Consider the following 57286-nt stretch of genomic DNA (forward strand, 5'->3'; position numbering starts at 1 on the left):
ACCTTGGCCGACGTTTTTCATGCGGCGGATATCTTCGCCATCGCCAGCACGTCTGAAACACAAAGTATGGTATTGATTCAGGCAATGAGCGCCGGTTTGCCTGTGGTGGGGGCGCGCTGGCGTGCTTTGCCGGAATACATTGACGCGCAGTCGGGTTTTCTGGCGCAGCCGGGAGACAGTGAAGATTTTGCCCGCAGGCTGACCCACCTGCTGCGTTCGCCGTCGTTGCGCAAACAAATGGGCGAGCATGCCGCCCAAAAGACTAAACCATTTTCCATCACTACCGTGACAAGCCGCTGGGAAGAGATTTATGCCCGGATCAGTCTGGCAGTACCCGAGGAAATGTCGCGTATCTCAGGAGCGTAATCGTGAAACTCAGTCTGATAATACCTGCTTATAACGAAGAGCTGTATCTTGCGACCTGCCTGCAATGCGCGATGAAGGAGCTGACGGCGCACGCAACACCCGGTGAGTTTGAAATTATCGTCGTCAATAATGCCAGCACTGACCGGACTTCGGCCGTTGCGGCCGGATTTGACAATGTACGCGTGGTATACGAGCCCATTAAAGGACTGACCCGCGCCCGGCAGAAGGGGCTGGAGTCGGCCTCGGGGGATATCCTGGCCTTTATCGACGCCGATACGCGTATGCCGTCCGGCTGGCTGGGTAAAGTGCTGGATGCCTATGAGAAAAGGAGCGATCTGGTGTGTATCAGCGGCCCGTATCGCTATTTCGATCTGCCGGGCGTGAAAGGCTTATTGGTGAAGCTCTACTGGCTGCTGCTGGCCAAACCTACCTACTGGTTCACCGGCTATATGGCGGTGGGCGGCAATTTCGCCGCCAGTAAACAGGCCCTGCTGCGTATCGGCGGATTCGATACGTCCATTCCCTTTTACGGGGAAGATACCAATATCGCCCGGCGGCTGTCCGTCGAGGGCAGGGTGCAATTCGATCTGGAAATGGTCATGGAAACCTCGGCGCGCCGCTTGAAAGAAGAAGGCTTCGTCACTACCGCCATTCGTTATGTCATCAACTTTATGTCCGAGGCAATCCGCAATAAACCCGCCACATCGGAATATCGCGATATTCGTTAGCGAACAGTTGTTTTTGCCCGCGATGGACGTTCTGTTAGTGGTTGCGCCCGGCTTCGCGGATAGCAACCCGATGGTGAATCGGATGATGCCTTCTTATGACGTGCTTTTTGACGTAATGGTGATGCCGATGGGCAACCACTACCCGTTCATTATGTATGTTTTGGGCGAAGCTCGCCGTGGCGACCGGCAGCGTAGCCAACATGATAGCCAGACACAGTATGACTTTTTTCATTTTAAACCTTTTATCAATAAATCTTAGGATGTTAATTGATTATAAGCGGTAATGGATTAGGCATGTGGTGCAATGTTTTTTTATTTCAGTATTGCAGCCAGACATCAGGCATAGCGCTCCATCGGCGCGTCGACATAAAAATGTGCGCCAGCTCTCAGCCCGTAACAACAAAGGCAATATGCGGTTGCCTTTGTCAGGGATTTGTAAACTACACTGAAAAACGTGCCACATTTTATCTGATGATTCGGTCTACGAGGTCGCGCCTTCCAAGGAAACCACCATGAATTCAATGTCTGCATCGGCCAAGTTGCCTCAACGCGGGGCCAAAACGATTTTCAGCGTCACCAGCGGCAATTTTCTAGAAATGTATGACTTTATGGTGTTTGGCTATTACGCCACCGCCATCGCCAAGACTTTTTTCCCCGGGACAAATCCCTTCGCCTCCCTGATGCTCACCTTGATGACCTTTGGCGCCGGCTTTCTGATGCGGCCACTGGGGGCTATCGTGCTGGGAGCCTATATTGACCATCACGGGCGTCGCAAGGGCCTGCTCCTGACGCTGGGACTGATGGCCCTGGGCACCCTGACCATCGCCTGCATTCCCGGTTACGCCACCCTGGGCATCGCCGCGCCGATTCTGATTCTGCTCGGCCGTTTGCTGCAGGGCTTTTCAGCGGGGGTGGAACTGGGGGGCGTGTCGGTTTATCTGGCCGAGGTCGCGCCAAAAAACCGCAAGGGATTTTATGTCAGCTGGCAGTCCGGCAGCCAGCAGGTAGCGGTGATTTTCGCCGCCCTGCTGGGGTTGATGCTTAATCACCTGCTAAGCAGGGATCAGGTAACGGAATGGGGCTGGCGCATTCCCTTCGTGGTGGGCTGCCTTATCGTGCCGTTTCTGTTCTGGATCCGGCGCATGCTGGAGGAAACGGAGGCGTTCAGCAAACGCACCCATCACCCCTCCATGAAAGAGATTATGCGTTCGGTGGCGGGTCACTGGGCGCTGGTGCTGGCGGGCATGCTGATTGTGGTCACCACCACGGTAATGTTTTATATGATTACCGCTTTTACCCCCACCTTCGGCAAGACCGTGCTCATGATGAGCGACCGGCAGAGCTTTCTGGTCACAATGGCGGTGGGCATTTCCAATCTTTTCTGGCTGCCGGTGATGGGCGCTTTCTCCGATCGGGTCGGCCGGCGGCCATTGCTGCTTTTCTTTACCCTGCTGATGGTGTTTACCGCCTGGCCGTCGCTGCGTTGGCTGGTAAAGGATGCCTCGTTTGATCATCTGCTGGAAGTGGAGCTGTGGCTGTCGTTTCTGTATGCCGGCTATAACGGCGCCATGGTGGTTTATCTGACCGAGGTGATGCCGGTACAGCTGCGCGCCAGTGGATTTTCCATGGCTTACAGCCTGGCGACGGCCCTGTTCGGCGGATTTACACCGGCGGTTTGCAGCTATCTCATTCACGTCACCGGGGATAAATCCATGCCGGGGGTATGGCTAACCCTCTCGGCCTTGTGCGGATTGGCCGGCGCGCTGATGATTCCCCGCCTGCTGAAACAGTACCAGGCGGAGCAGGCCGCTCCGGCGGTGAATGCGCTGCATACCGGGAGCGGCGGCTGATTTTATCCGCTGCCTCGCCACGGAGCGCCCCGCAAGGGCATGACATGGCGATTAATATCAACAGCCCCCATACCGGGGGATTATTTCCGGCAAACCGGTGAAACCCCCCGCAGGATGTTTACCGCCAATCAGGCATTGTTCTCAAGGGCTTCCCACATGCCGAGCAAATAGCTCAGGCCTATGGCGCGGTCATATAAACCGTAACCGGGACGGCCGGTTTCACCCCAGATAAAGCGCCCGTGATCGGGACGGATATAACCATCAAACCCGTTGTCATGCAGGACTTTCATGATTTTGAACATATCAAGCGAACCATAGCGGGATAAATGGGCCGACTCATAGAAGTCTTTATCCTTGATTCGCTTGATATTGCGGACATGGGCGAAATGAATACGTTTGCGGCGCGTGAATTCTTCCAGAATCTGGTAGACGTCATTGGTCGGGTCTTCGGCAATGGAGCCGGTACAGAGCGTAATACCGTTGGCTTCTGAATCGACGGCGTTGCAAATCCAGTCCAGGTCGTCGCGGTTTTTGACCACGCGGGGCAGCCCGAAAATGGAATAGGGCGGATCGTCGGGATGAATGGCCATCTTCACGCCGACTTCTTCACAGACGGGGATGATTTCTTTTAAGAAATAGGCCAGGTTTTCACGCAGCTTGCTATCATCCACATCTTTATATTTGACAAACAGCGTTTGCACCTGGGCCAGACGTTCCGGTTCCCAGCCCGGCAGGGCAAAGCCGTTTGAGTTGTCCAGAACCTCTTTAACCACTTCTTCCAGCGACTTGTCGATGCCCTTTTTCTCAAAGGCCATGGTTAGGGAACCATCGGGCAGCACATAGTTCATATCGGTCTTCATCCAGTCAAAGACCGGCATGAAGTTATAGCAGATAACCTTGACGCCGTACTCGGCCAAATGACGGATGGTTTGTTTATAATTTGCAATATATCCGTCACGGCTCGGTAATCCGATTTTGATATCATCATGGATGTTGACGCTTTCGATGACTTCCATCGTCAGATTGGCCTGATGCGCCAGTGAAACCAATTTTTCAATCTTATCCTTTGGCCAGACCTCGCCTACCGGCACGTCGTACAACGCACCTACCACGCCTTCCACTCCGGGCACCTGGCGTATATAATCCAGGGTGACTTTATCTTCATCCGGCCCAAACCAGCGCATTGTCATTTGCATGTTTACGTCCACCTTTTATCGCTAAACGGGTAATGATCTTTTGCCATAGTACCATACTAGTATATGGTTTTAATAGTCCGTTTTTTGCCTGAGATAATATGATCGTAGCTGATTATGGGAACCGCGATGGCCATCGCGGCCAATGGGCAGGTTTCGGTGTCATGGATCCTGAAAAAAGCCGGTCATACATAAGATGACCGGTGGGAATTGCTGATGAAACTCTGGTGCCGCCGGCTCGGTGAAACCGCTTATTGAGCCGTTGAGGTGGTGGTTGATGGCGATGAGGATGAACTCCCGCCATGGGAATCATCACCGGTATTGGATGCTATGGCGACAGCCCCGGCGACAGCGGCAACGGCGCCGACGCCGATTACCGTGGCGGTGCCTACCGACATTGCCGCGCCGGAGACCCCGGCGGCGGAACCGCCCGCCGCGCCGGTCGTTGTTCCGCCGCTTACCGGCGCTGTGGCTGTGGTTTCAGCAGCGTTTGCGGCAGTCATTAAAAATAATAACGTAAAAGTACCAATCACTAACCGTTTCATTACTTTTCCTTATATTCGATAACGTTAGAGAGATGGGAAAATAACCATTCCCATCAATGGGTTGGGATCGTTTGCTTTCGAAGGTTGACATACTTAGCCTGCGAATTAAAGGCGTTGGGCGGGCGGCGACGGGGCGGCGTTTTACATAGGAGAAGATGCTGGACTTATCTGGGGGTCGGATTTATATGATTTTCAAAATCATCTTTGTCATATTTCAGTTAGGTTAAGATGAAGTAGTGAATATTGCCATTTCAGTATTTTCCGTCTTTTATGTGAAATTAGCTATAATCTAACCTTTTGTTATCCCAGCCAATCCACCCGGCGCGCACGCTGCTAAACAACATCAGGGGCGAACGCGCGCGCGTTGCTATCAAGCTAAACATCAGCGGAACGCAAGCTGTGCATAGCCCGGCGGACGTCGGTGGAAGCGGCCATATTCCGGTAAATCCGGTAAAGCGGCGCATAGGCCGCCGCCTGGGTCTTATCGGGCTTGTACTGTCGGTAGCCGCGGGCACCGAAGCGAGCGGCGCCTTCGTGATAGTCGGCCACCACCCCGCCGGCGACCGCGCCGTGAATGGCCGCGCCTACCGCCGTTGGATTGTCCAGCGCCGGCACGTCGATGGGCCGGTCCATGACGTCCGCCATGATCTGCACCAGCAGGGGATTGTTCTGCGCCAGCCCGCTGGTCATCAACACTCTGTCGATTTCGATTTTTCCCGCTTCAAACAATTCGACGATTGACCGCGCGCCAAAGCAGAGGGATTCCATGAGGGTGCGATAGATAGCTGTTGCCGTCGTGTCCATGCCGATGCCCACCAGCATGCCGCTAAGACGGGAGTCCGCCAGCGGAACACGATTGCCGTTCCACCAGTCCAGCGCCACCAGTGGGTTTTTATCCGGATAATAGGATGCCGCCTCGTGGTTATAAAGCCGAAAACTTTCACTGGGCGTGTCCGCGCGGGGAAACTGTTTAACAAACCAGCTCAGCGTGTCGCCGAAGCTGGCCTGACCCGCCTCGTAGCACCATAAATCACGAATCGATCCATCCCTGGCCACTCCCTCGATGCCCTCCGGCAGCGGCTGATACTGCTCGCTCAGCAACAGATAGGCCGCCGAGGTGCCCAGCGCCCCCACCAGGCTTCCGGTCTTCACCGCCCCGATAGCGGGCAGGACGACGTGAGAATCGATAACGGCCACGGCCACCACGGCATTACCCTCTATGCCGGTTTTCTTGCGCCAGGCCTCGGTCAGGCTACCCGCGGGCGAGCCGATACGCTTCGGGGCCGTTAGCCGGGAGCCGAGATCGGGCAGGATCCCCTCGGGATACCCTTCACCGTCGAGGTACTGAGCTTTATATGCCGCGAAACCAAGGCTTCTTACCTCGTTGCCGGTGAGTTGCCAGACCAGCCAGTCGCCGGATTCGATAAACTTATCGGTCGCCTTCCACGTAGCGGGGGATTCTGTGGCTATCTGGACCGCCTTTGCCAGCAGCCACTCCCCGGAAAGCCGGCCGCCAAAATGCGCCAGAAAGGCCCCGCCGCGCGCATTAATCGCGTCGGCGTATTGCTGCGCCGCCCCGTGTTTCCAGAGTTTTACATAGGCATGGGGGTTATCGGGCTGAAGTCGGGAAAGGGCAATGCCCGTCCTGGTCGCCGGCAGCGGCGAACTGGCGGTGAATCCCACGCCGATTGACGCAACCCGGCGACCGCGCCCCAGTTTCCCCAGGATAATCTCGGCCGCTTCCAGATAATCCGCCGCATTTTGCAGCGCCCAGCCGTGGGGCAGCAGGGTGCCGCCGTCCAATTGCCGGGTCATGATGCCGTGGCGGTAGGCATGGGTGTGGCTGGCGATCTGGCGCCCGCTGACGGTGTCGATCAGCACTCCGCGCGCCGATTCAGACCCGTAGTCGAGTCCGATAAGATAATTGTCACTCATATAGGTTCACCGTAGGCGTAGGACGCTGTCTGTGGCAAGGTCGCTCTCAAAGGGTGTACCCGGCTTTGCCGGCGGCGGTGGTTTCGATGCGCCGACCGCTGGCGGCATCAAACAGATGGACCGCATCCACGTTGGGCAGCAGCCGGACGGCGGCGCCGGGATCCAGATTCAGCCGCTCGCGGAAGGTGGCAACGATCTGGCTCTCCCCCGATCTCAGCGTCACCAGGGTTTCGGAGCCTGTGGGTTCGATAACCTCAACATGGCAGATGAATCCGCCCCGTTCGGCTATCGCAAAATGTTCGGGCCTGACGCCATAAACCACCAACTGCCCCGCGGCGACGCGAAGGTTATCCGGGATGGGCAGTTCCAGACCCTGTTCGGTGCGCACGCAGGCTGCGTCGCCACAGACGTTCCCCTCAAACAGGTTCATGGCGGGAGAACCGATAAATCCCGCGACAAACAGATTATCCGGCCGGTCGTAAAGCGCGAGGGGCGATCCCACCTGCTCGATATTGCCCATGTTCATCACCACGATTTTGTCCGCCATGGTCATCGCTTCGATCTGGTCGTGGGTAACGTAAACCGTGGTGGTCCTTAATCGCTGGTGCAGCGCCCGGATCTCCGTTCGCATCTGCACGCGCAGTTTCGCATCGAGGTTGGACAGCGGCTCGTCGAAGAGAAACACTTTCGGATCCCGCACGATGGCGCGCCCCATGGCGACCCGCTGGCGCTGGCCGCCGGACAGCTCGCGGGGATAACGCGCCAGCAGTTGTGTCAATCCCAGGATGTCCGCGGCACGGCCGACACGCTCGGTTATTTCCGCCTTGGGCCGCTTCATCAGCTTCAGGGCGAAACTCATGTTTTCGGCCACCGTCATATGGGGATAAAGCGCATAGTTCTGGAATACCATGGCGATATCGCGTTCTTTCGCCGGCGCGTCATTAATGACGTCGCCGTCAATGGCGATTTCGCCGGCGGTGATATCTTCCAGGCCGGCTATCATGCGCAGCAGCGTGGATTTACCACAGCCGGACGGCCCTACCAGAACCACGAATTCCCCATCCTCGATATCAACCGACAGCTGTGGAATGATCTCAACGTTCCCGTATGCCTTGCGTACATTCCTGATAGATACATTTGCCATACCGGCCTCTTTTTGCTCCGATTTGCCGTCCGGTTCGGCACCGGACCGGCATCAACCCGCTCACCCTTGGAAACGGGTGAAAAGATCCTCTGCCTGCAACTGCCAGACGCTGCCATGTGCGGACGCCGCCTCGCCCCCGTTGCTGTAGAGGCCTATCTCTACCGCGCCCCTCACCAGGGGAATGACCCGCGCCGCACAGGCGGCGTTGTCGATAAAGATTTCCAGCACGGTGCGATCGATGAATAACTGCAGCTTCGTCTTTTTTTCCCGGCGCGCCAGCGGAGCGGTGAAGCCGCCCAGCCGAAACGAGTCTGGTGAGAGTTCAATGTCCAGCCTGCCGTCCTGGTGGATAATGCTCAGCCCGAAGGACGCCGTTGCCGTATGGTCAAATTCAGCCTCGAATTCAAGGCACTGGCCCTGCGCCAAGCGGCCGATGACAACGAGGCCCTTGGCCGTGGAATGATGGATATCAAGGCGGGGGCCACGCAGCGCCCGCAGTTCCGCGGCCGGACTTTGAAGCAGCTTGCCGTCGGCGCTCAGGGAGAATTCACGGGGCAGCGATACACAGCAGTTCCAGCCCTTTGTCTCTTTGAAACCCACCAGCGCTCCCCAGGCCAGGGCGCGTCCCCGATCGTCAAACAGCACGTTGGTGGCGTAGAAATTGCGGCTGTAATCAACAATCCCGGAATTCTCTATGGTGAAGGTGCAACGGTCCGGATCCAGTTCGCCGACGTAATATTCCACCTCGGCATGAGGGGATACCAGCAGTACCCATTTGTTGCCGAGCTTGAACAGGTTAGGACATTCGGCGCTTGGCACGCCGCCGCGGGGATGGGTGAAGATAATGCCGCGATAGGTCCAGGCGGTGAAGCCGGGGTTGGTGGCTTCATACAGCGCCACTACGGGTTTACCGTCGCAACGCCCGCCAAGCACCATAAAGGTTCGGCCGGCGTCCTTGAACAGGAAGGGATCGCGCCACTCGCCAATCACCCGATCGCCGTGCACCGCGCCGGTCAACAGCGGATTGGACGGCAGCGGCCGCCAGGTCATCAGGTCCGGGCTGCCGAGGGCGGCCCATTGCTCGGCGGTGTCTTCCGGACGCATGTCGGGACCGATGGCGGTATAGACCGCCATCGGCACGCCTTCGTCATTGATTACCGTGCAGCCGAACCAGACGAAATGTTCGCCTTTGTCGATGGAGGGGTAGACCGCGATGGGCAGATGTTCCCAATGCACCAGGTCTTTACTGCGCGCGTGCCCCCAAACGGTAATGCCGCCGGTCCAGTCTTCGCTGTTGACATCCCATACCCGCACCGCCGTCTTGTAGACCATGCCGGCGCGGTGCTCGGCGCTGTGCGGATTCAGGCTGTACATCATGTGGTACATGCCGTCATGGAATATGATCCCATTCGGATCGTCCATCCACTGCGAAGGCGCCCTGAAGTGATAGAGCGGGCGGCTGGCATCCTGTTCGGCAACCACGGCCGCGGCGCGGATGGATGCCTCGGCGGTATCGACAAGCTTTTGCAGATCTTCAGACACAGGTATTCTCCGGACGTTATTTCAGGCCGGTCAGGGCAACGCCCTTGACAAACAGATCCTGAAGGCAAAGGAACATGATGACCACCGGCAGCAGGCTTAGACCCACCGTGGCCATCAACACGGGCCAGTTGGTGGCGAACAGGCCCTGCGCGGTATAAATCCCAAGCGTCAGCGTCTGGTTTTCATTGCTGCTGAGGAAAATCAGCGGGCGCAGAAAATCATTCCAGGTGCCGACAAAGGTAAAGATGGCAAGCGTAGTCAGCGACGGCTTGGAAAGCGGCAGGAAGATCTTCCAGAAGATACCCCAGGGCGAGCAGCCGTCCAGGGTAGCGGCTTCGGCAAGTTCTTTGGGTATGCCGATGTAGAACTGCCGCATCAGGAAAATGCCGAACGGCGACACCATGGTGGACAAAATGATCGCCCAGGGAGAATCCAGCAGGCCCATGGTCCGCAACAAGGCAAAGGTAGGCACCAGCAGCACATGGTAAGGGATCATGATGGACACCAGCACGATCACAAACAGCGCGTCCTTGCCGCGAAAACGAAATACCCAGGAGAAGGCAAAGCCCGCCATGGCGCTGGTGACCAGCGTTCCAATCAGCGTCACCACCGAGATGAACACGGTGTTCCACAGCTGGGAGAGAAACGGCGAACCGCTCAGCACCGTCCGGTAGTTGTTCCAGTTGACGGCGCTGCCGAAAAAGGTCGGCGGATACTGGAACACTTCGCCCGCCGGTTTTAACGATGTGGCTATCATCCAGACAAACGGCAGCAGCATCACGACGGCGCCGATGCTGAGCACCACCAGCGATACGGCGTTACCGATACGCCGGCTGCGTTTTTTACTGGAGTAGCGGCGGCGGGGCGGTGTATCTATCGTGGTCATCAATCAATCCCCTTGAGACTTGTTGAGACGAAACTGCACCAGGGTCAATATCAGAACAAAAATCGTCAGCGCCCAGCCCAGCGCGCTGGCATAACCCATGCGATAAAACTGGAAACCATTCTGATAGATATAGTGCACCAGCACCGAGGAGCTTCTGTTGGGACCGCCGCCGGTCATGACCATTACCTGGTCGAATACCTGGAACGAATTGATGATGGTGATAACGGTCACGAACAGCGTGGTGGGACGCAGCGACGGCAGCGTAATGTTCCAGAACTTCTGGAAGGCGTTCGCGCCGTCGATCTCAGCCGCCTCGTAATAGGACGACGAGATGCCCTGCAGGCCGGCGAGAAACAGCATCATGTTAAAACCGATACTCTTCCAGATACTGGTGATCATCACCGCCGGCATTGCCCAGCGTTCATCGGTCATCCACTTGGGGCCGTTAATGCCCACCAGATCGAGGCAGTAGTTGATAAGGCCGAAGTCGGCGTTGTACATCCACTGCCAGACCATGGACATGGCCACCATCGAGGAGATCACCGGCAGGAAATAGGCGGCGCGAAAGAAACGGACTCCGGCAATCTTTTGATTCAACGCGATGGCGAGCAGCAGCGGAATGGCCAACAGCACCGGGACCGTGACCACGGTGAAATAAACCGTGTTCCAGAACACCTTGATGGCGGTGGGATCGCTGACCATTTTGACGTAGTTGTCCAGGCCTATCCACTTGGGCAGGGTATTAAGGTTCCAACTGGTGAAACTCAGCGCCAGCGAGGCAACGGCCGGGAACAGGGTAAAGGCGCAAAAGCCCACCAGCGCCGGGGCCAGAAAAACCGCCGGCCAGAACCATTGCCGCCGGGTGATGCTTTTGCTTCGCCGTGCGCCGATACGGGAGGGGAGCACGGTGGGCGCGCCCCTTGGTAATGCTTTGGCTGCTTTGTGCATTTTTTTTTCCTCCGGTTACGGGGACCGGTCATGGACCGGACGATGGGTATCCTGCCGCAGATGAAGACCCGGGGGTTACTGCTGCTGCATCGCCTCGTTGACCCTTGATTGCATGGCCGGCAGCACGTCATCCAGCTTCGCGTCCGAATAAAGGTAGGATTGCAGCGAATCGGAGATGATGTTGTAGACTTCGTCGGTATGCCTTATCTGATCGAACCAGCGGAGATCGCTATGGGTCCACAGGCTCTGCATATCAATCCAGCCTTTCGGATAAACCGCCGGGTCATACCAGCTTTTGAGATTATCCGGCTGATACATGGAAAGCCGGTTCGGCATCCAGAGGCCGGCCTTGTAAAGCGGGATGGCGAATTTCATCGACGTCAGGAAAGTCACCAGTTTGATGGCTTCCTCCGGATGCTTGGTGCCGGACCAGACGGCATCCATATTGCAGGAACTCATCGGGGTAAAGGTCCCGGACATTTTCGGCGGCAGGCCTGCGCCCAGTTCCATGTGGGAAGCGGCCAGTTCCTGCAATCCATAGGAGCCCATAAACAGCGTCGCTACCCGGCCGGTCAGCAATAACTGGGTCGGGGAGTTGGTGGTATCAAGGCCGATGGATGCGGGATTGGGCGCCAGGCCGTCGGTACGCAGGGCCTTGATTTTTTCCAGCGTGTTCTTGGTTTGCGGGGAATCCATTCCCTCGGCTTTGCTGAAATCGGCGTTAAACCATGTGGCGCCGTTGGACGCCAGCATCTCCTGGGTGGTGTAAAGGTTCATCCCCTCTTCGAAATTTGCCGTGCCGTACTGCAGCGTCTTGCCATTCTGGACCTTGGTCAGTTTTCGCATATAGCCGACGAATTGATCCCAGCTCCATTGATCCGCAAGCTTGGTGGGCGGGTAGGGCACGCCGGCTTCGTCAAACAGCTTTTTGTTGTAGAAGAGAACCGGGCCGACATTACAGACATCCACGCCGTATATATGTTTTTTCCCGTCCACCTCAAGCTGGATATTTTTCTGCGAGCCCGGCGTGAAATCTTTGAGGTCCCAATATTTCGGGAAGGCATCGGTTAAATCGAGCAGTTGACCATTGGCGACGAAATCCCTTTGGTAGTCGGGATTGAGATAGAAGACATCCGGAGCCGTGCCCGCCGCCATCATTGTTCGCAGCTTGGAATGGTGCTGGGCAAAGGGCGAGGTCACATATTTCACCCGCACATCGGGATTGGCCTGCTCGAAATCCTTCAAGCCGGCGCGAATACTGGCCGATTCAAGGGGACTTGCCTCCCAGCTCATAAAGGTCAGTTCAATTTTATCCTGGCTTATGGCCTGTAGTGGCGCCATCAGGGAGGGCACCATAACGCACGCTGCGGCTATCAATCTTAAATTCGGCATAAATCACTCCCGTGGAATCGTTGAGCAGCCAAAATAAACCTTGCTGCCGCACGGTTAACGGCTTCGGCCTGCATTATGATGCATCGTCACATTGATACTCTGGAGATTTATAATATTTATATTTATCTTAAAGGATCAATATATATGTATAAAATTATCCTTAATATGTGCCGGCGATCACACTTAATCCGGCAGCTATTCATCGGGCACAGAGCGCCATATTGCCTGCTATATGAGCAAAAATTCGCGCTGCGGCCACATCGGTGTTCTTGGCTGTAAAAGTTGATAGGCTGCTTAATTTTGTATAAAATTAAACATAAATATGAATACCTCCCAAAGGCCGACTGAAAACATGAAAAAAGCAGGAAATACCGAGGGGGCGACGCTGGTCAATTCCGCAGAAATCCTGCTGCTGATTGCCCACGGCAAGGCATCATCCCGCGCGGCGCTGCTTGAAGCCTCGGGGCTATCCCGCGTTACCGTCACCCATCGCCTGAATGCGCTGCTTGCCGCCGGACTGGTTGAAGAGTCGCAAAAGACATTACCCAGCGGCGGGCGTCCGACACGGGTGCTTACGGTGAACGATGCCGCCGGAATTATCCTCGTCGCCAATATCGGCGAGGCCTTTATCCATCTTGCCGTCATGGATCTGCGGCCTGAGATTCTGGCGCAAACCACGCTCCCATTTACCGCCAAGAGCAGTCCCGGCGGCGCCCTTGATCAGATTCATGACGCCTTCAGGCAATTGCTGGAGGCCAACCGGTTGGCCCACCGGCTGCTGTTCGGCGTCAGTCTCAGTATGCCGACCCCGGTGGATTTCAATCGCGGCTGCGTTGTCGGCCCCTCGGTGCTGCCCGGCTGGGACGAGTTTGATATAAAAAGCTATTTGGGGAAGTTTTATGATGCCCCCATTTACGTGGAAAACGATGTCAACCTCATGACTATCTACGAACATCGCCATAACTTCCCCCATGTGAAAGACATGTTCTATATCAAAATGGGTACGGGCATCGGCAGCGGCATCATCACCGATGGCCGGATTTTCCGGGGCGCGCAGGGGGCGGCGGGAGATGTGGGCCATATCCAGTTCACCATGGAGACGCCGCCGCTATGCCGCTGCGGCAAGTTCGGCTGCGTGGAGGCGCGGGCCGGCGGCTGGGCCATTGCCCGCGACCTGTCGGCGATGGGTTACACCGCCGGCAACGCTCTGGACGTGGTTGAACTGGTGGAAAACAACCGTCCTGAAGCGATTATGCTGGTGCGGCGGGCGGGGCAGATCATCGGCGAAGTCATCGCCGATGTCGTCAGTATTCTTAACCCGGCCCTGATCGTGGTTGGCGGGACGCTGGCCACGGCCGGTGAATTTCTTCTTTCAGGGGTGCGCGAGCTTGTCTACCAGCGATGCCTGCCCCTGGCCACCAGGGAACTGCAAATCCTGCCCGCGAAACCCAATGGCGACAGCGCGCTGTACGGCGCAGCGCATTTGGTTCTGGATGACACCTTCCGGCAAGACCTCATCGAGGGGTTGCTGATTCGCTATGGACACAATCAGTCGGTGAGCGGCCCCGTTTGATTTACCGTTGCCGCGGTGGTGGGGAATGTAACCAAAAGGGTGATTAAATTTATGCTGTCATAAAAAGGCTTGCCTTAGGCAAAAGTAATCGTCAGGAACGCTTCTTTGAGACAATTAGCTATAGGGGGTTGGCGCAGAGTAGGCGATATTAAGGAAAACGGGCTTGCTTATGCCGTTATCCATTAAGGAAGGCATGATGAAAAAGACAACATTGATGCTGGTGCTCACCCTCTTTGCATCCGGCAGCGTGTTTTCAACCGGGTCCTATGCCGACGGACGTCGGGATCACGATGGTCACGGACCGAGATGGGACCGGGGCCATGGCCATGGCGGGCCCGGCTGGCACCACGATCGCGGGGATTTCAGAGGCCACGGCTATCGGGGCGGCTATCATGACAGGTTTGCCTGGCGCGGGCATGAGTTCAGAAGAGGTTATCCGCTGCCGCCGCCTTATCGGGGAGATTATTATCGCGTGCACGACTGGCGCCACCGCGGTCTTCAGTCGCCGCCGCGCGGGCATTACTGGGCTTATATTGATGGACGCTATGTCATGGTCGCCGCCGCCACCGGCGTAATCACCGCGATTATCATGGGCAATGCGCTTGGTTATTGAGGGAAGACAGGCCGGATTGACCTCCGTTGATGAGATTGATGAGCAGGGGCCGTAAGATGGTTTCATCGATCCCCCGGCAGCCATGAAGGGGTAGGTGCTTAATTTCACCCTACGCGGTGAGGGCGTGATCTATTATCCGGGGCGGCAATATTTGACAGACAACCATGTCGATGTTGCCAGTGTGGCACGCCACGTCAACCGGTCCCTTTCACCGCTTTTAAACCTGATACCAACTTTTATTCTCCCATCAAGCCTGTCTCATTTTTTAGTATTCAAAATAGGAGCGAGGCGGTGAAGACCGCTCCAAGATGTTTTTTGATCATGTGATTTATGGCGCATAATTTTTTCGAGCAATAGTTCAATATTTGTTCATATGAACAAGTATTGAAGAGCGAACATGGCGGCAAAATTAATCGGTACCAGTTGGAAAATGAACAAAACGCTTCCTGAAGCGTTGGATTACTGTGCTGCTCTGGCGCAGGGCGCGCCGCTGCCCCATCAGTTGCAGCCGTTTGTTATTCCCCCTTTTACCTTGGTGCGAGAGGTGACCCAGGCGTTCAAAAAGGCGGGCATCAATTGTCTAACAGGTGTGCAGAATATGCACTTTGCCGATCAAGGGGCTTTTACCGGTGAGATCTCACCCCTGATGGTGAAAGACACCGGCGCTACCCTTGTGGAGATAGGTCACTCCGAGCGACGGGAATTTTTCGGCGAAACCGATGAGACGGTGCAGCTTAAGGCCGCCGCCGCGCTGCGCCACGGTTTGACGCCGCTTATTTGTATCGGCGATAGCCTGCGCGAGAAACAGTGGGGCGTTTCCGAAGAGACGGTCGTCCGCCAGATGAAAGCCGCGCTGGCGGGATTGGCGCCCGAAAGCGTGGCGCGGGTGATAATCGCTTACGAACCCATTTGGGCCATCGGGGAGCATGGCGTGCCGGCGACAAACGACGAGGCGCGGACAATGCATCAGCGCCTGTATCTCGCCCTGGAGGAGAGCTACGGCGGGAAGATTGCCCATCGGGTACCGCTGCTCTATGGCGGCAGCGTTAACCATGACAATGCGCTGGCGCTGCTCTCTTTGCCGCACGTGGACGGCCTGTTTATCGGCCGGGCCGCGTGGGACGGGGCGTCTTATCTGCAACTGCTGAAAACTATCGCAACGCGTTGTTAGATTGCCCCCCACGGTGCCCGGCGCCGCCGTGCCGTCCCCCCCCATCGGAGGGGCGGGGCACAGACGAATCATCCGAACGCTCGGCCCAGCATGGTTTCCAGCGCCTGGCGCGATTGCAGCAAGACTTCGCGGCTTTGTTCCACCGGAACAGGGTTGGCGCCGCGCAGCGGCATGGTGTTGGCCTGGCGGTGCATCCGCAGCGGGATCTCCAGGCTGCATGGGATATTGTGCTGCGCCAGCGCCGGCAGCAGCGGCCGGTAGTCCAACTGTCCCCGGCCGATAGCCGTGAAGAAGAACTCGCCGTTTTGGGTCCGTATATCTTTGATATGGCAATGGCGCATGTTTCCCAGCATCTCAAATCCGTGCTCAATGGGCGCCACGTCCGGCCGCAGCGAGACCATATTGCCGGCGTCGAAGTTAAAGGCGACGGCGTCGTGTCCCACATCTTCCAGCAGTTGCCGCCCTTCCTGGGCGACTGAAAACGCATCGTAATCGGGATCGCCGCCGTTCTCCACGCATATCACGCAGCCGTGATCGGCGGCTTCGGGGGCCAGGGCCCGTAAATTATGCACCAGCCGGTCATAATCCCCTCGTTTGGCGGTGCAGGTATTCAAATAGGTCGCGCCGATTTTGGAAGCGAAGCTAATACGTTTGCTAAATTGCGCCACCGCATCCTCTCCCGCCAGGTTGATGGTGCAGCCCAGCGCCACGGAGCGTAGCCGATATTTATCAAACAGCGCCTTGACCCTGGCGGCGTTCTCGTCGCCGAACAGCGCCGGGTCGAGATTGCCGACATAACCCTGGTTATAGGCCAGTTCAATGATGTTAAAGCCTGTTTCATGCACGATTCGAAAGGCGGTTTCCTGGTCGATACCGTCGAACATGGCGGTATTTACGCCGACGATTAACGGGTGTGTCATAGATAATTCCTCATGATCCGGCGGTGGCTGGCCAATGCATTGGGGATCGCCACGGCGTTGTTACAGGGCGACCGGTTCATGTCGTTTGATGCCTTCCGCCATGAAAGAGAGGATAAGCGACATGGAAACGGCGCCGGGATCGGGATGGCCGATGGAGCGTTCGCCGAGGGCTTTCGCGCGGCCGAATGCCGCCACCATCTGTTTGGTCCCTTCGGCGCCCTGGCCGGCCGCCCGGGCGATTTTCGGCAGTGCGGCATACAGCGGTTCGGATCCCAGCGACTGCGAGGCCGCCGCCGCCGCCGCCAGCGCGTCAACCATGGTTTTATCACCGGGTTTGGCGCCGCCGCGTTTGCATACCGCGTCCAATCCGCTGCTCAGAAAACGGGTCAAGAGCGGCGTGGTCAGGACGGTTTCTCCGGTCAGACTTTTGCCGCCGGCGCGGAACAGGGTGCCGAAAATAGCCCCCGATGCGCCGCCCATGCTGGACATCAGTTCGGTGCCCACGCGGGTCAACAGCACACCGATATCCTCGGCCTGCCCCGGCGCCTGGGACAGTAGCTTTTCCACCGCGGTAAAACCGCGCTGCATGCCGACACCATGGTCGCCGTCGCCCACCGCCATATCCAGGCGGGTGAGTTCCGGTTCGCTGGCAATCATTTTATTGGCGACAAACCGAAGCAAGGATGACATTTCAGTGGCGTTCATGCTTATTTCCTCCAGGCAAAACTATGGCAAGGCGCGTCATAGAGTGATTTCAGTTCGTCATCCAGCTTGAAAAACGTAATGGAGTAGCCGGACATTTCTTGCGAGGTACAATAGCTGCCTATCAAAGTATCGTGGATGCGGATACCGCGCTCCGCCAGCAGTTGATGGACCTTGCGGTTGGCGATAAGCAGTTCACTGTAGGTTGACGCCCCCAGATTGTTTACCAACAGGCAGATTTCATCACCGGTGGCCAGGGCCAGATCCCCGTAAAGACTGTCCACCAGTTCGGTCACCAGTTGGTCGGCGGGAACCATTTTCTGGCGGCGTACGCCGGGCTCGCCGTGAATGCCCATGCCCAGCTCAAACTCATCTTCCGGGATGTCGAAGTTAAACTCCCCGGTTTGCGGCAGCGAACAGGGGGATAACGCCACGCCGATGGTGCGGGTATTATTATTGGCCTTTGCCGCCAGCCGGTAGACTTCATCCAGCTCGCGGCTATGGCGCCCGGCGGCGCCGGCGATTTTCAGCACCATCATGTCCCCGGCCACGCCGCGCCTGTCCTGCATGCGATGGGCGGGAGCCGAGGCCATATCGTCATTGACCCGCACCGTGCGTGTTGGAATGCCTTCTTCTTCCAGCAATTCGGCGGCAATATCGAAGTTCATGTTATCGCCCGCGTAGTTGCCGTAGATAAAAAGCGCCCCTTTGCCGCGATTGGCGCTCTTTACCGTGTCCATGATGACGTTAGGGGCCGGGGAGGTGAATATGTCTCCCAGGGCGGCGGCGTCCGCCAGCCCGTCGCCCACATAGCCGGCGAACATCGGTTCATGCCCGCTGCCGCCGCCGGTCAACACCAGCACCTGTTCATCGCGTAATCCCGCGCGCACCACGGCGCTGATCCCATCGATTTTTTGCAGACTGCCGCCGCAGGCGGCGATCAGCCCTTCCAACTGCTCCCGGCAAACATCAATGGGGTTATTCAGTAATTTTTTGGGTTTTCTCATAACCAACTCCACAGAGGTCCAAAGATATTCGCGTCAGGTTTATCGTTAATGACATTAACGAGGTATTAATAATGAAAACCCGACGATCTTAAATATGCGGCCAATTAACCTGTCCCTGTATTCAATGACTTAATTACCGGTAGCGGTGTGCTTATGAAATTTTTTGTCGTAATACTGAATGCGTTCCACCTTCGGCGCCGATCCGCCGGCTTCGAATTCCGAGGCCAGCCAGGATGTTAAGATGCTTTTTGCCAGTTCGGGGCCGATCACCCGGGCCCCCAGGGTGATGATTTGCGCATTGTTGCTTTTGCGCGCGCGTTCCGCGGAATAATTATCGTGGCAAAGGGCGGCGCGGATACCCGGCACTTTATTGGCGGAAATAGACATGCCGATACCGGTGCCGCACAAGAGAATACCTCGCTCATGCGCGCCGTTAACGATCTGCTCCGCCAGGTAAACCGCAATATCCGGATATATATTACCCGTATCGCTATAGTCTTTTACCTCCAGTCCTTTATTACGCAGGAATTCCACCAGGGTATCTTTTAATCCCGTAGCGGCGTCATCGCCGCCGATAGCAATAGGTAGCATGGCTTCTCCAGAAGGCTGAGCTGCTCCGGTATATCGCAGCCCTGATTGATGAATAACACGCCGATACTCGGCCAAAACAAAAGAACATATGTGATACTTTTGTTCATTTTTATAGTTAATTTTTATTCTTAAAAAATTGAGATAAGTCGCAAAAACTGGCTGTGGAGGGCGTGGAAGCTACGTAATTGTTAACTGAAACGTATCAATAGGCTTAATAAAAATATCAATCATTGAACAAAAGTTCTTGCTGGACGCCACCGCCGGACAAATGCTCTTTTTTACAGAGCGGCTTCGCCGTGGCTGCCTTCGCCGCAAAAATCAAAACGAGATGTGCCTCAAGTTTATTTTTTACGTTCCATGTCATTTTTATACACATGTTCATGAATATAACATATGTATATATACTTCAATCCTTCGAGTTACGGGAAAGCCAACGCGCCTGCAACTTGAAGTATGACGAATATAGCCGCGTGTTTTACTTTATAGGGGGGCGCCATGACCAAAACCCACAGGCTGTATCCTTCCGCGCATATCGCCGAGCTTTTTTTCCCCTTAACCCGGGATGAAAACGCCGTGGCTCAGGTGGTTCGGCGCATCGCCGACGGGGGGTATTATCGTGGATTTGAAACCGGCATCATCCATCAGCCGCCTGTTGCCGAAACGATCCGCGCCATCGCCGGGCAACATGGGTTAAACGTAACGCAATGGCTGACGTTTGAGCTGCTGAAAGACCGGCTTAACCTTAGCAGCCTCGATACCGCCCTGCGGGAAAAATCCATTAAGCGGGCCTGCGAACTGGTGCATCTGGCGGCGGCCTGCGGCACCAGTAAGCTGTCGCTGGTGAGCGGCGACGATCCGGGAGAGGAGCGACGGGAAGAGGCCAAAAAGGGATTTGCCGAAGCGCTGGTGCGGGTAGGCGAGACCGCCCGGCAATACCCGGACATGCTGGTTCAGGTGGAGCCGCTGGATCGCTTCGCCCACAAGCGCCAGCTGATAGGGCCCACCGGCGAGACGGTGGAATGGATGATGCGCCTGCGCCCCGACTGTCCGCGTCTTTATCTGGCCTGGGACAGTGCCCATGTCGCGCTGAACCAGGAGGACCTGGCGGACTCCCTGAAGCTTGCCGCCCCTATCATGTCGCAGATGCATTTGGCCAATGCCATCCTCGACCCGCAGGCGCAGGGATACGGGGATTATCATATGAAGTTCGGTGAACCGGGATTTTTAACCGCCGGGGTGGCGGAGCGCATCATCCGGACTGCTCTGGCGCTCCCGCTGTCGCCGGAACTAAAGGCAATTTCCATCGCCGTTGAGATGCGAACGGGTGAAGGGGATGATTTATGGGATAACGAACGGCAATGCCGCGCATTTCTGCAGAGGGCGTTGGCCGCCGCGGAAAACGCCGGCTGATCCCGAAAGCCGGGCCGCTGCGGTTATTTGCCGATGGGGGTCGGCAGGGGCTTGCCGGCGTAAAAAGCCGTTATATTGCCTAAGACCAGTTCGGCCATCGCCCTGCGCGTATGGTGTGTTGCGCTACCGATATGCGGCGTCAGCACTACATTGTCCCGTTTTAATAATGCCTGCGGTACGTCGGGTTCACTGGCAAATACGTCCAATCCGGCCCCGGCGATGGTTCCGTTCTCAATGGCGGCAACCAGCGCGGGTTCATCGATAATGCTCCCGCGGGCAATATTGATGAGAATGCCGTTTTTACCCAGCGCGGCTAATACCTCGTGATTGATTAATTTCAGGCTATCCGGCCCGCCGCTGGCACAGATCATTAAAAAATCGCTATTATCCGCTAATTCCATAATAGAGGGGAAAAACGTACATTCCGGATCGTCAGCGGGATATTTGTCGTAATAACCCACAGGCATATCAAACCCTTTTGCCCGTTTGGCGACCGCATGGCCCACCCGGCCGAATCCCACAATACCCAAGCGGCGTCCGCTGACTTTGGCCGTCAATTTATAGGGTTTGCCGTGCCATTCGCCGTTTTCAATAAACCGCTGCGCGCCGAAGATTTGTCTGGACGCCGCAAGCATTAACGCCATTCCTAAATCGGCAACATCATCAGTCAATACATTCGGCGTATTGGTCACTTGTATCTGTTGATGGAATGCGGCATGTGTATCCACGCCGTCATAACCGACGCCAAAAACAGCGATGAGTCGCAAATTGGGTAATTGGTTAATCAGCACAGCGTCAACCGTTGATTCCCCGCTGGCCAATATGACCTGAATATCATTGGCGATCGCGTTGAATTCTTCCGCGCCCATTTTAAGATACTCATAGAGATCGTAATGCGATGACACGAGCTCCGCTAACGCATCAGGCACTTTGTTTACTCGTAAAATGGCGTTCGGCATAGTGATATCCCGCTGTGTTGTTTATAAAAAATCAACGTAATATTGAAAAGTCGTTGTGACTCCTTGGCTATTTCTGATAAAGCAATTGGCCCTTTTTCGTCGGCAGCCGGTTAAAGTTGATGCATAACGTTCCTAACGTATAACACCCGGCACAAATCGCGAAGTAAACTAGCACGCTCTCATAGCTGCCCGTGGCCTGCAGAATGACCCCGACCAAAATAGGGACCAGTATGCCGGCGCAGCTGTTAGCCATATTCATTATTCCGCCGATCAACCCAACGCGGTCCTTGGGGGCCAGAATGGCGGGGAAACTCCAATACAAGCTACCGAACATCATAAAGAAGGCGGCGACTGATAATAAACCGACGGCGAGTACCGGATCTTTAATGGTGGACAAGGCAAATAACACACCCAAACCCACAATACCGGATAGAGACAACAGGCTCTTTAACGCCACGTTATGGCTTACGCCCCGTTTAACCAGATAGTCAACAAAGAAGCCACTGAATAAACACCCTAATGCCCCCAGAATAAAAATGAGGAAAGTCGAGTTTCCGATAGACGCCAGATTCAAACCTTGCGCCTGTGCCAAATAACTTGGTCCCCAGGTGAGCAATCCCCAATAAACCATACCCCATGATGCGCGGCCCACCATAATAGCGATCATGGTAAACCAGCTGATACCCAACCCTTTTGTCGGTGTCGTATCATTCGGGTCATCACCGGCGACAATATTCCCCGCTGTAATATAAGCCAATTCTTCCTTATCGACTTTGGCATGCTGTGACGGACGGTCCCTTAGAATTCTCCAGGCGACGGCGCCTAATAACATGGTAAAAAGGCCGACAATAACAAACGTGATACGCCAGGAGTCGAATAATACAATGAGGTGCGCCACCACTATACCGCCCACCGCCACGCCCAACGGGCTGCCCGCATCCATGATAACGGCGCCTCGTCCTCTTTCCGATTGAGTTAACCAGGTCGAGCTGAGTTTAGCGCCGCTCGGCGAGACGGGGGTTTCCATTGCGCCCAAGCCGAGCCGGGCAATTATCAGGGATATTCCGCCGGTGGCCAAACCGATGATTGCCTGAAAAAATCCCCAGCCTATCAGCGCGCCGGTAATAACTTTCCGAGGTCCAAAGCGATCCAGCATCCATCCGCCGGGAACCTGCAATAATGCATATGTCCAAAAAAAGCTACTGAGGATAAGACCTTGCATGGTAGGAGAAAGGCTAAATTCCTCTTTTATATAAGGCATTCCTATTGATAGCGTAATACGGTCCATTAAATTAACCGCCAACAGGAAAAACATTGTTGTAAATATAACCCAGCGAAAATGGGTTGGTTTTTGTGGCGGTGTTGACGGGCTTATTATGGAATGAGTCATGGTCCACCCTCGATTTAATTCGAAATCTATGGTAGTTATTGCATCGCTAAGTTGTTCATAAGTTCAATGCATGAACTTATGTTTGGTTACTAAAACACATATAATGAAATAAGAATGCGGTATTTATCACATATCATCGATAACCAAGGACCGAAGAAAAGAGTGCTGTCGCCGCGCCAGAAATCCTGATAAAGATCACGTTTGTCTAAAAAAGCCCGCCCAAACAATTGTAAAAAAAATTATCCATATGTATTATCAGATCCAGCCTCCGCCGCCGGCAGGCAAGCGCCCACCTCACAGACAACGATAAACAGCACCGCGGGCGATATCATTTTCGGAAGATTTCAGAAGAGGCAAGCCATGACGTCATTTTATGAACGGGCGCTGCGGGAACTGGCAATCGTCTTTGAAAATTTGAATGGAAACTCGGTGCAGCAGGGGCTGGATCTTATCCAACAGGCGCGGCGTATTGCCCTCTACGGCGTCGGTCGCGAGGGACTCCAGATAAAGGGATTTGCCATGCGTCTTTATCATCTTGGACTCCACGCCGCGGTGGTGGGGGATATGACCACGCCCCCTCTTGGCCAAGGCGATTTGCTGATAGTTTCGGCCGGGCCGGGCTGGTTTTCCACCGTTGATGCGCTGCTGACCACCGCCCGTCGGGCGGGCGCGGCGACGCTTTGTATCACCGCCCAGGGCACCGGCGCCTGTGCGGTGAAGGCCGATGGGGTGATTACCCTGTCGGCGCAAACCATGGCCGACGGGCAGGGCGCCGCGAACTCGGTGTTGCCCTTGGGGTCTTTATATGAAGGCGCGTTATACCTGTTGTTTGAGGGCATGATTGTCCACTTGCAGCAAAAACTGGCCGTTTCCTCTGCCGTGATGTCCGGCAACCATACCAACCTCGAGTGAAAGCCGGGTCGTCGGGGGATTAACCTCCTGGCCTGGCGAGTTTGCCATTCATCAGTGATATAATGTCGCCGTTTGCTATTGCGTTCAAAGGGGGAAGCGTGCAGGGAGAATTCAGCGGAGAAACGGAAAATGACCATTTGCGGGCGCGTATCGCCTGGTTTTATTTTGTCGGCGGTCTCACGCAGCAGCAAATTGCCGACCGACTGCGTATCACGCGCCTGCGGGTAAATAAAACCATTGGGCAAATCCGTGCTGACGGCAGCGTACTGGTGGAACTGCGCATGCCGTTGGTGGACTGTATCGACCTCGAAGAAAAACTCAAGGCAAAATTCAATCTTGAGGATGTGAGCGTGACGCCCTCCATGCCGGATTATATCGAACAGCAGCGCACCATCGGCGAGGCGGCGGGCATGATGCTCGATACGCTGATCCAGGGTTATAAAGGAATCGGCGTCGGCTGGGGCAGGACCCTGAGCTTCAGCGTGCGCCGCATTACCGCCAAACTGCCGGCGGGGTCCTGGGTGGTGGGGCTGATGGGCGGCGTAACCCGGGGATCCGGCACCAATACCTTCGAGGTTTCCACCGCGCTGGCACGGGCATTGGATGTGGAATGCCACTATCTCACCGCGCCTATCTACTGCCACTCCATGGAAAGCCGCGCGACGCTGCTGATGCATGAGGAACTGGCCGAGGTGATGCGCCGGGCCGAGGATGCGCAGGTGGTGCTGGTTTCCTGCGGCGATTTGTCGGAACGGTCGCCCATTACCCCGATAAACATTGTGCGCGAACATTTGGCCGAATTAATCGAGCTCGGCAGCATCGGGGAAATCCTGGGGTGTTTCCTGGATAAGGATGGCGGCGTTATTTCCCACCATGTCAATGAATCCATTATGGCGCTTCCGCTGGAGAAATTAAGGAAAAAACCCGTTTCCATTCTGGCTTCTGGCGGGCGCAATAAAATCAAAATCATTCGCGCTATCCTGCGCGGTAAATATATCAACCGACTGGTGACGGATGAAGATGTTGCCCGCCAGCTATTAATAGAGCGGGATGATTAACATTCTATAATGATCGGTGCAATGTAAGCCCACCGGAAGATTATCCTTCGGCGCCGTTGCCGGCGCTGCCGTTATTAATAGGCAACGCTGAATGGCTTCTTTTTCAAAGGGTAATATCGCCCCATCTCTCTGTTATCACGTTATTATTAACCTACTAATTAAATTCGCCTTTGTCGCGGCTTCTTTCTTTCAGCCACCGGCGGAATCGATTCACCTCCCAGTATAAATTTCCCTGCATTTTTTTATTTGGCGGAAGAGTTCAAATCTATTAAGCCGAATGCGTTGACAATGCGGTTTATGTGAGCTTGGCCGCAGATTAAGCCTAAATAAAATGAGAAAACGAAGGTAAGAGATAAATGTATTTTAAATTTTACAAATGTACGATTTTTATCTTCAGGCATCTGAGCAGGGTTTTTTCGCAGAGCTTAAGACGCTCTTTATCGATCATTGGTTGTTCAATCTCCCCATGCGGATAACGTTTTTTCTATGGAGTGAACTATGAATAAAATTACTCTGGGTATTATGGCCGCCGCCGCTTTGATGTTACCGTTCGTGGCTTCATCGCAGGACGATCAGGCCGGCCTTAAAAAGAAAGACAGTTACAGATTTGTTATCATCCCCAAAGTCGTCCACCCTTGGTTCGACAAGGTGAATAACGGCGCCAAGCAGGCGGCCGCCGTCATCAAGGCTCAGACCGGTTCCGATGTCCAGATTATCTACAGCGCGCCGCAGCAGGCCGATGTGGTTTTGCAAAACCAGATTCTGGAAAGCTCCATTGCTACACGCCCGGACGGTATCGCCATCGATTTGCTGGACGAGAAGGGCAATCGGGCTTCACTGGAGGAAGCGGTGGGCCAGAAGATTCCCGTGACGATATTTGACTCCGTCGCCCCGGCCGATATGAACCTGACCAGCATCGGCAATGATTTTTGCGAACAGGCGCAAATCGCCTCCCGTCGTTTGGCCGAGCTGCTGAACGGTAAAGGGGAAGTGGCGATCATGATGGGCGTCCCCAGCGCGCCGAACCATGCCATCCGCGCCGACTGCCATCAGAAAACCTTTGCCACCTATCCCGGTATCAAGGTGGTGGCTACCGGTATCGATAACGACGATATAGAAACGGCGCAAAAACAGGCCGCCGCCATCATGCAGGCACATCCGAATCTCAAGGGGTGGGTGGCATCGGATGCGGCGGGTCCCATCGGTATCGGCCAGGCAATCAAAGAAGCCAATAAGGCGCATCAGGTGTTGATGGTGGGTTTGGATGATTTGACGGAAATGCTGCAATTGATCCGCGACGGCGTCGCCGACAGCACCTCGTCCACCAAGCCGGAAATGCAGGGGTATTGGGCGGTCATGACCATGTGGCAAAAGGCCATGGGCATTCCCACCCCCAAATATATCGATACCGGTATCGCGATAATCAACAAGGACAACGTTGGGAAATAACCCGGCCGCCGGACAGTCCTTTCAGGATGTCGTTGATTATTCCCTGACCAAGGAACCTTACAGCATGGCTATTCTGGAAGTTGAAAACCTGGGCCGCGACTTTCCGGGCGTCACGGCACTGAATAATGTCAATCTGGCCTTTGACCTCGGCCGGGTACATATCCTTGCCGGGGAAAACGGCGCGGGTAAATCGACCCTGGTCAAGGTGCTGACCGGCGCCTATACCCCCAGCCGCGGCACGATCAGGATCGATGGCCGGGATCCGCTGGAAAACAGAGAATTGTTTAACTGTGTCGCCTATGTTCCGCAGGAACTCAATCTATTTCCCCATATGAGCGTGGCGGAAAATCTGTTTATCCCCTACGCGCGCTCGGGGTTCGCCGGACGGTATGTGGATTATAAGGCTATCAACCTTGCGGCGCAGGGTTACCTGGACACCTTCTCCATAGAAGCGCGACCGGATGAGCTGGTGCGCAATATCTCGATATCCGACAGGCAATTACTGCAAATCGCCCGGGCATCCACCAACAAGCAGATGAAGGTGCTGATTCTTGATGAACCCACCTCCTCGCTGACCAAGACCGAAGTCGAGCGGGTATTCAGGGTTATCGCCGACTTGAAGGCGCGTAACCACGCCATCCTGTTTATCTCCCATAAACTGGATGAGCTGTTCGCCATTGGCGACGACTATACCGTTTTGCGCAACGGCGAAAAAATTGAAAGCGGCAAGATAAAAGACACCACCGAAGCCGGCCTTATCAAAGCAATGTCCGGCGCCGATATGAAAACCAACGAACATTTCCGTCCGTCATCTGTTGTCGGCCCTGGGGAGGGGGAGACGATTATCGAGGTTGAACATCTTTGCGGGCGGCGTTTCAACGACATTTCCTTCCGGCTTAAGCGCGGGGAAGTCTTGGGGTTTGCCGGACTGGTGGGGGCCGGGCGCAGCGAAGTCATGCAGACCTTATTCGGTTATCTGCCGGCCACCGGGGGGCGCGCTACGGTTAACGGCCGTGCATGGAAGCTTGGCAGCCCACCGTTTTCGGTGCGAAACGGCATGCTGTACCTGTCGGAAGAGCGAAAACTGCACGGCATTCTGCCCATGCTGAGCGTACGGGAAAATATCGGTATTTCCGTCATCAAACAAACGCTCTCATGGCTTGGGATCTCCGCCGGCAAGGAAAAATCGCTGGTGTTGGAGGTGATCAAGGCCTATGACGTCAAAACCTCAGATATGGAAACCAAAATTGCCTTTCTTTCCGGCGGCAATCAGCAAAAAACCATTATCGGACGCGCAATGGCCACCAAACCGGACGTTCTTATCTTTGATGAACCCACCAAAGGTATTGACGTCATGACCAAGGCGGAAATTTACAAAATCATGCGGGCGCTGTGTGAAAGCGGCGTCGGCATTATTCTCGTGTCATCGGAAATGGAGGAGTTATATAAATGCGCGAACCGGATTATCACCATGCATAACGGTGCGATTACCGGCGATTTCCCCACCGCCGCCACCGATAACGAAACGCTTGTCCGGGCGATTTTTGGTACGGAGAACCATTATGCAGCGTAGCCGTTTTTCCATTCTCGCCACCAATCCCCTGGCCGGGGTCATGGTGGCCCTCGTGATCATTTTTGTGCTGTCGTCGTTAATCTCGCCCTATTTCCTCTCGCCCTACAATATGTCGGTGGTGGCGAGAACCCTGGCTTTTATCGGACTGATAACCGTCGGGCAGTCAATGCTGCTTATTCTTGGCGAGCTTGATCTGTCGCTTGGCGTGATTGGCGGGCTATGCGGGGTTATCGCCGGCATCTTTATGGTGAACTTCGGCATTGAACCCGCCGTCGCCTGCGTTATGGCGCTGGCGCTTGGCGCCGTGCTCGGTTTTCTGAACGGCCTGCTGGTAACCAAGCTGCGGCTGCATTCCTTGGTGCTGACCATCGGTACCGCCGGAATTTTCGGCGGCGCGAATCTGGTGCTGACCAAGGGAGTGGCCATTACCGGCATTCCGCCCAGTATCCAGTATTTCGGCCGCGGGGATATCCTCGGCTTGCCTTTACCGTTTGTCATCATGCTGGCGGTGCTGGCGATTGCGACCTTTATTACGCTCAAGACGCCGTTCGGCCGTTATATGTATGCCATCGGCAATAACGGCCCGGCAGCCCGGATGTTGGGAATCAAAGTCGATCGGGTGCGTATCTGGGTTTTCACCTTTGCCGGTTTTCTGGCCGCATTGGCGGGTATTTTGATGGTCGCACGCCTGGGGACCGCACAGCCCTCCATCGGTGAAAGCTGGGTGCTGCCGCCGATTGCCGCGGCGGTAATCGGCGGTGTCGCCACTACCGGCGGCGTGGGTACTCCCTTTGGCGCCATTATCGGCGCCACCATTATCGGCATTATCGAAAACATTATCGTGCTTTACGGCGTATCGCCCTATTGGCAAGGCATCGTCAGCGGCGTTCTGGTGGTGGTCGCCATTTCATTTGATGCCGTTTCACGGCGCTATATCCGTAAAGAAGAGTGATTCGACCTGGCGACCCGCGCGGCAGCGGGTCTGGTCTCAGGCGTTGACGAATACGAGGAGGAATAGATGAAACTCGGATTAAACCTCTCTTTTGCCATCAAGCGTTGGCTTGGCGGCGGGCAATTGGCAAACGTGGTGAAGCATGAACTGGGCATGGATCGGGTCCAGTTTACCTGGGATTTGGTGGACCCCTGGTGGCCGGCGGCAGCGCGCGACGCCGTTGCGCGAGAGTATGCCGATGCCTTTCGCGCCGCGGGCATTACCATCGAAAGCACCTTCGGCGGGTTGGCTTCCTATACCTATAACCATTTCCTGGCGCCCACCGAGACCCTTCGCGATTTGGGCAAGGAACACTTCATGCGCGCTATCGACATGACCGCTGAAATGGGGGTTCCGGCGGCGGGCATGCCCCTGGGTTCCTATTCGGCGCAGGACGCCCTTGACCCGGGCCGGCGGGAAGACATTTATCAGCGAGCGCTGCAATCCTTGGTGGATGTATCCCGTCATGCCAAAAGCCGCGGTCTGTCGACGCTGCTGATTGAGCCGGTGCCGCTGACCACCGAGTTCCCGTCATCCGCCCGGGATGCGCTGCGTTTGATGACCGATCTTGACGGCGCGACGGATATTCCCGTGCGGCTGCTGGTGGACTGGGGCCATGCGCTGTTTAAACCGATCTTCGGCGAAGACGCCAATATGGAACATTGGATTAAGCAGTGCGGAAACTATATCTCCGCCTACCATATCCAGCAAACGGATGGCCTGCTCGATCGCCACTGGAGTTTTACCCAACCGGGCATTGTCACGCCGCAGCGCCTCAGCGCATTTTGGCGCGATCAGCGTTTAACCCATCAGACATACCTGCTGGAAATCATCTATCCGTTTGAGCAAACGGATGAATTTGTGCTGCGCGATATGCAAGAAGGCATCAAACTGCTGCAAAGCGCCGGCTGATGGCCCTCTGCCGTGGGGCCTCCGTGGAACATGCCTCATTGCCGTTCGAATTCTGTCAGGGGCGTGCCAGCGGAAATGATAGCCTTTGCATACGCTGGGAACGCCACCGGATGGTTCACCGGGTGCGTTTGATGGAAAACAGCATACCGGCCAGTACTATAAAGGCGCCGATAATGGCCAGTTGCCAGGTGCTCGGGATGCCCACCAGGATCAGTACGTTGTTCACCAGCGTGATCAGGATGACGCCGAGCAGGGTGCCTACCACGCTGCCGGAGCCGCCGGTGATGCGGGCGCCGCCGAGAACAACGGCGGCGATAACCTCCAGTTCGGAACCCGCCAGGTCGAAGGGATTGGCCAGGCGGTTGCTGGCGACATGCATAATGCCGGCGATGCCGGCAAGCAGGCCCGCATAGGCGAACACAAACACCCGCACGTTGCGCAGGTTATAGCCAAGCCGTTGGGCAATGTCGGCATTACCCCCCACCGCATAGATGGCCCGGCCCATCAGCGTACGCTGCAGCAGGTACCAGGTGGCGACGGCGGCAACCGCCAGCGCCAGCACGTAGGCGGGAAGCGCCGACGTCCCGCCGCCGGCGCTCTGGTGATGGAAAAGCGCATATTTGCCGAACGCATCCATCGATGCCGGGATGTTCATAAACAGCGCCGTGCCGACAAAGGTCAGCAGGAAGCCGCGGATCACATACTGCGTGCCGATGGTCACAATCAGCGACGGCGCCCTGAGGGCGCTGACCAGCAGGCCGTTGACCGCCCCCAGCAGCGCGCCGCCCGCCGCGGCCATCAGCAGAATGGGCGCCATGGACATGCCGGGCGCCAGGTCCGTCACCAGTTTGGTGATGACGTACATCACCAGGGCGGCGATGGCGGTGAAGGAGACGTCAAGCCCGCCCGCCGCCAGCACCACCAGGACGCCCAGCGCAAACAGGCCGCTCACCACGGAGGAGCGCGCCATGTCGAACAGGTTCGACACCTGCCAAAAGGCGGGGTTGAGGGTGCCCACCACCAGGCAGACCAGGACTATCAGCAGCAGCGTCACCGCCGGCGGATGGTGAATGAACCAGCGGCTGAGGCGTACGCCGTGGCTTGCCGTGCCGTCGCGGCGATGCTGTGTTGCGATATCGGTCATTGTGGCGTCTCCGGGCGCTCTTCCGCCGCCATGGCGCGGTACAGCGCCCCTTCCTCAAGGTTATCCGCCGCGAATGTCGCCGCCACGGCCCCCCGGCGCATCACGAGGATGCGGTCGCAGTTTTGCAGCAGTTCCGGCAGGTCGTCGCTGATGATGATGACGCCCATGCCGTCGCCGGCGAGCCGCTGGATGATGCGATAAATGGTGTCCTTCGAGCCCACATCCACCCCCGCCGTGGGCCCGTGCAAAATCAGCAGCCGCGGCTCGATGGTCAGCCAGCGGCCAATGAGCACGCGCTGCTGATTGCCGCCGGAGAGCGACRTGACGGGGTTGTCGCTGTCGGGGGTGACAATCTGCAGGTCATCGATGGTCCGCTGGGCGGCGGCGTGATTGCGTTTGCCGTCCAGCAGGCCGAACGAGCCGCGCAGGCGGTCGAGCATCGCCACGATGATATTCTCCTTAATCGATTTCTCCAGGAACAGCCCCTCGGACAGCCGGTCCTCCGGCACATAACCGATGCCGGCGCCGATGGCCTGCGCCGGGCTGCCGAGGGTGATGGCGGCGCCGTCCAGCGTTATCCGGCCGCTGTCCGCCGGTAAAATGCCCGCCAGGGACAGGGCCAGTTCATTGCGGCCGGAATCCAGCAGCCCGGTGATGCCGAGGATTTCACCGCGCGCCAGCTGGAAGGACACGTCCCGGTAGCCGCCGCGCCGGCCGAGGCCGTCGACGCCCAGCAGCGCCTCGCCGCCGTCAAAGGCGGCGCGGTACCGGGTGTCATCCAGCTGCTTGCCGGTCATCCAGAAGGCGAGCTGCCGCTTTGACTGTCCGGCCACATCGCATTCGGTGACCTTCAGGCCGTCGCGCATGATGATGGCCCGGCCCCCGATAGCCTTGCACTCGTCGAGCTTGTGCGTGACGAACAGCACCGATACGCCCTGCGCCTGCAGTTTGCCCACCACCGCAATCAGGTTGTCCACCTCGCGCCGGGTGAGGGCGGTGGTGGGCTCGTCCATGATGACCAGGCCGGCGTCCGACGCAATGGCCCGGGCAATGGCAATCAATTGGCGGGTGGCTATCGGCAGTTCTTCCACCGGCGTGTCGAGAAACGCCGCATCGGCGGGCAGGTTGACCTTGGCCAGCGCGCGCACCGCGGTGTCCTTGAGCATGCGCAGGTCCAGGCGCCGCGCCAGACTGCCGCCGGCGGCCACCAGCTGGCGGGTCAGCGCGACGTTTTCGGCCACGCTGAGATTGGGCAGCAGCGACAAATCCTGATAGACGGTCTCAATGCCGGCGGCCAGCGCGCCCACCGGCGTCAGCTTGTCCACCCGCCGGCCGTTAATCAGCAATTCGCCGCCGTCGGACGGCTGCGCCCCGGAAATGATTTTGATCAGCGTGCTTTTGCCGCAGCCGTTTTCCCCCATCAGGTGATAGACGCGGCCGCGTTCGATAACAAAACTGATGCCTTTAAGCGCCTTGACGCCGCCAAAGTGTTTTTGCAGATCGCGCACCTCGAGAAAAGGCACGGTCTGCGCCGGGTTGCCGGCGGGCGAGGTATCGGCTTGAACGGTCACGGGCATGGCTTTTATCCAGGCAGGTTTACGGGTGGGGATCGGCAACTGGCCGCCGATCCGAGTTTGTTGACAAAGTGCCTGGTCGGGATAGGCTGCCAGATCGTAAACACGCCGTGAATCCATCCCTGGAGGCTCGATCCGCGCCANNTCCCTGGCGCGGACGGTTTACTCTTCTGGCAGCCTATCCCTCCCTATTAACTCTGAGTACTTTATCAGCAGTCTGAGACCGGCGGCCGGCCGCCGATCCGTTGCACTCTCTGTGGCCTTAGAGACTCAGAACGGGTATTGCYGGTAGTTGGACTTGTTGACGTCAACCCAGGCCTGACCGGTGACGATGATGCCCTTGCCGGGACCTTTTTTCACCGACACCTTGTTATAGCCGGGTACGCCCAGGTCCATGCCGTCGGTAACCTGCTTGCCCTCCAGCAGCATCTGCGCCACCTTGTTCATGATGTAGCCGGCATCCTTGGGATCCCAGAAGGAGATGCTCTGCACGGTGCCGGATTCCAGATACTTGCTGGTGTCCTTCGGCAGGCCGAGMCCGATGACGCACACCTTGCCGGAGAGGCCGGCTTCCTCCACGGCGCGGCCGATGCCGATGACATCAATAGCGGAACCGCCCTGGAAACCCTTGATATCCGGGTATTTACGCAGGATTTCGCGCGCTTTTTCGTAAGCTCTRTTGGCGTCGTTGAARGATTCATTCTTGGGGGACACCAGCTGCATCTGCGGGTACTTCTTGGCGTTCTCGGCGCCGCCGTCGGCCCACTGCACGTGGGTCAGGCTGCCGAGGGAACCGACGAASGACGTCCATTTCCCGCTTTTGCCCATGCATTGCGCCAGCTGTTCGTTGAAGTGGGCGCCGAAAGCGGTATTATCGAACGCCTCGATATCCACCAGCGTGTTTTTCAGGCTGTCCCCCTCATGGGTAACGACCTTGATGCCGCGATCCATGGCGCGTTTGAGCACGCCTTCAATGGCCGAGGGGTCCATCGGCACCACGGCGATGGCGCTGACGTTCCTGGCCACCAGATCCTCTATCAGGCGTCCCTGCTGGGCGGCATCGGCTTTGGCCGGGCCGATCTCGCTGGTGGTGACGCCGGGATTGTCCCGGCCGTAGGCAACGACGCCTTCATTCATGCGGGTAAACCAGTTCTCGCCGGTTATCTTTACCACCGTCACGATGGACGGCGCGTCTTTCGCGAGCAGGGGCGGCGCCGCGCACAGGGCGCCCAGCGCAACGGCGAGGGCGGTAAGTTTACGTATCATTGGCATCAACGTTTCCTCATTATGGTTGTGTTGCACGTAGGGTAAGAGTTCGCCGCCGGCGCCGATAAGACGCCGGCGGCGATAAAACGCGTCACGTTCGTGACGCAAGCCAAGACCGGATATCGACGCGCGACACCGCCAGGAACAGCAGCAGCAGCAGGCCCCAGGCGCAGTCGCGGAAAAAGTTGGAAATATTCAGGAAATTGAACAGGCTGGCCAGCATCTGCAGCGCGGTGGCCGACAGCACGACGCAGACGATGCGCCCGTAGCCCCCGTCCGGCCGCACGCCGGCCATCACCACAATCAGGATGGCGATAAGCACATAGGAGCTGCCATAGTCCCACTTCACGCTGGAGGTGCGGGCGGCGATGACGATGCCGGCGATACCGGCCAGAACGCCGCTGGCGGTGTAGGTGAGAAACAGCATCTTTTTCAGCGCGATGCCGGCGTACCGCGCGGCCTTGGCATTGCTGCCCATCAGATAGAGCCGCAGGCCGAAGGGGCAAAAACGCAATACGATGCCCAGCAGCAGCGCCACCGCCAGAAACAGCGAAAAACACAGCGGCAGGCCCAGCACCGGCGAATTGCCGAAATCGTCCAGCGGTTCGATATAGCCGATACTGATGGCCGACCCGTTGGTCAGCACCACCGCGATGCCGGTGAAGAACATCTGCGTGCCCAGGGTGGCGATAATCGGCGTCAGGCCGGCATGGGCTATCAAAAAGCCGTTAAGCATGCCCCCCGCCAGCCCCACCAGCAGGGCGACGGCCGCGAAGGCCCAAACGAACAGCAGCGGGGCGTCATCAGCCGACACCCAGTGGCGCACCAGCAGATAGGACAGGACGCCGGCCAGATTGGCCAGGGCGATGCCGGACAGGTCGATGCCGCCATTGCCCGAAATCATCGCCAGCATGACGCCCAGGGCCAGCAACCCCAGTTCGGGCACCTGCGCCGACATGGATTGAAAGTTGTACAGGGTGATAAAGTTGGCGCCGGCAAACGCCACGCCGGCCGCTAACACCAGCACGTTGGCCGCGGCCAGAAAATTGAGCTGACGGTCCGACAGAATGTTACGCATCGATCATCTCCTCCTAACGGCGCCCTCTTTACGCTGCGCCGGTCCGGAAATCCACCGCTCAGCACATACATAAGTATGCTATATTTTACATTAGTATTTGTCGACCCGTCAGTTGCAAATATATGGCCGCGATCACTGCTGTGATAATCATGGCGTGCAGGAAATATCCGGAAGCGGGGGGAAAGCGCGGGGCGGTGCATTGAACAGGCTGGCTACGTCTCCCAATAAAAAAGGCTTGCTCTTTCAGGCAAGCCTCGGGTCTGCAGTCTGACGGTTACTTTAGGCAATCCGCACAGGCGTTGCGCTGAATTTGCTCGAAGAAATCGTTGCCTTTGTCATCAACCAGAATGAATGCCGGGAAATTTTCCACTTCAATTTTCCAGATGGCTTCCATTCCCAGCTCCGGATACTCAATACAATCCAGGCTCTTGATGCTCTGCTGGGCCAGCACGGCCGCCGGGCCGCCGATGCTGCCCAGGTAGAAGCCGCCGTGTTTATGGCAGGCGTCCGTCACCTGACGGCTGCGGTTGCCTTTGGCCAGCATGATCATGCTTGCGCCCCGTGATTGCAGCAAATCCACATAGGAATCCATCCGCCCGGCGGTGGTCGGCCCCAACGAACCGGAAGCATATCCGGTCGGGGTTTTGGCCGGGCCGGCGTAATACACCGGATGATCCTTGATGTACTGCGGCAGGTCCTCGCCGTTATCGATACGCTCCTTGAGCTTGGCGTGGGCAATATCCCGCGCCACAATAATGGTACCGCTCAGTGAAAGGCGGGTGGATACCGGGTATTGGGAAAGCTGGGCGAGAATGTCTTTCATGGGGCGGTTCAGGTCCACCTTCACCGCGTCGCCTTCACCCTGCTGGCGCAGGGACTGCGGAATGTAGCGGCCCGGATTGTGTTCGAGTTTTTCAATCCAGATCCCGTCACGGTTGATTTTGGCTTTGATATTGCGGTCGGCGGAGCAGGACACGCCCATGCCCACGGGGCAGGAGGCGCCGTGGCGCGGCAGGCGGACCACGCGGATATCATGGGCAAAGTATTTGCCGCCGAACTGTGCGCCCAGCCCCAGGTTTTGCGCTTCCGCCAGCAATTCCTGCTCCAACTGCACGTCGCGGAAGGCCTGTCCGTGTTCATTGCCTTCGGTCGGCAGACCGTCATAATAATGGGCGGATGCCAGTTTGACGGTTTTCAGCGTGCTCTCCGCTGAAGTGCCCCCAATCACAAACGCGATATGATATGGCGGGCAGGCGGCGGTTCCCAATGTGCGCATTTTTTCCACCAGATAGGTTTTCAGCTTCCCGGGGCTCAGCAGCGCCTTGGTTTCCTGGTAGAGATAGGTTTTGTTCGCCGAGCCGCCGCCTTTGGCGATGCACAGGAACTTATATTCGTCGCCATCCACGCTGTAGAGGTCAATTTGCGCCGGCAGGTTGGTGCCGGTGTTCACTTCTGTATACATATCCAGCGCGCTGTTCTGTGAGTAGCGCAGGTTATCTTCGATGTAAGTGTTATAGACACCCTGCGCCAGGCGGGCCTCATCGCCGCCGCCGGTCCACACGCGCTGGCCCTTTTTACCCATGATAATCGCGGTGCCGGTGTCCTGGCAGGTGGGCAGCACGCCTTTCGCGGCGATTTCAGAATTTCTCAGAAATTGCAGCGCAACGTATTTGTCGTTTTCGCTCGCCTGCGGGTCATCAAGAATGGACGCCACTTGCTGTTGATGGGCAGGACGCAACATAAACGCGGCATCGTGAAACGCCTGTTGCGCCAGCAGCGTAAGGGCTTCGGGGGCAACCTTCAGCATTTCCACCCCCTCAAACTCAGTGATGGAAACATGGTCCCGGCTTAACAGATAGTATTCGGTGTCCTCGTGGGAAGAGGGAAAAGGGTTTTGGTAATGGAACGGTTTATTCGACATTTTTCGCTCACTTCATCCGTTATTGTATTGTCGCCATTCATCCAGGGATCCTCGGGAAATATCAATGGCGACATCTTGTTCATTTTGCCGCGGCCAGGCCGCTGTTTCGACGGGCCGGCTGCGGTGATGGATAATGACCTATGCCTTCGTGCTTGCGTATCTGCGGCCCGGCCGTTTATCAGAACGTCATCGCCACTCAAGGATAACCAATAACCACCGGCGCAACCAAGACGACGGCGCCAAAAATGGTACCCAGCCGCCAATAATCGCCATATTTTATCCCCTGAACAATTGGATTTGCAGGAAGGCGGCGACGCAGCGACAATTCTGCCTGGAGCGGATTTCAACGCTGCTTGCAGCGGCCCCGTCGGAGCGAGGACCTGGGGGCGGGTATTGCCAACGCGCCGGCAACGGGAAATATGGCGGGTATATACGTTAATGAGGGACCCTTAGCCCTGGCTGGAGACCACGGGTAAAGACCACTTGCCATAATTGAATATCCCTGGCCCGAAATGCCCCTGCGCAGGCATTAAGATAATAGATAAACATTCTTTTGAATCGTTCGGAATAATTCACTTTTAACTGAGGCCATTCCGCCAGGAAATGCTCATGCCAAGCCATTAATGTTTTATCGTAATCTGAACCGAAGTTATGCCAGTCTTCCATGACAAAGCGTTTTTCACTGGCGTTGGCAATTTGTTTTATCGAGGGAAGGCACCCATTAGGGAAGATATATTTATTAATCCAAGGATCAACATTATGGGTTGTTTGATTGGCGCCGATAGTATGCAGAAGAAAAATACCGTCCGATTTCAGGCAGCGGTCGACAACCTTGAAATAAGCGTCGTAATTTTTCGGGCCGACGTGTTCAAACATGCCCACGGACACGATGCGGTCATATTGCTGCCGTATATCACGGTAGTCCTGCAATAGAATCCGGATGTCCAGTCCGCCGTAATGCTTGGCCGCAAAAGCTTGCTGCTCGGCGGAGATGGTTACGCCATGAACGGTGACGCCGAAGTTTTGCGCCGCGTAGGCCGCCAGTCCGCCCCAGCCGCAGCCGATGTCCAGCAGCGTCATACCCGGCCGGAGCCGGAGCTTGTGACAGATCATATCCAGTTTATCCCGCTGGGCATCATACAGGTTGTCGGCCCGCTTCCAGTACCCGCAGGAATACTGCATGTAGGGATCAAGCATGAGGCAGAACAGGTCATTGCCCAGATCATAGTGCTCTTTTCCCACGATCCAGGCGCGTTTCCTTGACTGGAGGTTGGTTAGCCGGGCAATGGCAATGCGCAGGACGTCATGAACACGAGACGGCATTTTTTTATCGAGACGGGCGCTTAATATTCGTTGGAAGAATATATCCAGCCTGCGGCACTCCCACCAGCCGTCCATATAGCTTTCGCCCAGCCCGACGGAACCCTGTTGTAATACCCGTTTGAAAAACAGCGAATTGTTGACCTGAATATCCCAGGGCTCTGAGCCATTGATACTAATGCCGGCCTGGTTAAGCATACTGTCCGCAATACGACGCCATTCGTTTTTATTACCGCGGCTATTGACCACGCTTATATCATTCATAATGTCATCCTGGTTCAATCTTAAATGACGACGCTAACCGCTCACGGTAACAGGCCATAAATTAGAGGCTATTTGCAATCGCGGATGCGACGGATTTATTATCGAACAAATCACGCAGGCCCGTGTTATCATAAAAGGACAATCTATGTAGATTAACGGCCATTCCATGCCATACCCGTCCCGTTTGCCCCTCCATGAGGACGCGATGATTCAGCTGGTCGCGGTGCCTGACCGACTGACTCTGCCCCGTTCCGTTTTTTTCCGCACCTGCTTTTTGCCAAAAGGCGTGCTCATCAGCCAGCATCAGCACCCATTTGTCGAGTTTCTCTACGCCCGCGAAGGCGGGATGCGCGTAGAGATCGAAGGAAAGGCGCTTATTGTGCCGGGCTTCCACGGCATCTGGATCCCGGCGAATGTACCCCATCGTCTTCTGACCACCAGCGATGTGCTGCTGGAAAGCCTCTATATCGAACAGGATTCCGTAACGATCAATCACAATAACTGCCGGGTGGTGGTGATCAGCAGCTTCGTCAGGGAATTCATCCATCATGCGACGGAACATGTGCCGGAACAGTACGACAGCGCCGGGGATGACGGCATGCTGGTCAAAGTGCTGAGCGCGCAGATCCAGAAACTGCCGGATGCCGGTTTTTCACTAGCGTGGCCGGTCTCCCAGACATTGATGCGGGTGTGCCGGGAAATCCAGGAAAAACCGGATGAGGAGCACAGTATTGATAAGTGGGCGGCCAACACCGGCATGTCGGTACGGACCTTTTCGCGCCGTTTCAAGAAAGAAACCGGCGTCGCCTTCGGCGAATGGAAGAAACGGATGCGGCTTCTGGAATCCGTGATCATGCTGAAAAATAATCGCAGCGTAACCCAAGTGGCTCTGGACCTCGGCTACTCCGGCACCGCCTCTTTCTCCTATGCTTTCCGGCAGATGTTTGGCGTACCGCCGACCCGCTATTAGAGGTTGACCCGCCGCCTTTGCCATCAGTGCATGGCAATCAGCAGCGGGAACAGGAAGGGCGCCACCAGCGAGGTAATGATCCCGCAAATGACCAGCGCGAGCGAACTGAACGCCCCTTCTTCATAATCCAGTTCGGCGCAGCGGGCGGTACCCAGCGCGTGGGAGGCCGAGCCCATCGCCAGGCCGCGCGATGCTTTGGTATGGATATGCATCGCGTTCAGGAGAATATGTCCGAATACCGCTCCCAGTATCCCGACAAAGATCACGCAAACCGCGCTGATGGCGGGAATACCGCCGATACTGTTGCCCACCGCCATTGCGATGGGCGTAGTGACGGATTTGGGCATGATGGACGCGGCAACGGCGGGTGTGGCGCCCAGCCGCAGCGCAATCCATGTGCCGGAGATCATCGCCACCAGACTGCCGAGGAAGCAGATGCTGATAAGTGACTTCCACCGCCGCCTGATCTGGTGCAATTGCTCATACAGCGGATAGGCCAGCGCCACGACGGCGGGCTGAAGCAGGCTGTTGAGCAGCTCGCTGCCTTTGAAATAACGGGTGTAGGGTATTTTTGCCAGTATTAATAAAACTATCAGTATGATCATCGAAATCAGCAACGGGTTGAATAACGGATTATTCAGCCGTGCCGCCAGCCGGCGAACCAGGAAAAACACTACCAGCGTCAGCGGTAGCGACCACCAGATATCATGAAGCATGTTTTATTCCTTTCTTGCCATCGGCTTTGACCAGCGATGCTTTTTCCCGGTGTATGGCGTGCGAACACCAACTCACCGTAATAAGTACAATCAGGGTGCTGGCGGAACAGGAAACGACCACCGGGGCGAATTGCGCCCGTAATAAATCAAAATACTGCATGACGCCGACGCCGATGGGCACAAACAGCAGCGACATATGGCGGATCAACAGATGGCATCCTGGTTTTACCCATTGGCTTGGGATGATTTGTAACGACAAGAGCATAAACAGGATAAGCATGCCGATAATGCTGCCCGGCAGCGTGACGGGTAATACGGCGGCAATAGCGATTCCGGCATATAAACAAGCATAAATCAGTAAAAACGCACGGAGCAGCTGAGAAAAACGGGTGATGAATAGAGACATGACGTTTTTTACCAAAAGTAATGCGCCAAAGAACTGGGGCTTATTATCATGCAATTGATCTGTCTTTATTTATTAAATGAAGACAATCTCTATCTATTTAAGGACAAAATCGCCGCGATTATCAGGGTGGTTTTGAGCAGTCCCGTTAAATGAAAATGGCGTGTATTGACCTGCGCTTTAACATAGCAGCCACTGATAAATAGCAATTTTGTTACAAAATTTCGGCGCCGGACCGGCGCAAAAATCACGTTGAAAGGTAATACTGTGACTAATGAATAATTTCTGGTGAAAGTGAAGATGCGGTCCTGGCTCAATGAATGCTGATAAGCCCCAACGTTTTTTTGACGGTCACAACGATCTGTTGCTGAATTTGTGGCTGCATCATGGCGCCAACCCGGCGGAGGCCTTTTTCGCCGGCCTGGCGCCGGGGCATCTCGATTATCCGCGCATGGGCCGCGGCGGTTTTGCCGGCGGCTTGTTCGCGGTATTTGTACCGCCGGCGGCCTATCTGGCCCAGATGCGCAAACGGGCGTCAGCCGCCGTTGCAACCCAGAGCGATCCTTTGGCCATTACCACGGCGCAGATAGCGATATTGCATCAACTGGCGCAGGGTTCCGCGGGCCGGGCCCGTCTGTGTGGTTCAACGGATGAAATTGAATATTGCCTGCGGCACAACGTGCTGGCGATGGTGTTGCATATTGAAGGGGCGCAAGCCCTCGATCCGGACCTGCTGTTGCTGGATCAATTTTACCAGCAGGGCCTGCGCAGCATCGGCCCGTTCTGGAATGAACAAAACCAGTTTGGCGCCGGCGTGACGGGGGATTTCCCCGGATCGCCTGATAGCGGTACCGGCATGACGCCGGCAGGCAAGGCGCTGATTCATGCCTGTAATCAGAAAAAGATTCTGATCGATCTGTCGCATATGAATGAAAAGGCGTTCTGGCAAACCGCCGAACTGAGCGACGCGCCCTTGGTGGCGACCCATTCCAATGCGCATGCCCTTTGCCCGCAGCCGCGCAATCTCACCGATGGCCAACTGGCGGCCATCGCCGCCAGCGATGGCCTGGTGGGCGTCAACTTCGGCACGGCATTTGTGCGGGCGGACGGCAAGCGCGAAGGCGATACGCCGATAACCGACATCGTCACGCATCTGTGCTACCTCATGGACAGGGTAGGTGAAGACAGGGTGGGCTTCGGTTCCGATTTCGATGGCGTCAACGTGCCGAACGCCTTGGGTGATGTGGCGGGCATGCCGCTGCTGCTGGAGGCGATGGCCCGTGCGGGGATCAATGACGCATTGCGCGAAAAGCTCGCCTGGCGCAACTGGCTCAGGGTGTTGAAGCGCACCTGGTCTTAGCAGGGAATAGAATTTTTGTTGTTCTTCGGATTACCCCCCAGAGTATGGGGGTCAGTGATCCTTCATTTTAACGCTAAGAGGAGAAACATGATGACTGTGTGGACAAAACCGACGTTCGTAGACCTGCGTCTGGGTCTGGAAGTGACTCTGTACATTTCCAACCGTTAATCTCTGATGCCCGCGCTGCTGCGGGCATATTCTTTTTTAATTCCCGGTCAGCTTATGCAGATAAAAGTGTTAGGCTCCGCCGCGGGCGGAGGATTTCCCCAATGGAACTGCAATTGTGAAAACTGCCGGGGCGTACGCGCCGGCACGATAAAAGCCTCCCGGCGGACGCAATCTTCCATTGCCGTAAGCGATAACGGCACGGAATGGGTGCTATGCAATGTATCCCCCGATATTTGCCATCAAATCCTGGCGACCCCGGAATTGTCGCCTCCGCCCGGCGTGCTGCGCGGTACCGGCATCGGCGCCATTATCCTTACCGACAGCCAGATCGATCATAGCGCGGGCTTGCTCAATTTGCGGGAAGGCTGCCCGCACCAGGTATGGTGCACCGACGAGGTCCATCAGGATCTCACCTCCGGTTTTCCGGTGTTCAATATTCTTTCGCACTGGAACGGCGGGCTTGAGCATCACCTTATAGTGCCCGGGCGGCCGTTCAGCGTCGCTGTGAGCCGGACGCTGCAATTTACGCCTATTCCGCTGCTGAGCAATGCTCCGCCTTATTCCGCGTACCGCGACCGTCCGCTGCCGGGCCATAACATCGCGCTGTTTATTGAAGACGGCCGCAGCGGCAAAACCCTGCTTTACGCGCCCGGCCTGGGCGACCCGGACGACGTGTTGATGCCGTGGCTGCGCAAGGCGGACTGTCTGCTGATTGACGGCACGCTGTGGCGTGATAACGAACTCGCCCTCACCGGCGTGGGCCGGCATACCGGCAAAGACATGGGGCATCTGGCGCTGGGGGAAGAGCAGGGGCTGGCGGCGCTGCTGGCCTCGCTGCCCGCTCAGCGCAAGATTCTGATTCACATCAATAATACCAATCCCATCCTCGATGAAGACTCCGCTGAACGGCAAAATCTGACGCAGCAAGGCATCGAAGTGAGCCGGGATGGGATGCTGATTGAGGTATAGCCATGACACAGACGCAACCGCTGTCTCCCCGGGCCTTTGAACAGGCGCTGCGGGACAAAGGCGCCTACTACCATATCCACCATCCCTACCATATCGCCATGCATAACGGCCAGGCGACCCGTGAACAGATCCAGGGCTGGGTGGCGAACCGCTTTTATTATCAGACCAGCATCCCGTTGAAGGATGCGGCCATCATGGCGAACTGCCCGCATCCGGACGTGCGCCGCAAATGGGTGCAACGCATCCTGGACCATGACGGCCACGGCGGCGGCGACGGCGGCATCGAGGCCTGGCTGCGCCTCGGCGAGGCCGTAGGCCTAAAGCGCGAAGCGCTGCTGTCCGATGACATGGTGCTGCCGGGCGTGCGCTTTGCCGTGGACGCCTATGTCAACTTCGCCCGCCGCGCCAACTGGCAGGAGGCCGCGTGCAGCTCCCTCACCGAGCTGTTTGCGCCGCAGATCCACCAGGCGCGCCTCGATACCTGGCCCGGCCACTATCAGTGGATCGAAGCGGAAGGCTATGACTACTTCCGCAGCCGGCTGAGCCAGGCGAACCGCGACGTGGAGCATGGGCTGCAGCTGGCGCTGGAGTATTGCGACAGCGTGGAGAAACAGCAGCGCATGCTGGAAATCCTGCAGTTCAAACTGGACATTCTCTGGAGCATGCTGGATGCCATGAGCATGGCGTATGAACTGAAACGTCCCCCTTACCATACCGTCACCACCGGGTCGGCCTGGCACAAAACGAGGCTGGTATGATGGAGCCGACGCTATCGCAGACGCCGGTGTTCCGGCGCGGTTTTCGCCTGCAGTGGGAAGAGACGCAGCAAAGCCATGTGATCCTCTACCCGGAAGGCATGGCGAAGCTCAATGACAGCGCCGCCGCCATTTTGCAACTGGTGGACGGCAAGCGCACCCTTGGCGATATTATCGCCGATCTCTGTGCCCGGTTTCCCGAGGCGCAGGGGCTCGGCGATGACGTCAGCGAATTTTTCGGCCAGGCCTACCGGCAAAAATGGATTATCTTTCGTGAATGATCAAAAACCGGCGGTTAATCCGCCGCTCTGGCTGCTGGCGGAACTCACCTACCGCTGCCCGCTGCAGTGTCCGTACTGCTCTAATCCCCTCGATTTCGCGTCGCAGGATAACGAGCTGACCACCGCCCAGTGGATCGAGGTGTTCAAGCAGGCGCGCGCCATGGGCAGCGTACAGCTCGGTTTTTCCGGCGGCGAGCCGCTGATGCGCAAAGATCTGGCGGAGCTTATCGGCGCCGCCCGCGGTCTCGGCTTCTATACCAACCTTATTACGTCGGGTATCGGCCTAACGGAGAAAAAGCTGCAGACCTTCGCCGACGCCGGCCTTGATCATATCCAGATCAGTTTCCAGGCCAGCGATGAAAGCCTGAACGCCGCGCTGGCGGGGTCGGAAAAAGCCTTCCGGCAGAAGCTGGCGATGGCAAAGGCGGTAAAGGCCCATGGCTATCCCATGGTGCTCAATTTCGTGCTGCACCGCCATAACATCGATCAGATTGACCGCATCATTGAGCTTTGTATCCAGCTTGAAGCGGATGATGTCGAGCTGGCCACCTGCCAGTTCTACGGCTGGGCCCAGCTGAACCGGGAAGGATTGCTGCCGACCCGGGAGCAAATCGAGCGCGCCGAGCAGGTCGTGAAGCGCTATCGTGAACGCATGGCGCAGAGCGGCAGTTTGACCAATCTGCTGTTCGTTACGCCCGATTACTACGAAGAACGCCCCAAGGGCTGCATGGGCGGCTGGGGCGCCATCTTCCTCAGCGTCACGCCGGAGGGCACCGCGCTGCCGTGCCACAGCGCGCGCCAGCTGCCGGTGAAATTCCCTTCGGTGCTGGAGCATGACCTGGACCATATCTGGCGCCACTCCTTTGGCTTTAACCGCTATCGCGGTTTCGACTGGATGCCGGAGCCGTGTCGCTCCTGCGATGAAAAGGAGCAGGATTTCGGCGGTTGCCGTTGCCAGGCATTTATGCTGACCGGCAGTGCCGACAATGCCGATCCGGTCTGTGCAAAATCATCTCACCACGACAAAATCCTCGCCGCGCGCGAGGCGGCCAACCGCACGCGGACGCAGATCCATGAGCTGCAGTTCCGCAACCGCGTCAACTCGCAGTTGATCTTCAAAAACAGCCCATGAACGTGAACGGGGACCGGCAGGAAGAGCAGCTTCGGCTGCCGAATGGTTTACGCCTCTGCCTGCGGCATGAAGCGCAGGCGACAGAGGCCGCCGCGCTGCTGCGGGTGGACGCGGGGAGCGATGACGAACCGCCGGCCTGGCCGGGCCTGGCCCATCTGCTGGAACATCTGCTTTTCGCCGGCAGCGGCGCCTATCAGCAGCAGCAGCGTCTGTTAGCCTGGATTCCGGCGCAGGGCGGCCGGCTGAACGCCACCACCCGCGGCGACCGGACCGCCTTCTTTTTTGCCGTCGATCCTCCGAAGCTGGCGCCGGGCCTGGCGCGTCTGGTGGATATGCTGGCCGCGCCGTTGTTTGATCCTGCCGCCCTCGAACAGGAGATAAACGTCATCGAGGCCGAGTATCGGCTGCTGATGAACGATGCGGATACCCTATGCGACGCGGCGCAGTTATCCCTGTTCGAGGGGACGCCGGCCCTGGCGCGTTTTCAGGTGGGCAGCCGCGCCGGGTTCGGCACGGACCTGCCGTCTTTGCTCCGCGGACTGCGGGAGTTTCATCAAAACCATTACCACGCCGGCAGCATGACGCTGTGGCTGCAGGGGCCGCAGCCGCTGGCCGAGCTGCGCGCCCTGGCCGGCAGCTGCGGCGTCCAACTGCCGGCGGCCCGGACCGCCGCTCCGGCGCTGACGGCGCCGGGCGATGACATGCTGAATACCGGGTCCGGCAGTGGCGGCGTCTGTCCGCCCGACCCCCCGGCGGCGGCGCTACGGCTGACGGCGCGGGGCGACGCCATGCTGAATGCCGCGGGTCCCCCGCGGCTGCGGCTGAGTTTTGCCCTGAACGGCTGGCGGGATTGTGATGCCGGCTGGTTTGGCGTTTTGCGCGTGCTGTTGAATGACGAGGCGGACGGCAGCCTGATGGCCTGGCTGCGAGAGTGCGAGTGGTGCGACGGCGCACGCCTTATTCTCAGTTGGCGCGGTCAGGATGCGGCCATCGCGGCGGTGGAATTTACCTTAACCCGGGCCGAACCCGCCGTCGGCGCGCAGGTGGAGCGGGGGTTTTTGTCTTGGCTACAACAGTTGTCCGCCCTGTCGGATCAACAGCTGCGCCATTATGCCCGGCTGACGCAGCGGCGCTTGAACAGCCAAACGCCGCTGGATCAGCTGCGGGACCTGGCTTTTGATGCCCCCGCGCTGCGCTGCATCGCCCCTCCTGCCTGGCGGCGCTGGCTATCTCGATTCCGGCCGGAGGGCGTCAGCCGTTTGTGGATAACCGGGCAGGTAAGGGGGGATCCGGTGCGTAGCCGGGGTTTCGACCTGCGGCTCGCCCCGTTCATTTTGCCTGCCGTGACGCCCGCTCGGCCGCCGACGCTCCGTTTTTATGCCGGCAACGCCTCCCCCCGGACGCCACCCTTGCCATGGACGCCCCCGGTATCGCCGAACGCCCTGCCGGCCGAGTCCGTCCCACTGCGGCACATAGCGGCGGATGAGGCTCCGGTACTGATGCTTTATCCGGCGCCCGGCAGTGATTTTACCGAGGTGCAGGGGCATATTCTGCAGGCCGCGCTGCGGGCGCAAGGGGGGAATCTGGTGCATTTCGGGGGAGAGCTGCGCATTGAGCGGCGGCAGGATGTCTGGCTGCTACAGCTTGGTGCCGATGAGATGACAATGCCCGCCGCGCTGGAGGCGATAAGCGCACGGCTGCGGGTTCTGACCCAGGCGGTCATCCGCCAGGGACGGCGCTCCCGGCTATATGAACTGCGGCGCGAGCAAGGGCAAATCCCGGTGCGCCGGCTGCTGAGCCAACTGCCGCGCTGGCTGCGGACGGCGGACGGGGCCGGAGCGGAGCAGGGGCCGGAGCAAGAGGATGGCGCCTCCCGCCGGCTGACGGAAATCTCCTGGCAGGGGACGCTCTACGGCGGGTCCGACGGGCTGCGCCAAACGCTGTCCCGCATGCTGCGCCGTTTCCCTGGCGCCTTTACGGCAGCGTCATTCCCGGCCGCGGCGGATGCGGCATGTTCATCCGCTGCCGCATTTCCTCCCCTCGCCGCGCTTGCATCCGGCGATGCGCCGGCTCGCGCATTCCGCGGGCAACCGGCCGCGGCGCGCTATACGCTGACGCAGGACCGGGGAGATAACGCCATGATACTTTTTTGCCCGCCGCCGGCCGCCGACGTCGACACCCGGCTGGCCTGGCGTCTGCTGGCGCTGATTTACCAGCCGCTGTTCTTCCAACAGCTGCGCGTGGAACAGAATATCGGCTATGTGGCCAGCTGCGGCTTTCATAATACGGTCTGGCATGAAGGCGTACTGTTTGCGCTGCAGTCACCGCATCTTAACGGTGAAGAACTGTTTCAGCGCACGCTGTCATTTTTGCGGCGAATGGAACAGCGGCTTGGCGAGATGCCGGCGGATCGGCTGGCAGAGCGGCGCTCCACGCTTTGGCGGATGCTGGCCCACCGGGATGCAAACCGCTTTATCCGCGCCGGCCAGGAGTGCTTCGCCCTTGACCTGGCGCTCACCACGCCGCAGGCACAAGCGCGCCTGGCACACATGGACCAAAAGAGGCTCAGGGGCTGGCATCGGGTATTTACCGACTCCGCCACATACCGCGCCGGCAGCCTGTTGGCCATCACCGTCCCTAAGGCCCCCTAGGCGGTTGAAGTCAGTTAAGTAAAATTTATTGATTAATCGTAATTAAATATGACTGTCGCCCCGTCATCGATTCCCGGCCAGCGGTTTAAGTCTATATTTTTATGGCAAGGATTTGTCAGAGAAAGGGATTGGAGCATCGCAAGGTTCTCGTGCCTGCTTCTCATTAATCCTTATATTTTCTGATGTAAATAAAAAGAAAGACAACCGCAAACCGTCGGCCCGGATCACTCTTAAAGGCTGTCTGCTCCTTCATACACATTTTCAAATACAGGGTTATTCTATGGAGAACACAATACATCCAAAACGCCCCTGGCTCATCGCGTTATTACTGCTGTTAATAGGCTTGGCGATGACGATTGGCGGTGTCTGGCTGACCGCGCTGGGCGGCTCGCCGTTTTACCTGCTGGCCGGCATCGCACTGCTGATAGACGCGGGATTGGCCTGGCGCAGGCATAGCGCCGCGCTGTGGGTTATGGCGCTTATTCTGCTGGCCACCATAATCTGGTCTCTCTATGAGGTGGGCTTCAACTTCTGGCAGCTTGAGCCGCGTCTGGTCATGGTGGCAGTGCTCGGCATCCTGCTGCTGCTTCCCTGGGTGCGCCGCAAATTATTTCCCGTCGCCCGCGCGGCGGGACTGGCGCTGGGGATAACCGTGGTCGCCGCCGTACTGGTGATGATCTTTGCCGCAACCCGGCCGGTAGGCGTTTCCGGTACGGCCGATTTCACCGCCCGGACACAGGATGCCCATGATACATCGGTGCCCGACAGCGACTGGCTCTATTATGGCCGCACGGCGCACGGCGATCGCTTTGCCCCCCTCGATCAAATCAATGCCGGCAATGTGCAAAACCTCAAGCTCGCCTGGAGCATGCGCACCGGCGATACCATGCAGCCCGGTGAAGATCAGGGCGGCACCGATGCCGGGCATGAATTCAACTTTGAAGACACGCCAATCAAAGTCGACAATACCCTCTATGTCTGCACCGGCCACAGCTGGGTTGAAGCCATCGATGCCGCCACCGGCAAAGTTAACTGGAAATTCAATCCTAACGCCGATACCAAGGCGGATGTCTATCTGGCCTGCCGCGGGGTCAGCTACTACAAGGCTCCCGAAGGGACGGTTACGGATTGTCCGGAGCGCATTATCGCCCCGGTGCTGGATGCGCGCATGATGGCGCTGAACGCCAAAACCGGCCGGCTTTGCCAGGATTTCGGCGATCACGGCTATGTTTCGCTGACGCAATATCTCGGCCATGTCCCCGCCGGCTACCATTTTGTCACGTCGCCGCCGATGGTGGTAAACGATCGGGTCATTCTCGGCGGATGGATATTTGACAATCGGGCGACCAATGAGCCCTCCGGCGCGGTACGCGCTTTTAATCCCATCAACGGACAGCTGATTTGGGCCTGGGACATCGGTCATAATCCGGAAAACTGGACACCGGGTCCGAATGATGAATTGACGCGCGGTACGCCCAACGCCTGGGGCGTATATACGGCGGATCCCAAACTCGGGCTGGTTTATCTGCCCACCGGCAACGCCACGCCTGACTACTACGGCGGCGAACGCCGTCCGTTTGACGAAAAATACAGCAGCTCCACCGTCGCACTGGACATCAACACCGGCGCCCCTCGCTGGCATTTCCAGAACGTTCACCACGACCTGTGGGATTTTGACGTTCCGGTGGGCCCGTCGCTGGTGGATCTGCCCGGTCCGGACGGCAACCCGGTTCCTGCGCTGGTGCAAACCACCAAACGGGGCGAGTTTTTCATGCTGAACCGCGAGACCGGCCAGCCCATTGCGCCGGTGGAAGAGAAAAAAGTGCCCCAGGGCGCGGTGCTGGGGGATCATACCTCGCCGACCCAAGCCTTCTCGGTGGGCATGCCTTCTCTGGCGCCAAAGGATCTGACCGAGCGCTCGCTGTGGGGCGCGACCCTCATTGATCAGATGGTATGCCGGATCCAGTTCCGTAATTCCGTCTATCACGGCCAGTTCACTCCGCCGCAGCTGAAAAATACCATTGTTTATCCCGCCTTCGACGGCGTGATCGACTGGCATGGCGCAAGCATCGATCCCACGCACAAGATCCTGATTGCCAATGCCAATTACATACCCTTTATGGTAAGCCTGGCGCCCCGCGGTCCCGCGGAACAGCAAGGCCTGGTACAGAAATGGAACGGCAGCGGCAATGAACCGCCGGTGAAGGGGAATTTTTCCCCCCAGTACGGCACGCCTTATATTGGTAAAGTCCATCCCTGGCTTGACCCCATAGGTGTCCCCTGCAACCCGCCGCCGTGGGGCACCCTGACCGCCATCGATCTGGTTAAACGCCAGATCATCTGGCAGCATCCCATCGGCACCACCCGCGATACCGGCTTGTTCGGCACCCACACCAATGTTCCATTGCCAACGGGTATCTTTAATATCGGCGGCAATATGGTGACCAAAGGCGGGCTGGTATTTATCGGCGCCACGGCGGATGATTATCTGCGCGCCGTTGATGAACGCACGGGCAAGGTGGTATGGAAAGCGCGTTTACCCGCCGGCGGACAAGCCACCCCCATGTCTTACACGGTGGGGGGTAAACAGTACATCGTGATTGCGGCGGGGGGCCATGCCGGACTGGGCACCCGCTCGGGGGATTACGTTCTGGCTTATGCCTTGCCTTAAGCCTGTCCGCGGCATTGTCCTGTACACATTGCCAGGTTAGGACCATCCTCTCCGGCTCCCGCAACGGGAGCCGGAAATCATCAGGCCTTTTTTAGAAAACAGCACACAGGTATCCTCTCTTACCCATGGACTTCCCGTAATAATCTTTCGGATCGGGATGGTAACCGATGGCTTTACCGTCGCCTTGTGCGGCACACTCTTTATTTCCCTCATCCTGATACATCGCGGGGACGGGGCCAAATAATTTTGCGTTATTCCAAAACTGTTTTTGACCCGGCGGGCTAACAAGCTTAGGCGAAGTCGCAGAGGGCTTATCGCCAGGGGTGAAATTAAAATAGGCGCAACCGGAAAAAAGCATGATAAAAACGCCAAAAATAATTGAAGTTAAATTTCTAATCATAATGTGTATACCTAATAATGAGCTGTGTGTTTTATAATCTCGGTATGATAAAAACCAGCGAGATAAAAAAGTTTGATAAAATTAAAATCATTATGTTTTATAAAGTCGCTTTAGAATATATTTAAAAAGTTTATTTATCACCGGTATCGTTTTAAGCTACCTCTCATTATCGAAAGTAGCAATTGCGACTTTTAGAATACATTGCGCTTAATCTATTTTGAGAAAATACTTAAATTATAATAATAAAAATTTCATTAATTTCAAACAGTAATGAGGAAATTAACTTGTTAACCCACATGAAAAGTCATCGTGCGTTTTATTGATTGCTGATTGCGAAAATTGCCGCGACAGCATTTTTTGGCCTTATCACGGACTGTACAGCGGCTATTTTAGACTTCATAAAGGTCAGGTACGCTTTTGAATAAGGAAGGGACAATGAGTGAACATCGGTTGCGGGTCGGTATTATCGGTTTACAGCCCGGGCAAAGCTGGGCCGCACGGGCCCATATACCCGCTCTGCGGGCCTTGCCGGACCGGTTTGACATTGCTGGAGTGGCCAATAGAAGTCGCTCCAGCGCCGAAGAGGCCGGAAAAGCCTATAATCTCCATGCTTTTTCCAGCGTGGATGAGCTGGTGAATTCCCCGGATGTGGATATCGTCACGGTGACGGTAAGGGTTCCCAATCATAAAGAGGTGGTCAGAAAAGCCATTGAGGCAGGTAAATCCATTTATTGTGAATGGCCTCTTGGCAGGGATCTTAGTGAAGCCGAAGAGCTCGCCGCAATGGCGGCGGAACACCAGATCAAAACCGTTATCGGTACCCAGGCACGACTGGCGCCCGAAATGCTTTACCTGCGCGGGCTTATGGACCAGGAATATTTGGGCGAAATACTTTCGTCTGCTGTTTTAGCCTATGGCAGGGGCTGGGGCGCCACCATCAGCGACGAGAAAAGGGAAAGCTACCTGCTGGATAAAACCAACGGCGCCACCATGTTATCCATCCCGATGGGCCATACGCTGGCGGCGATGCAGGATATCATTGGCGGCATCAAACAGGTTTCATCCATCATCGGTAACCGGCGCAACACAGTGCTTTCTTTACAGGATGGAAAATCCATCGCCATGACCGCCCCGGATCAAGTGCTGGTTAACGGCGTGACTGAAAAAAATATCCTGTTCTCTCTCCACTATCGCGGCGGAACAGCGCCGGACGGCCATGGCCTGATTTGGGAACTGAACGGGACAAAAGGCGTTATCAGGATTACCGGCCCGTCGGGACATACGCAAATGGTCCCTCTGCAGATTGAATGCTGCCTGCTTGGCGATACCGCGTTCAAGCCGGTGCCGGTGCCGGAAACCTTTTTACAGGGCTGTCCCGCGGATGTGATTCCGGGTAATGTGGCCAGAATCTACAGCAGGCTGGCGTCGGATCTACAGACCGGCAGGCACACCGCCCCCGATTTTGGTGATGCGGTGCGATTGCACCGCTTATTAACGGCTATTGAACAGTCATCAGGGTGCGGAACGCGCATTACAGTCTAATAGCCATAAGTCCTCTGCCGAGCGCATGGGTATTGCCCCGGCGGAGTCATTCCTGCTGATTGGTTTGCTGTCCCCTAGCGCCTGTTTCATCGTACCCGCACCCATCGGCGGCTTGGCCGGGGCGGTGCCGGCCCCGGAGTGCGTTTCTTTTGCCTTAGGGTAAAATAGCGGTTAAAACTCTTCACGCAATAAACACGCTAATAGGAAATGACCATGAATAACACAGTAACACTCCATGCCGACCCGCTGGTCTGGGGACACGGACCGAAGGTTTTCGAAGTTTTCCTTGAGCCTACCTGTCCGTTCTCGGTGAAGGCGTTTAACAAGCTCGATGCTTTGCTGGCGGCAGTGGGCGAAGACCAGATGACGCTTAAAATCCGCCTTCAATCCCAGCCATGGCATATGTATTCCGGCGTTATCGTTCGTTATATCCTGGCGGCTTCCACGCTGCCGGCGGGTAAAGCCGATGCCAAAGCGGTACTGAAGGCCGTGGCCTTACACCGGGAAGAGTTCGAGTTCACCGATCATTGCGCCGGCCCCAATATGGACGCCACGCCCAATGATATCCTGGCCCGGTTGAAGCGCTACAGCGGCGTGGATGCCTATGCGCCTTTCGCCCGGCCCGAGCTGCAAGCCGAGGTCAAATGGCACTGCAAATATGCCCGGCAAAACGGTATCCATGTTTCGCCCACGTTTATGATAAACGGACTTGTGCAGCCGGATATCAGCAGCGGCGATGATATCAGCGAATGGGCAAAACGAATCCTGGCGTAGCGTTAAAGCGCTAGGTTGCCTTGGACTCAATGCCTCGCCGCATCTTTGCCATTACTTGAACCAAGGCCTCCCGTTCTTCGGCGGACAGCGTTTGCAGCAAGCTGTTCGAGACGCGTTCGGCCACCGGCCGGGCTATAGCCAGCATAGCGCGGCCTTCCTCGGTGAGCTGGACGAGACGGCGGCGGCTATCGGCGGGATCCGCGCGCCGGGCGATGAGCTGCCGTGCTTCCATGCGCCCCAGCATTTCCGCCAGGGTCGCCTTGGTGGTGGCGCTCGCCTGTCCGAGCGTGGCCTGATCGAGTCCGTCCGGCGAGAGGGCCAGCGCCTCCAGCACCGCATATTGCGGTTTGGTGAGATCGGGCATCAGCGAGGTCCACCTGGCGGTATGCTCCTGCAGGACGACGCGCATAAGGTGAAACAACGTCTTGTCAAACATCCACTCTATCCTATCCAGTATGTTTCCGTTTACGCCCGTGCGGCGGCGGAGGGGTATTATTGCCGCTGCGTGCGGCCGGCACAAGCATATCCCGGGATGATCGCTGGGCCGGCTTGACGTTCGTATACGAACTAAATACACTGGCCGGGAAGTATCTTTAAGAAAAGTATGCTCGCATATATAGAACGTATGCGAACAATAATCTATCTCTTTACTTCGATCGCGCGGCCCCCTGCGTTATCTCTGGCGCCGGTCGCCTCTTCATAATGAATAGGGGTTTAACATGATATTCGACGACTTGCGCCAATTCCTGAAGGCGCTTGATGAAAACGGCCAACTGCTGCATGTGAAAGAACAGGTCCAGGCCGAGCCGGATCTGGCGGCGGCGGCCAATGCCGCCGGCCGGATCGGGGATAAGGCGCCGGCGTTGTATTTCGATAATATCGAGGGTTTTACCGACGCCAGGGTGGCGCTTAATACCCTGGGTTCATGGCCTAATCACGCTATCGCCATGGGCATGGATCCCGGCACCTCAACCAAGGACCAGGTGGCGGAATTCATCCGGCGCTGGGACGAATTCCCCGTGCCCGTGCAGCACCGTGAAAATCCGCCGTGGCGGGAAAATTGCGTCGTAGGCGACGATATCAACCTCTTTGAGATATTGCCGCTGTTTCGCCTTAATGACGGCGACGGCGGCTTTTATCTGGATAAAGCCGCCGTCGTCTCGCGGGACCCGGCAGATCCCGGCAATTTCAACAAACAGAACGTCGGCATCTATCGCATGCAGGTCAAGGGCAAGCGCCGCCTCGCCATCCAGCCGGTGCCGGTCCACGATATCGCTATTCATCTCAAGGCGGCGGAAGAACGGGGCGAGGACCTGCCGGTGGCAATCACGCTGGGTAACGATCCGATCATTACGCTGATGGCGTCGACGCCTTTGCGCTATGACCAGTCGGAATACGAGATGGCCGGGGCGCTTAGGCAGGCGCCTTATCCGGTAGCGACGGCCCCGCTGACCGGGTTCGACGTGCCGTGGGGCTCGGAGGTCGTTATCGAGGGCGTGATAGAAGGCCGCAAGCGCGAACTGGAGGGGCCGTTCGGCGAATTCACCGGAAATTATTCGGGCGGACACAGAATGCCGGTGATAAGGATCGACAGGATTTCTTACCGAACACAGCCGATCTTCGAGTCCCTGTATCTCGGCATGCCCTGGACGGAAGTGGACTACCTGATCGGTCCGGCGACCTGCGTCCCGATTTACAAGCAGCTCAAGGCTGATTTTCCCGAGGTGCAGGCCGTCAATGCCATGTATACCCACGGCCTGCTGGCGATAATTTCCACCAAAAAACGGTATGGCGGATTCGCGAAAGCGGTGGGGCTGCGCGCCATGACGACGCCCCATGGGCTGGGTTATGTGAAAATGGCGATCGTGGTGGATGAGGACGTGGATCCGTTCAACCTGCCGCAGGTCATGTGGGCCCTGTCCACCAAGGTGAACCCCGCCGGGGACCTGGTGCAACTGCCCAATATGTCGGTCGTCGCGCTGGACCCCGGATCATCGCCCTCCGGCGTGACCGATAAGCTGGTTATTGATGCCACCACCCCGGTCGCTCCGGACACGCGGGGCAATTACGGATTGCCGGTGCGCGATCTGCCCGAGACCGCGCAATGGATCGGCCGGCTGAATGCGCTGATCGCGAAAAACCATTGAACCGATACAGATAAGGAAAACATGATGATTTGTCCTCGTTGCAGGCATCCTAAGACGGGCGTGTTGTTTGAAAGCCCGGTCCAGGGGGTATGGACCGTGTTTCAGTGCGAGAGCTGTTTGTACACCTGGCGCACGACCGAGCCGCCGCGCCGGTCTGATCCTGAGTACTATCCGCCGGCGTTTCGCTTAAACCCCGACAGCCTTGAACACGCCGAGGCGATACCGCCGGTTCCGGATCTGGCGGCCGTGAACCGGTAGGAAACGCGGCGCTATTTTTCAGTCGCCTTCGCCGAGGCCGGATACCAAAGCGTCACCAGAATAACGGCAACGGCCAGCACCAGCATCACCAGCAAAAGGGACTGCGCCGTCGCCGCGACGAATGCCTGCCGCACCGCGGGAATTTGGCTGCTCAATCCGGGTGTTGACCGGGCGTAGGCTAACGCCGCGCCAATGGATTGTGTCGTCGCACCGGGCGCCTGCGCCAGGGCGGGGGGCAGACGTGACGGGAAGGTTGTCGCCAGCAGGCTGCCGAAAAGGGCAATGCCCAACGCGCCGCCGATTTCACGCGTGAAGCTGTTGATGCCGGCACCGACGCCGGCTTGGCGCGGCGGTAGCGAGCCGATGATAGCACTTGAAAGAAGAGGATTGGATAAACCGGATCCCATGCCGACGACGCCGATGCTCAGTGCGAAAAACCAGTAGGGCGATTCGGTCCCGCAGTGGCGAAGCAGGCCCAGCCCGGCAACGAGCGCGACCAGTCCGACCGCCACCACCGGCCGTGGGCCGATACGCTGGGCAAGCTTGATGCTGCGCGGCGACACCCAGAACACGACCGCCACCAGGGGCAGGATGGCAAGGCCGGCCAGCGCCGGCGGGTAGCCCTTTATGCTCATCAGATATTGGCCGTTGAGATAGAACATCGAATACATGCCGATAAAGGAAACCGCCATGCCCAGCATGCCGGCGCACAGGCCGCGGGCGCGGAAGATGCCGGGATCCAGCAGGGGATGCTTTCGCTTCGCCTCCATCCAGACAAAGATAGCCAGGAACAGCCCCGACAAGCAAAAGGCGCCGATAACCTTTGCTGAAAGCCAGCCAAGCTCCTGGCCTTCAATCAGGCCCGTCAGCAGGGAGAAGATACCCAGCATGAGGATGGCCGCGCCCATAAGGTCCAAGGGATGTTCATGACCGGCCAGCCTCGGGGCCAGCCATGCCGTAAGGACCAGACCGGCCAACGCCAGCGGTACCGCTACCGTGAAAATGACTTGCCATTGTGCGAACTGCAGCACCAATCCGCCGAGGATATTCCCCAGCGCGCCGCCCAAGCCGGTCATGGCGGTCCACATGGCGATGGCATGGGATTTTTGGTGCGGCGGATAGACCTGGACCAAAAGCGCGAGGCTGTTAGGCAGAATCAATGCCGCGCCCGCGCCGGCCGCCGCCCGGCCAACCAGCAGCGCCGGCACGCCGGCGGCCGCGGCCGACAGCAGGGAGCCGAACGCCAATAAGGCCAGGCCCGCCAGCATGGTCTGCTTGCGGCCATACCGGTCGCCAATGGCGCCGGCGGGGATGAGCAGACAGCCGAAGACCACCAGGTAGGTATCGACGATCCACAGGACCGCCGTGGCGGAAGGATGGAGCGGGCTGGTGGCGATGCGTCCGATGGCCAGGTTGAGGCTGGCGCCGAGGCCGAAAACCAGGGCGGCGCACCCGACCATGACCGCAAGGAAAGCTTTGCGCCGGGCGACGGGTTCCGGCGAGGCGGGCGGCGCATCCGCCTCCGTGATGTCGGGCGTCGATGGGTTGCGCACCACGGGCGCCCCTCGATTAGTTGTATGCATGATGATCTCCTTTTGGGGGATATCATCTTCTTCCTGATAGATGCAATCCAGTGCATATCACGAAGAGTATTAATGCATCATATGCATTTATAAGTCCGGGCAAGCGCTTCGCACGCGGGCCCGGAGCCAGCGGTGGGCGGCATCTTTCTCGTAGCGCGGGTGCCAGGCGATGGAGATCG

The 57286-nt window shown here is 57.3% G+C and carries 54 protein-coding genes (2 of these 54 running past the window's edge); 26 read left to right on the top strand and 28 right to left on the bottom strand.

Going from position 1 to position 57286, the window contains the following annotated elements; all coding sequences use genetic code 11:
• Positions 1-366, top strand: the 3' portion of a protein-coding gene (locus ACL2XO_RS11990; protein ID WP_132922215.1) for a glycosyltransferase. It extends 849 nt beyond the left edge of the window; only the last 366 of its 1215 coding nucleotides appear in the window; the start codon falls outside the window, past its left edge; its stop codon occupies positions 364-366.
• Between the two features lie 2 nt (positions 367-368).
• Complete coding sequence (locus ACL2XO_RS11995) at positions 369-1094, top strand: glycosyltransferase family 2 protein (RefSeq protein WP_165934128.1); 726 nt, start codon at positions 369-371, stop codon at positions 1092-1094.
• 34 nt (positions 1095-1128) lie between these two features.
• Here ACL2XO_RS11995 and ACL2XO_RS12000 read toward each other — a convergent pair whose 3' ends face one another.
• Positions 1129-1326, bottom strand: coding sequence for a hypothetical protein (locus tag ACL2XO_RS12000; protein ID WP_132922213.1), 198 nt, complete (start codon positions 1324-1326; stop codon positions 1129-1131).
• A gap of 280 nt (positions 1327-1606) precedes the next feature.
• Between ACL2XO_RS12000 and ACL2XO_RS12005 the strand changes: the two genes are divergently transcribed.
• Complete coding sequence (locus tag ACL2XO_RS12005) at positions 1607-2944, top strand: MFS transporter (RefSeq protein WP_413724059.1); 1338 nt, start codon at positions 1607-1609, stop codon at positions 2942-2944.
• A 128-nt stretch (positions 2945-3072) separates the two neighbouring features.
• Here the strand turns inward: ACL2XO_RS12005 and uxuA are convergent, their stop codons facing one another.
• The 8 genes from uxuA to ACL2XO_RS12045 all read right to left on the bottom strand — a co-directional run bounded on the left by uxuA (position 3073) and on the right by ACL2XO_RS12045 (position 12529).
• A complete protein-coding gene (uxuA, locus tag ACL2XO_RS12010; protein WP_413742795.1) occupies positions 3073-4140 on the bottom strand; it encodes a mannonate dehydratase in 1068 nt (355 codons plus the stop codon).
• Positions 4141-4388: 248 nt separating this feature from the next.
• The gene (locus ACL2XO_RS12015; RefSeq protein WP_413742796.1) at positions 4389-4682 is read right to left on the bottom strand and encodes a hypothetical protein; all 294 of its coding nucleotides are present in this window, start codon (positions 4680-4682) and stop codon (positions 4389-4391) included.
• A 375-nt stretch (positions 4683-5057) separates the two neighbouring features.
• A complete protein-coding gene (locus ACL2XO_RS12020; protein ID WP_413742797.1) occupies positions 5058-6617 on the bottom strand; it encodes a ribulokinase in 1560 nt (519 codons plus the stop codon).
• Positions 6618-6663: 46 nt separating this feature from the next.
• A complete protein-coding gene (locus ACL2XO_RS12025) occupies positions 6664-7761 on the bottom strand; it encodes an ABC transporter ATP-binding protein (protein ID WP_413742798.1) in 1098 nt (365 codons plus the stop codon).
• Positions 7762-7821: 60 nt separating this feature from the next.
• Positions 7822-9303 (bottom strand): glycoside hydrolase family 32 protein, encoded by a 1482-nt coding sequence (locus tag ACL2XO_RS12030; protein WP_413742799.1) that lies wholly within the window; start codon positions 9301-9303, stop codon positions 7822-7824.
• A gap of 16 nt (positions 9304-9319) precedes the next feature.
• On the bottom strand, positions 9320-10189 hold the full coding sequence (locus tag ACL2XO_RS12035) for a carbohydrate ABC transporter permease (RefSeq protein ID WP_413724064.1): 870 nt from the start codon (positions 10187-10189) through the stop codon (positions 9320-9322).
• A 3-nt stretch (positions 10190-10192) separates the two neighbouring features.
• Positions 10193-11137 (bottom strand): carbohydrate ABC transporter permease, encoded by a 945-nt coding sequence (locus ACL2XO_RS12040; RefSeq protein ID WP_132922207.1) that lies wholly within the window; start codon positions 11135-11137, stop codon positions 10193-10195.
• A gap of 75 nt (positions 11138-11212) precedes the next feature.
• Positions 11213-12529: an ABC transporter substrate-binding protein gene (locus ACL2XO_RS12045; RefSeq protein ID WP_413742800.1), complete on the bottom strand. Its 1317-nt coding sequence runs from the start codon at positions 12527-12529 to the stop codon at positions 11213-11215.
• Positions 12530-12881: 352 nt separating this feature from the next.
• Between ACL2XO_RS12045 and ACL2XO_RS12050 the strand changes: the two genes are divergently transcribed.
• From ACL2XO_RS12050 to ACL2XO_RS12060, 3 genes are all read left to right on the top strand, one after another.
• Positions 12882-14102 carry an ROK family protein gene (locus tag ACL2XO_RS12050; protein ID WP_413724067.1) on the top strand — a complete coding sequence of 407 codons (1221 nt, stop codon included), beginning with the start codon at positions 12882-12884 and terminating at the stop codon, positions 14100-14102.
• 196 nt (positions 14103-14298) lie between these two features.
• Positions 14299-14715, top strand: coding sequence for an RcnB family protein (locus ACL2XO_RS12055; RefSeq protein ID WP_413726916.1), 417 nt, complete (start codon positions 14299-14301; stop codon positions 14713-14715).
• Positions 14716-15112: 397 nt separating this feature from the next.
• Positions 15113-15886, top strand: a complete 774-nt coding sequence (locus tag ACL2XO_RS12060) for a triose-phosphate isomerase (RefSeq protein WP_413742801.1) — start codon at positions 15113-15115, stop codon at positions 15884-15886.
• A gap of 68 nt (positions 15887-15954) precedes the next feature.
• Here ACL2XO_RS12060 and ACL2XO_RS12065 read toward each other — a convergent pair whose 3' ends face one another.
• The 5 genes from ACL2XO_RS12065 to ACL2XO_RS12085 all read right to left on the bottom strand — a co-directional run bounded on the left by ACL2XO_RS12065 (position 15955) and on the right by ACL2XO_RS12085 (position 19470).
• Positions 15955-16806, bottom strand: coding sequence for a sugar phosphate isomerase/epimerase family protein (locus tag ACL2XO_RS12065; RefSeq protein WP_413742802.1), 852 nt, complete (start codon positions 16804-16806; stop codon positions 15955-15957).
• A 60-nt stretch (positions 16807-16866) separates the two neighbouring features.
• A complete protein-coding gene (dhaL, locus tag ACL2XO_RS12070) occupies positions 16867-17511 on the bottom strand; it encodes a dihydroxyacetone kinase subunit DhaL (protein ID WP_132922193.1) in 645 nt (214 codons plus the stop codon).
• A 2-nt stretch (positions 17512-17513) separates the two neighbouring features.
• A complete protein-coding gene (locus ACL2XO_RS12075; RefSeq protein ID WP_413742803.1) occupies positions 17514-18515 on the bottom strand; it encodes a dihydroxyacetone kinase subunit DhaK in 1002 nt (333 codons plus the stop codon).
• Between the two features lie 129 nt (positions 18516-18644).
• Positions 18645-19106, bottom strand: a complete 462-nt coding sequence (locus ACL2XO_RS12080; protein ID WP_132922191.1) for an RpiB/LacA/LacB family sugar-phosphate isomerase — start codon at positions 19104-19106, stop codon at positions 18645-18647.
• A gap of 223 nt (positions 19107-19329) precedes the next feature.
• Positions 19330-19470 carry a hypothetical protein gene (locus tag ACL2XO_RS12085; RefSeq protein ID WP_413742804.1) on the bottom strand — a complete coding sequence of 47 codons (141 nt, stop codon included), beginning with the start codon at positions 19468-19470 and terminating at the stop codon, positions 19330-19332.
• 131 nt (positions 19471-19601) lie between these two features.
• Between ACL2XO_RS12085 and ACL2XO_RS12090 the strand changes: the two genes are divergently transcribed.
• Positions 19602-20516 carry a sugar phosphate isomerase/epimerase family protein gene (locus ACL2XO_RS12090; RefSeq protein ID WP_413742805.1) on the top strand — a complete coding sequence of 305 codons (915 nt, stop codon included), beginning with the start codon at positions 19602-19604 and terminating at the stop codon, positions 20514-20516.
• A 23-nt stretch (positions 20517-20539) separates the two neighbouring features.
• Here ACL2XO_RS12090 and ACL2XO_RS12095 read toward each other — a convergent pair whose 3' ends face one another.
• Both ACL2XO_RS12095 and ACL2XO_RS12100 read right to left on the bottom strand, forming a co-directional pair.
• Positions 20540-21475 (bottom strand): 2-hydroxyacid dehydrogenase, encoded by a 936-nt coding sequence (locus ACL2XO_RS12095; protein ID WP_413742806.1) that lies wholly within the window; start codon positions 21473-21475, stop codon positions 20540-20542.
• A 67-nt stretch (positions 21476-21542) separates the two neighbouring features.
• The gene (locus tag ACL2XO_RS12100; RefSeq protein WP_413742807.1) at positions 21543-22865 is read right to left on the bottom strand and encodes an MFS transporter; all 1323 of its coding nucleotides are present in this window, start codon (positions 22863-22865) and stop codon (positions 21543-21545) included.
• Between the two features lie 360 nt (positions 22866-23225).
• Here ACL2XO_RS12100 and ACL2XO_RS12105 point away from each other — a divergent pair, with 360 nt between their 5' ends.
• From ACL2XO_RS12105 to ACL2XO_RS12130, 6 genes are all read left to right on the top strand, one after another.
• On the top strand, positions 23226-23777 hold the full coding sequence (locus ACL2XO_RS12105; RefSeq protein WP_413742808.1) for an SIS domain-containing protein: 552 nt from the start codon (positions 23226-23228) through the stop codon (positions 23775-23777).
• Between the two features lie 62 nt (positions 23778-23839).
• Positions 23840-24835, top strand: a complete 996-nt coding sequence (locus tag ACL2XO_RS12110; RefSeq protein WP_413724077.1) for a sugar-binding transcriptional regulator — start codon at positions 23840-23842, stop codon at positions 24833-24835.
• Between the two features lie 498 nt (positions 24836-25333).
• Positions 25334-26284: a substrate-binding domain-containing protein gene (locus ACL2XO_RS12115; RefSeq protein WP_132922186.1), complete on the top strand. Its 951-nt coding sequence runs from the start codon at positions 25334-25336 to the stop codon at positions 26282-26284.
• Positions 26274-27857 carry a sugar ABC transporter ATP-binding protein gene (locus ACL2XO_RS12120; RefSeq protein ID WP_413742809.1) on the top strand — a complete coding sequence of 528 codons (1584 nt, stop codon included), beginning with the start codon at positions 26274-26276 and terminating at the stop codon, positions 27855-27857. The genes ACL2XO_RS12115 and ACL2XO_RS12120 overlap by 11 nt, the downstream gene beginning before the upstream one ends.
• Positions 27847-28809 (top strand): ABC transporter permease, encoded by a 963-nt coding sequence (locus tag ACL2XO_RS12125; protein ID WP_132922185.1) that lies wholly within the window; start codon positions 27847-27849, stop codon positions 28807-28809. Before ACL2XO_RS12120 ends, ACL2XO_RS12125 begins: the two co-directional genes overlap by 11 nt.
• Before the next feature lie 66 nt (positions 28810-28875).
• Entirely contained in the window at positions 28876-29760 is an 885-nt protein-coding gene (locus ACL2XO_RS12130; protein WP_132922184.1) for a sugar phosphate isomerase/epimerase family protein, read from the top strand.
• Between the two features lie 115 nt (positions 29761-29875).
• Here ACL2XO_RS12130 and ACL2XO_RS12135 read toward each other — a convergent pair whose 3' ends face one another.
• The 6 genes from ACL2XO_RS12135 to cfa all read right to left on the bottom strand — a co-directional run bounded on the left by ACL2XO_RS12135 (position 29876) and on the right by cfa (position 38327).
• Positions 29876-30805 (bottom strand): ABC transporter permease, encoded by a 930-nt coding sequence (locus ACL2XO_RS12135; protein ID WP_413743053.1) that lies wholly within the window; start codon positions 30803-30805, stop codon positions 29876-29878.
• Between the two features lie 95 nt (positions 30806-30900).
• Positions 30901-32598 carry a sugar ABC transporter ATP-binding protein gene (locus ACL2XO_RS12140; RefSeq protein WP_413742810.1) on the bottom strand — a complete coding sequence of 566 codons (1698 nt, stop codon included), beginning with the start codon at positions 32596-32598 and terminating at the stop codon, positions 30901-30903.
• A 150-nt stretch (positions 32599-32748) separates the two neighbouring features.
• Entirely contained in the window at positions 32749-33852 is a 1104-nt protein-coding gene (locus tag ACL2XO_RS12145; RefSeq protein ID WP_413742811.1) for an autoinducer 2 ABC transporter substrate-binding protein, read from the bottom strand.
• Positions 33836-34822, bottom strand: coding sequence for an ABC transporter permease (locus ACL2XO_RS12150; RefSeq protein WP_413724080.1), 987 nt, complete (start codon positions 34820-34822; stop codon positions 33836-33838). The genes ACL2XO_RS12145 and ACL2XO_RS12150 overlap by 17 nt, the downstream gene beginning before the upstream one ends.
• Before the next feature lie 274 nt (positions 34823-35096).
• The gene (gene fumA / locus ACL2XO_RS12155) at positions 35097-36743 is read right to left on the bottom strand and encodes a class I fumarate hydratase FumA (RefSeq protein WP_132922180.1); all 1647 of its coding nucleotides are present in this window, start codon (positions 36741-36743) and stop codon (positions 35097-35099) included.
• 435 nt (positions 36744-37178) lie between these two features.
• Positions 37179-38327 carry a cyclopropane fatty acyl phospholipid synthase gene (cfa, locus tag ACL2XO_RS12160; protein ID WP_413742812.1) on the bottom strand — a complete coding sequence of 383 codons (1149 nt, stop codon included), beginning with the start codon at positions 38325-38327 and terminating at the stop codon, positions 37179-37181.
• 205 nt (positions 38328-38532) lie between these two features.
• Here cfa and ACL2XO_RS12165 point away from each other — a divergent pair, with 205 nt between their 5' ends.
• Positions 38533-39297 carry a helix-turn-helix domain-containing protein gene (locus ACL2XO_RS12165; protein ID WP_413742813.1) on the top strand — a complete coding sequence of 255 codons (765 nt, stop codon included), beginning with the start codon at positions 38533-38535 and terminating at the stop codon, positions 39295-39297.
• 23 nt (positions 39298-39320) lie between these two features.
• Here the strand turns inward: ACL2XO_RS12165 and ACL2XO_RS12170 are convergent, their stop codons facing one another.
• Both ACL2XO_RS12170 and ACL2XO_RS12175 read right to left on the bottom strand, forming a co-directional pair.
• Positions 39321-40013 (bottom strand): CidB/LrgB family autolysis modulator, encoded by a 693-nt coding sequence (locus tag ACL2XO_RS12170; protein WP_413724083.1) that lies wholly within the window; start codon positions 40011-40013, stop codon positions 39321-39323.
• Positions 40003-40419 (bottom strand): CidA/LrgA family protein, encoded by a 417-nt coding sequence (locus ACL2XO_RS12175; protein WP_132922176.1) that lies wholly within the window; start codon positions 40417-40419, stop codon positions 40003-40005. Before ACL2XO_RS12175 ends, ACL2XO_RS12170 begins: the two co-directional genes overlap by 11 nt.
• Before the next feature lie 313 nt (positions 40420-40732).
• Here ACL2XO_RS12175 and ACL2XO_RS12180 point away from each other — a divergent pair, with 313 nt between their 5' ends.
• From ACL2XO_RS12180 to ACL2XO_RS12215, 8 genes are all read left to right on the top strand, one after another.
• The gene (locus tag ACL2XO_RS12180) at positions 40733-41776 is read left to right on the top strand and encodes a dipeptidase (RefSeq protein WP_413742814.1); all 1044 of its coding nucleotides are present in this window, start codon (positions 40733-40735) and stop codon (positions 41774-41776) included.
• A gap of 96 nt (positions 41777-41872) precedes the next feature.
• Positions 41873-41944, top strand: a complete 72-nt coding sequence (gene pqqA / locus ACL2XO_RS12185; protein ID WP_071789594.1) for a pyrroloquinoline quinone precursor peptide PqqA — start codon at positions 41873-41875, stop codon at positions 41942-41944.
• 54 nt (positions 41945-41998) lie between these two features.
• On the top strand, positions 41999-42913 hold the full coding sequence (gene pqqB, locus ACL2XO_RS12190; RefSeq protein WP_413742815.1) for a pyrroloquinoline quinone biosynthesis protein PqqB: 915 nt from the start codon (positions 41999-42001) through the stop codon (positions 42911-42913).
• Between the two features lie 2 nt (positions 42914-42915).
• Positions 42916-43671, top strand: coding sequence for a pyrroloquinoline-quinone synthase PqqC (pqqC, locus tag ACL2XO_RS12195; RefSeq protein WP_132922173.1), 756 nt, complete (start codon positions 42916-42918; stop codon positions 43669-43671).
• Positions 43671-43949, top strand: coding sequence for a pyrroloquinoline quinone biosynthesis peptide chaperone PqqD (gene pqqD, locus ACL2XO_RS12200; RefSeq protein ID WP_413726918.1), 279 nt, complete (start codon positions 43671-43673; stop codon positions 43947-43949). The genes pqqC and pqqD overlap by 1 nt, the downstream gene beginning before the upstream one ends.
• Complete coding sequence (gene pqqE / locus ACL2XO_RS12205) at positions 43942-45081, top strand: pyrroloquinoline quinone biosynthesis protein PqqE (RefSeq protein ID WP_203521867.1); 1140 nt, start codon at positions 43942-43944, stop codon at positions 45079-45081. Before pqqD ends, pqqE begins: the two co-directional genes overlap by 8 nt.
• Positions 45078-47732, top strand: coding sequence for a pyrroloquinoline quinone biosynthesis protein PqqF (gene pqqF, locus ACL2XO_RS12210; protein WP_413742816.1), 2655 nt, complete (start codon positions 45078-45080; stop codon positions 47730-47732). The genes pqqE and pqqF overlap by 4 nt, the downstream gene beginning before the upstream one ends.
• 280 nt (positions 47733-48012) lie before the next feature.
• Positions 48013-50403, top strand: coding sequence for a membrane-bound PQQ-dependent dehydrogenase, glucose/quinate/shikimate family (locus tag ACL2XO_RS12215; protein WP_413742817.1), 2391 nt, complete (start codon positions 48013-48015; stop codon positions 50401-50403).
• 91 nt (positions 50404-50494) lie between these two features.
• Here ACL2XO_RS12215 and ACL2XO_RS12220 read toward each other — a convergent pair whose 3' ends face one another.
• Entirely contained in the window at positions 50495-50803 is a 309-nt protein-coding gene (locus tag ACL2XO_RS12220) for a hypothetical protein (RefSeq protein ID WP_132922168.1), read from the bottom strand.
• A gap of 435 nt (positions 50804-51238) precedes the next feature.
• On the opposite strand from ACL2XO_RS12220, the gene ACL2XO_RS12225 reads away from it, so the two are divergent.
• Both ACL2XO_RS12225 and ACL2XO_RS12230 read left to right on the top strand, forming a co-directional pair.
• Positions 51239-52345 carry a Gfo/Idh/MocA family protein gene (locus ACL2XO_RS12225; RefSeq protein ID WP_413742818.1) on the top strand — a complete coding sequence of 369 codons (1107 nt, stop codon included), beginning with the start codon at positions 51239-51241 and terminating at the stop codon, positions 52343-52345.
• A gap of 213 nt (positions 52346-52558) precedes the next feature.
• Positions 52559-53119, top strand: coding sequence for a DsbA family protein (locus tag ACL2XO_RS12230; protein ID WP_413742819.1), 561 nt, complete (start codon positions 52559-52561; stop codon positions 53117-53119).
• A gap of 10 nt (positions 53120-53129) precedes the next feature.
• Here ACL2XO_RS12230 and ACL2XO_RS12235 read toward each other — a convergent pair whose 3' ends face one another.
• Positions 53130-53555: a MarR family winged helix-turn-helix transcriptional regulator gene (locus ACL2XO_RS12235; protein ID WP_132922165.1), complete on the bottom strand. Its 426-nt coding sequence runs from the start codon at positions 53553-53555 to the stop codon at positions 53130-53132.
• Positions 53556-53838: 283 nt separating this feature from the next.
• On the opposite strand from ACL2XO_RS12235, the gene ACL2XO_RS12240 reads away from it, so the two are divergent.
• Positions 53839-55266 (top strand): non-oxidative hydroxyarylic acid decarboxylases subunit C, encoded by a 1428-nt coding sequence (locus tag ACL2XO_RS12240; protein ID WP_413742820.1) that lies wholly within the window; start codon positions 53839-53841, stop codon positions 55264-55266.
• Between the two features lie 24 nt (positions 55267-55290).
• Entirely contained in the window at positions 55291-55524 is a 234-nt protein-coding gene (locus tag ACL2XO_RS12245; RefSeq protein ID WP_413743054.1) for a non-oxidative hydroxyarylic acid decarboxylases subunit D, read from the top strand.
• A gap of 11 nt (positions 55525-55535) precedes the next feature.
• On the opposite strand, the gene ACL2XO_RS12250 is transcribed toward ACL2XO_RS12245, so the two are convergent.
• Positions 55536-57107 (bottom strand): MFS transporter, encoded by a 1572-nt coding sequence (locus ACL2XO_RS12250; protein ID WP_413742821.1) that lies wholly within the window; start codon positions 57105-57107, stop codon positions 55536-55538.
• 87 nt (positions 57108-57194) lie between these two features.
• Positions 57195-57286, bottom strand: partial view of a LysR family transcriptional regulator gene (locus tag ACL2XO_RS12255; RefSeq protein ID WP_132922163.1) — the final stretch only. Its footprint extends 823 nt past the window's final position; 92 of the gene's 915 nt are visible here — the last part of the coding sequence; its start codon lies beyond the right edge, outside the window; the stop codon is at positions 57195-57197.

It is taken from the genome of Sodalis sp. RH15, from assembly GCF_047324255.1.
Taxonomy (GTDB): Bacteria; Pseudomonadota; Gammaproteobacteria; order Enterobacterales; family Enterobacteriaceae; genus Acerihabitans; species Acerihabitans ligni.

Bases quoted from the DNA above. Each gene is read 5' to 3' on its own strand.
- ACL2XO_RS12000 (WP_132922213.1), bottom strand. From the start codon at position 1,326: ATGAAAAAAGTCATACTGTGTCTGGCTATCATGTTGGCTACGCTGCCG.
- ACL2XO_RS12005 (WP_413724059.1), top strand. From the start codon at position 1,607: ATGAATTCAATGTCTGCATCGGCCAAGTTGCCTCAACGCGGGGCCAAA.
- uxuA (WP_413742795.1), bottom strand. From the start codon at position 4,140: ATGCAAATGACAATGCGCTGGTTTGGGCCGGATGAAGATAAAGTCACC.
- ACL2XO_RS12015 (WP_413742796.1), bottom strand. From the start codon at position 4,682: ATGAAACGGTTAGTGATTGGTACTTTTACGTTATTATTTTTAATGACT.
- ACL2XO_RS12020 (WP_413742797.1), bottom strand. From the start codon at position 6,617: ATGAGTGACAATTATCTTATCGGACTCGACTACGGGTCTGAATCGGCG.
- ACL2XO_RS12025 (WP_413742798.1), bottom strand. From the start codon at position 7,761: ATGGCAAATGTATCTATCAGGAATGTACGCAAGGCATACGGGAACGTT.
- ACL2XO_RS12035 (WP_413724064.1), bottom strand. From the start codon at position 10,189: ATGACCACGATAGATACACCGCCCCGCCGCCGCTACTCCAGTAAAAAA.
- ACL2XO_RS12040 (WP_132922207.1), bottom strand. From the start codon at position 11,137: ATGCACAAAGCAGCCAAAGCATTACCAAGGGGCGCGCCCACCGTGCTC.
- ACL2XO_RS12045 (WP_413742800.1), bottom strand. From the start codon at position 12,529: ATGCCGAATTTAAGATTGATAGCCGCAGCGTGCGTTATGGTGCCCTCC.
- ACL2XO_RS12050 (WP_413724067.1), top strand. From the start codon at position 12,882: ATGAAAAAAGCAGGAAATACCGAGGGGGCGACGCTGGTCAATTCCGCA.
- ACL2XO_RS12055 (WP_413726916.1), top strand. From the start codon at position 14,299: ATGAAAAAGACAACATTGATGCTGGTGCTCACCCTCTTTGCATCCGGC.
- ACL2XO_RS12060 (WP_413742801.1), top strand. From the start codon at position 15,113: ATGGCGGCAAAATTAATCGGTACCAGTTGGAAAATGAACAAAACGCTT.
- ACL2XO_RS12065 (WP_413742802.1), bottom strand. From the start codon at position 16,806: ATGACACACCCGTTAATCGTCGGCGTAAATACCGCCATGTTCGACGGT.
- dhaL (WP_132922193.1), bottom strand. From the start codon at position 17,511: ATGAACGCCACTGAAATGTCATCCTTGCTTCGGTTTGTCGCCAATAAA.
- ACL2XO_RS12075 (WP_413742803.1), bottom strand. From the start codon at position 18,515: ATGAGAAAACCCAAAAAATTACTGAATAACCCCATTGATGTTTGCCGG.
- ACL2XO_RS12080 (WP_132922191.1), bottom strand. From the start codon at position 19,106: ATGCTACCTATTGCTATCGGCGGCGATGACGCCGCTACGGGATTAAAA.
- ACL2XO_RS12085 (WP_413742804.1), bottom strand. From the start codon at position 19,470: ATGACATGGAACGTAAAAAATAAACTTGAGGCACATCTCGTTTTGATT.
- ACL2XO_RS12090 (WP_413742805.1), top strand. From the start codon at position 19,602: ATGACCAAAACCCACAGGCTGTATCCTTCCGCGCATATCGCCGAGCTT.
- ACL2XO_RS12095 (WP_413742806.1), bottom strand. From the start codon at position 21,475: ATGCCGAACGCCATTTTACGAGTAAACAAAGTGCCTGATGCGTTAGCG.
- ACL2XO_RS12100 (WP_413742807.1), bottom strand. From the start codon at position 22,865: ATGACTCATTCCATAATAAGCCCGTCAACACCGCCACAAAAACCAACC.
- ACL2XO_RS12105 (WP_413742808.1), top strand. From the start codon at position 23,226: ATGACGTCATTTTATGAACGGGCGCTGCGGGAACTGGCAATCGTCTTT.
- ACL2XO_RS12110 (WP_413724077.1), top strand. From the start codon at position 23,840: ATGTCGCCGTTTGCTATTGCGTTCAAAGGGGGAAGCGTGCAGGGAGAA.
- ACL2XO_RS12115 (WP_132922186.1), top strand. From the start codon at position 25,334: ATGAATAAAATTACTCTGGGTATTATGGCCGCCGCCGCTTTGATGTTA.
- ACL2XO_RS12125 (WP_132922185.1), top strand. From the start codon at position 27,847: ATGCAGCGTAGCCGTTTTTCCATTCTCGCCACCAATCCCCTGGCCGGG.
- ACL2XO_RS12130 (WP_132922184.1), top strand. From the start codon at position 28,876: ATGAAACTCGGATTAAACCTCTCTTTTGCCATCAAGCGTTGGCTTGGC.
- ACL2XO_RS12150 (WP_413724080.1), bottom strand. From the start codon at position 34,822: ATGCGTAACATTCTGTCGGACCGTCAGCTCAATTTTCTGGCCGCGGCC.
- fumA (WP_132922180.1), bottom strand. From the start codon at position 36,743: ATGTCGAATAAACCGTTCCATTACCAAAACCCTTTTCCCTCTTCCCAC.
- cfa (WP_413742812.1), bottom strand. From the start codon at position 38,327: ATGAATGATATAAGCGTGGTCAATAGCCGCGGTAATAAAAACGAATGG.
- ACL2XO_RS12165 (WP_413742813.1), top strand. From the start codon at position 38,533: ATGATTCAGCTGGTCGCGGTGCCTGACCGACTGACTCTGCCCCGTTCC.
- ACL2XO_RS12170 (WP_413724083.1), bottom strand. From the start codon at position 40,013: ATGCTTCATGATATCTGGTGGTCGCTACCGCTGACGCTGGTAGTGTTT.
- ACL2XO_RS12175 (WP_132922176.1), bottom strand. From the start codon at position 40,419: ATGTCTCTATTCATCACCCGTTTTTCTCAGCTGCTCCGTGCGTTTTTA.
- ACL2XO_RS12180 (WP_413742814.1), top strand. From the start codon at position 40,733: ATGAATGCTGATAAGCCCCAACGTTTTTTTGACGGTCACAACGATCTG.
- pqqB (WP_413742815.1), top strand. From the start codon at position 41,999: ATGCAGATAAAAGTGTTAGGCTCCGCCGCGGGCGGAGGATTTCCCCAA.
- pqqC (WP_132922173.1), top strand. From the start codon at position 42,916: ATGACACAGACGCAACCGCTGTCTCCCCGGGCCTTTGAACAGGCGCTG.
- pqqD (WP_413726918.1), top strand. From the start codon at position 43,671: ATGGAGCCGACGCTATCGCAGACGCCGGTGTTCCGGCGCGGTTTTCGC.
- pqqF (WP_413742816.1), top strand. From the start codon at position 45,078: ATGAACGTGAACGGGGACCGGCAGGAAGAGCAGCTTCGGCTGCCGAAT.
- ACL2XO_RS12215 (WP_413742817.1), top strand. From the start codon at position 48,013: ATGGAGAACACAATACATCCAAAACGCCCCTGGCTCATCGCGTTATTA.
- ACL2XO_RS12220 (WP_132922168.1), bottom strand. From the start codon at position 50,803: ATGATTAGAAATTTAACTTCAATTATTTTTGGCGTTTTTATCATGCTT.
- ACL2XO_RS12225 (WP_413742818.1), top strand. From the start codon at position 51,239: ATGAGTGAACATCGGTTGCGGGTCGGTATTATCGGTTTACAGCCCGGG.
- ACL2XO_RS12230 (WP_413742819.1), top strand. From the start codon at position 52,559: ATGAATAACACAGTAACACTCCATGCCGACCCGCTGGTCTGGGGACAC.
- ACL2XO_RS12235 (WP_132922165.1), bottom strand. From the start codon at position 53,555: ATGTTTGACAAGACGTTGTTTCACCTTATGCGCGTCGTCCTGCAGGAG.
- ACL2XO_RS12240 (WP_413742820.1), top strand. From the start codon at position 53,839: ATGATATTCGACGACTTGCGCCAATTCCTGAAGGCGCTTGATGAAAAC.
- ACL2XO_RS12245 (WP_413743054.1), top strand. From the start codon at position 55,291: ATGATTTGTCCTCGTTGCAGGCATCCTAAGACGGGCGTGTTGTTTGAA.
- ACL2XO_RS12250 (WP_413742821.1), bottom strand. From the start codon at position 57,107: ATGCATACAACTAATCGAGGGGCGCCCGTGGTGCGCAACCCATCGACG.